Origin of the sequence: Mesorhizobium sp. CA14 (assembly GCF_020165195.1) — a bacterium.
GTDB lineage: Bacteria > Pseudomonadota > Alphaproteobacteria > Rhizobiales > Rhizobiaceae > Mesorhizobium.
The window spans coordinates 1-47,502 of record NZ_JAIUHR010000036.1; the positions used below are offsets into that span (position 1 = coordinate 1).

A 47,502-nucleotide genomic window follows, 5' to 3' on the forward strand; every position below is an offset into this window, starting at 1 on the left:
GGGTTGCGGCCGCGCGCGCGGCCGCGACATATTGGACACTCTGCTGTTGGATGCGGCCCGATCGGCCGGAGCGGACGTCTTCCAGCCCTGCCGCGCCGTCGCCATCGAACGTGATGGCGCCTGCCAAGCGGTGTGGATCCGGGCGGAAGCCGGGAATTCCCGCGGCGAGGCGATAATCCTGCGGGCACCAGTGATTGTCGCCGCGCATGGCTCGTGGGAACCGGGACCGTTGCCGAGTCAGCTCGAGAAGAAAGGCCGTCCCTCGGACCTGCTCGGCTTCAAGGCGCATTTTTCAGGATCGACGCTGCCGCCCGACCTGATGCCGCTGCTGACGTTTCCCGGCGGCTATGGCGGCATGGTGCTCGCAGACCATGGCCGCCTGTCCATCTCCTGCTGCATAAGGCGCGATGTGCTCGCCGGGTTGCGCGCCAGCCATGCCCGCGAGCACGGCGGCCAGGTCTCGGCGGCCGAAACCGTCGAGCATCATCTCAGGACGACATGCCGGGGGGCGCGAGATGCACTCGAGGAGGCCCGCCTCGAGGGCCCGTGGCTTGCCGCCGGCCCGATCCGGCCGGGCATCCGCGCCGGCTACGAAAGCGACATCTTTCGCGTCGGCAACGTCGCCGGCGAGTCGCATCCGATCATCGCCGAGGGCATATCCATGGCGCTTCAATCCGGGTGGCTCCTTGCCCTGGAACTCGGCGCGGCGGCAGGTGGGCAGACGGGGCGCGAAGCGGCCGGCAGACGCTACGAGGCGGCCTGGAGAGGATTGTTCTCGACCCGGATCCTCGCCGCCGAAGCCATTGCGCGAATCGCTCTCGGCCATGGAGGCGCCGCCACAATGAGAGCAGTCGTCCGCAATTTTCCGCAGGCGCTGACCTTGGGAGCGCGGCTTAGCGGCAAGACGAGAGCGGTGCCGGGTTTTGGCTGACGGGCGCGTGGCTCGATGAAGCACGCCGGGGTTATGGAACATTCCGGGCCGACTGGAGTTCGATATGCGATCCGGCTCTTGCCGCCGAGCCTGTGTCGCGACGTGGCATGAGGCGGCGCTCGCCACGCCTGCGGGAGACATCACCATGGTCCAGCATACGATCCCTCACAATCCGCACAGCACTGCAAGCATTGCCGGCCATCCTATTCATGCGATGCTGATACCGTTCCCGATCGCCTTCTTCGTCGCGACCTTCGCTTGCGACCTTGTCTTCTGGCGAACCGGCAATCCGATTTGGGTCTCCGCTTCGCTCTGGCTTCTCGGGGCGGGTCTGATAATGGCGGCGCTGGCCGCTCTTGCCGGACTGACCGATATCTTGGGCGATGCCCAAATCCGCAATCTGGGCGACGTATGGCTTCACGCCGGTGGCAATGTGATCGTCGTCCTGATCGAACTTTACAACTGGTATTCGCGATATGCCCATGCGGAGGCGGCCGTGGTGCCGGTAGGCCTGGTCCTGTCACTCGTCGTCGTTCTCATTCTTCTGTTCACCGGCTGGAAAGGCTGGGGAATGGTCTATCGGCATCATGTCGGCGTCGCCGACAGAACGGACGAAACGGGTTGAGAGCCGCCAGCCTGGTTGCGACGAGCCTGGCCAGGAGCATGTGAAATTCCACCTGCCCCGGCGACCTCGGCAACACATTGTTTCGTTTCCACTCTTCATGTCGCCTCCGCCCTCCGGCGGAGGTGATTTTTTGGGGTGTGGTCAGGCGTTGCGATGTTTTTCGTCGGCTTTGCCGGATGGCGCCGCCTTGATGGAGGCGGCGCTCCGCAATGTCCCGCAAGCGCTGACCTTGGGCGCACAACTCATCGGCAAGACGAGGTTGGTCCCCGGTTTGGCTAAGGCGCGCCTCGCGCATCGTCTTCGGCGCGAATTTGTCTCAAGCCTCGGCTGGACTGGCGATGGCAACCGATCGTCCGGCCGGATGCCGGCCTCCTAGGCAGGTATCAAGACGGCGATGCGATGCACGCCCACCTCGTTGCTTGTATTCGTCGCCTCGTCGGTTTTGCCCTTGGAACAGGTGTACATGTCGCCTTCCTTGAGCTTGAATTCCTTGTCCTTTTTCTTGATCGTGAAAGCGCCCGACGTAATCGTGCATACCATGTCGTTGTCCATCACCATTGCGGGCGCGTGCGCTCCGGGCTGGAAGACCACGTCGACAATTGAAATGCTCTTGTAGGCGGGAATGTCGGAATTGCCGGTGCCGACCTCAACCACTCTGATGCCGGGCGCTATCTCCTTGCCATCCTTCGGACCGTATTTCTTGGTCTTTGCGGATGCCACCAGGGTGAACAAGGGCGTAACCGCGGCGGCCGTCATGCTGAGAGCAATTGCAGACCTGCGATTCATGGTTTTCATCGCATCCTCCCAATATGTTGGCTACGCACGAAAGTGCGTAATCGTTATATATTAGCACAGACGTAAATAAGCTGCCGGGAATTCGGAAGCGCAGGCCGCACGGTATTGGTTAGGAACATTCCGCTAAAAGCCGCGTCCTGACGTGGTTTCGGCCAGTCCGTTGCCTGACTTTTTCCAGGGGCAATCCTGCTGATATGCGCCGGCTCGGTCTCCCGCGGCTCGCTGGCTGGCCCGCAACTTTCCCTATCGGCCTGTTTCAGCACGTGTCGCGTGGTCGCATTTTGACCCTATTCGCTCTCTACGCGGCCAGGATTGCTGCGGTTCCAGTGTTCACGGTTTCTTGACAGAGGCCGGAAAAACGGGCAGCAAAGCGGGTGAGGGAGAGCAATTTTACCGTGGCGGAGATCATGGAAGGCTCTTTTTTCGTATGGACCGTCGCCAAATCGGCGATTGGTGGAGGGATTGGTTAACCATCTTTGTCCATCTTTTGAATCAATCGGCAACAGACGCGTGAAGGTGCAGGGGGCACCAGCGAACTGTGATCGTGACGGGTGCCAGGTCCGCAAACCGGCATGCCGATTGAGAGTGGTCGTATGGCGTTTTTGCGTTTGAAGTACCGGGGTGACACTCCTGATGAGGGGGTAACTTCGAAGAAATCTGGTGGTCATCGTTGGGTCGTGGTGCCTGCTGTCGGCGCCGCCCTTGCCCTTTGGTCCATGGCCACCTTGGCGGGACTCCATTCGGTAAGCACTTCGCTGACCGCCGCTTCCAACGGATTGCCGCAAGGCCTGCTTTCGCCGCGCAACATCGCGCTTGGCGATCAGCGCCGCCAGATCGCCAACGCCTGGGCACCGCATCTTACCGGCAATGGCGGCTACCAGACAGCGTCGCTCACCAGCGGCTGCGATGCCCGCTGCGTCAGCCTCGCGATGAACTTCAGACATGACGGCCAAGCTGCTGAAAAATTGATAAATAAGGGCCTCAACGGCAAAGCGGCGCGCCTTAAACTGCCGTCGCCCGACAGCGCCGCGCAGGAAAAGGGCGTGGCGGTGGCGTCGGCCGCCGGAGCCACCGACCGTTTCGACGGCGTGGTGAAGCGCGCTGCGCTTTCGCCGCAAAAGCTTGCCGATGCCTTTGCCCGCGCCGAGAAGGCGCCGTTCGTGCTGGCCAGCCTGCCTTCGGAGAGCCGCTTCGGCGGCGCGCTGCCGGGCGCCCCGGCGGAAGCCCGGTTCGGTTCGCCGCCGGCCGAAATCGCCGGCGCTTCCGAGCTGGCGCTTGCGCTCGCCAATATATCGCCGGAGGAGACGGCCGACGTTCCGACCGCCGTTGCGCTGCAAAACAGCGACGGGCCTGACGTCGCCGACAAGCCGGACAATGGCCAGGACAATGGCCAGGACGGCGCGTACCAGGTCGCCTCGCTGCCGCCGCAAGACGATTTGCCCGACACGATTGCCGTGCCCGGCCTTCGCCCGCGCACCACGCTCGAGCGCGCCACCGAGGCGCCCGAGCAGAACGCGTCCAAACCGCAGAAACCCGAGACCGCGAAGCCGCAGGCCGCCAGGGCCAAGCCACAGCCAACGACCGCCGACACCGCGCAAGTCGGGCCGACGGCGGCCTCGCCGAGAAGCGGCGACCAGGCCCTGCCTGGCGTTGCGGGCTCGAAGCCGGTCGTGGCCGACTCCAAACCTGGCAGGCGCAAGGCGCAGGCATCCGAGATGCTCGCCTATGCTAAGCCCGACACGCCGGAAAGCGGCGGCCTCGGCAGCGCGTTCCGCAACCTTTTCAATGGGCCCTCCACGGGCAATGGCGTGGCCGTCTACGATATTTCGGCGAGAACCGTCTACATGCCCGACGGCTCGAAGCTGGAGGCGCATTCGGGTCTGGGCTCGATGGTCGACCAGCCGCGCTTCGTAAACCGCAAGAATGTCGGCCCGACGCCGCCCGACACCTACAATCTGTCGCTGCGTGAATCGCGCTTCCATGGTGTTGAGGCCATAAGGCTCACGCCGACCAGCGGCAGCAACAAATATGGCCGCAATGGCTTGCTCGCCCACACTTACATGCTGCGCGGCGGCCGTGCGGAATCCAATGGCTGCGTCGTCTTCAAGGACTATCACCGCTTCCTTGCCGCCTACAAAAGCGGCAAGATCAAGCGCCTTGTCGTCGTCCCACGCCTGACAAGCTCCCCCACCCGGGTCGCCCAGGAGGGCCGCCAGGGTTAAACCCTACCAGAGCCGGCGCACTGGTCGCCGGCTGTTGTCGATCCCCACTTGCTGATCCGAAGGGCCTGGCGCCAACACGCGCCCGGGTATTTGCCGTCGCCGCGTCAACGCATGGCGATCGCAAACCTCACCTGAGGAAGCGATTACGACCCTTCCCAGAAGGTAGATATGGCGCAGCCCGGGCTTGCGGCAAGCCCCCGACCATGGCGTATCAACGCTGCTCCGCAGAACCACGATGGAGCATGGAATGCGAATCTTGTTATCGACTTACGGCTCGCGTGGCGACGTCGAGCCATTGGCGGCGCTGGGCGCGGCTTTGCAGGCGCATGGCGTCGAGGCCAGGGTGAGCGCGCCCGCCGACGCGGAATTTGCCGCTCTTCTGGCCCGCGCCGGCGTGCCGCTGGCGCCGGCCTTTGCGCCGGTGCGCGAATGGGCGAAGGAAATGATCAGCCGCTCGCGATCGGCCTCGCCCGAGGACCGGGCCCGGCTGATTTCCGGCCAGGCGGCAGAGATCGTCGCCAGACAATATGAGGCGCTGAGCGCGGCCGCCGAAGGCTGCGACGCCGTGGTGGCGTTCGGCCTCTTCCCGTCCTGCGCCGCCGCGCGGCTGGTCGCGGAACAACGCGGCATGCGTTACATGCTCGGCACGTTCTGCCCCATCTGGCTGCCCTCGCCGCACAACCGGCCGCATGAATATCCAGGCCATCCGCTGCCGGCTGGCGTGACCGACAACCGGCTCTTGTGGGAGATGGACATTCGGACCAAGAACGCGCTCTTCGGCGAGGCGATCAACGGCCATCGCGCATCGCTCGGGCTGCCCCCGGTGCAAAATGTCCGGGACTATGTCTACGGCAAAAAAGTCCTGCTCGCCTGCGATCCGACGCTGGGACCGTGGCTGCCCTCGGACCTGATCGACGCCGTGCAGACCGGCGCCTTCATCCTGCCGGATGAGCGGCCCCTCCCCGGCGGGCTGGAAACCTTCCTCGGTGGCGGCTCGCCGCCGGTCTATGTCGGCTTCGGCTCCATATCGGTCGCGAGCGAAGCCGGCAGCGCGGCCATCGAGGCGATCCGCGCCAATGGCCTCCGCACGGTGCTCGCGCATGGCTGGGCCGAGCTCGGCCTCGTCGACGATGGTGGCGACTGCTTCGCCGTCGACGAGGTCAACCAGCAGGCGCTGTTCGGCCGTGTCGCCGCCGTCCTCCACCATGGCGGCGCCGGCACCACCGTCGCCGCCGCGCGGGCAGGAGCGCCGCAGGTGATCGTGCCGCAGATCGGCGACCAGCCCTATTGGGCGCGGCGGGTGGCCGAGCTCGGCATCGGCGCCGCGCATGACGGCCCGGTGCCGACGGCGCAGTCGCTATCGGCGGCGCTGGAAGTGGCGCTGGCGCCGAAGGTCCGGCTTCATGCTCACAAGATGGCCGGCGAGATCCACGCCGATGGGGCGGACGCAGCAGCGAAATGGCTGGTGGAGAGGATGAGGTGAAGAGCACTGAGAGTTGGGCGGGTATGGTGTTGTGCCGCTCTCTTCAGCCCTTTCTTCACGCCGCCCTAAAGAAACCAAGCTCTCTAAAACCGCTTTCAATACCGGGCGAAGGCGCTATCTATGGCGCGGGGCGGCTCCCAATCACTCACGAGGCAATCCATGACAATTCGCGCTGTCGTCTGGGGCGAGAACATCCATGAGCGGACCAATGAGGTGGTGGCCTCCATCTATCCGGAAGGCATGCACGCGACCATTGCCAAGGCGCTCTCCGCCGACAAGGCGATCTCCGCCTCGACCGCGACGCTGGAGCAGCCGGAGCACGGCCTGCCGCAATCCCGCCTAGCCGAAACCGACGTGCTGGTCTGGTGGGGCCACAAGGACCATGGGGCGGTGGCCGACGAAGTGGTCGAACGCGTTGCGAAGCGCGTCTTCGAAGGCATGGGGCTGATCATCCTCCATTCCGGCCATTTCTCGAAGATCTTCAAGCGGCTGATGGGCACGCCCTGCACGCTGAAATGGCGCGAGGCCGGCGAGCGCGAGCGGCTCTGGGTGACCAGCCCCAGCCACCCCATCGCCGAAGGCGTCGGCGAATATTTTGAGCTGGAGAACGAGGAGATGTATGGCGAGCAGTTCGCCGTGCCCGAGCCGCTGGAGACCGTCTTCATCTCCTGGTTCCAGGGCGGCGAGGTGTTCCGCTCGGGCCTGACCTACCGGCGCGGCGCCGGCAATGTCTTCTACTTCCGCCCCGGACATGAGACCTATCCGACCTATCACGACGCCACCGTGCAGAAGGTGCTGCGCAACGCGGTGAGATGGGCGCACAACCCGCAAGGGTCGAAGCCCGCAATCCTCGATGCGCCGAACGTGCCGGTCGAGAAGGCGCTGGAGCCGATCGAGGAGCGCGGGCCCAAGCTGCATGCGCATGGCGAGGCTGGTTTCCGCTAAAAAAACGCCTCTCCGCTTTGCTTGGGATTGCGCGGAAACAGCGCCTGGGTCACATTCGCTCACGTTATTGAATCGAACCAAATCGCTCGGAGGAGCAGAAAATGCGGCTTTTGATACTGGGCACCGGCTGGATGGCGCAGGAACATGCCCGCCGCTTTGGCGCGATCGAGGGCGTCGACATCGTCGGTGCGGTCGACGTTGATCCAGCCCGCGTCGGCGAATATGCCGACGCCTACAAGATCCCGAAGCGCTTCACCTCGCTGGAGGCGGCGCTCCACTGGGGCGATTTCGACGCCGTCGCCAATGTCACGCCCGACCGCATCCATCACCCGACCACCATGGCGCTGGTCGCCGCCGGCAAGCCTGTGCTGTGCGAGAAGCCGCTGGCGGAAAATTTCGGCAAAGCCAACGAAATGGCCGATGCCGCGGAAGCCGCCGGCATCGTCAACATGGTCAACCTCACCTATCGCAATGTCGCCGCGCTGCAGAAGGCGCGCCGGATGGTGCAGGCCGGCGAGATCGGCACGGTGCGCCATGTCGAGGCGTCCTACCTGCAGAGCTGGTTGGTGTCGAAATTCTGGGGCGACTGGCGCACCGATCCGAAATGGCTGTGGCGGCTGTCGCGCGGCCATGGCTCCAACGGCGTGCTCGGCGATGTCGGCATCCACATCCTCGATTTCGCCAGCTATGGCGCGGCGCTCGATATCGACCATGTCTTCTGCCGGCTGCGCGCCTTCGACAAGGCGCCGAGCGACCGCATCGGCGACTACCAGCTCGATGCCAATGACAGCTTTGCCATGACGCTCGACTTCGCCAACGGTGCCTTCGGCGTGGTACATGCCAGCCGCTGGGCAACCGGCCATCTCAACGAGCTTCGGCTGCGCATCTATGGCGAGAAGGGCGGCATCGAGGTGGTGCACAATCTCGAAGGCTCGATGTTGAAGGCCTGCGTTGGCGAAAATGTCGAGAACGCCAAGTGGGAAGAGCTCGACGCCGGCACCGTGCCGACCAACTACCAGCGCTTCGTCGAGGCGGTGCGGAGCGGCGCGCAGACCGAGCCGAATTTCCGCCACGCGGCAGGCCTGCAGAAGGTGCTGGACCTCGCCGTGGTGTCGGACGAGAAACGGGCGGAGTTGAGGGCGCACGCGGATACGCAGTGAGCTTTCCTCGCCCCCGCCAAAGGCGGGGGAGAGGTGTCCGCGAAGCGGACGGAGAGGGGGTCTTCGTAAGGCGCTCCCCCTCTCCGTCTCGGCTTCGCCGAGCCACCTCCCCCCACTTCGTGGAGGCGAGGAACAAGATCACCGAGCGCGATAAATCGCCACCGCCGCAGCCACCAGCGCGGCGTTGCCGTCCGCCACGCTTGCGTCCGGCAGCTCCGTGCCGTCCTCGAGCCCGACCCGTGTCGAAAGCTTCCGCGCAGCCGCCCTTTCCACGAACGGCCATACCGTCGCGTTCTCGCCATGCAGCAGAATCGAGCGGCGGATGCCGGCGCGTTCCAGCACCGTCTCGATGCCGTCTGCGACGGCAAAGGCTTCATCCAGCGCCTGCTCGGAAATCTCGATCAGCACGCGCAGCACCCGCCCGCCATGGTCGAGGCCGACCAGGCGCTCGGCGTCGGCAATGGAAGCGAGCCCCGCCTCGATGCCGATGCCGCGCTGGCGCAGGCTTTCCATGACGACGGGCGCCGCCGTTTCGCTGAGATTGACCGAGGCATAGTCGGGCAGTTCGCGCCAGCCGGAGATGGCAACCAGCGTGCGCAAGTCGTCCTTCTCGATCCAGGCGCCGGTGGAGACGCCGATCAGCGTGCCCGGACAGGCGCGGCGGAGTGCTGCGACCGTCCTGTCCATCGCCTCCGGCGCAAGGCTCTCTCTTCCATCGGCGCCGCGCGCGTGCACGTGCAGCTCGGCCGCGCCCGCCGCGATCGAGGCTGCGGCGTCGCGCGCCATCGCCTCGGCATCGAGCGGCAATTTGGGGTGGAAGTCGGCGGCTCGGCCGCCGTTGATGCAGGCCTGGACGATCATCTTTGCGGTAATCCTGTTTCGGCTGGCCGGAGCCTAGCGCAGGATCGGATTGGTCGGAACCGGAGTCTCGAAGTCTCCTGACAAGCCGCGCGATCATATCCCCCTGGCCTGTCGGCCAAAGGGATAGACATTCATCGTGGCTATTGTCGAGCTTCGAAGCCCGGTTACGCCGGCACCCGCTTCAAGGCCTGCGCCATGCAGTGGATGCCGCCGCCGGTCTTGGAAATCTCGCTCATGTCGACGGCCGCGACCTCGAAGCCGCGCGCCTTCAACTGACCGATGAGGCTTTTGCTGGAGGTCGGCGCGATCACCCTGTCCTTGCCGAGCGACATGAAGTTGCAGCCGAGCGCCATCGTGTCCTGGAAGGGCACGTCGATGATCTCATGACCCTTGCCCTTCAGCCAGTCGACGATGCCGGGCTCGGTACAGGCGAGGCAGACGGCGGTGAGCTTTTCGGCGATCGGCACCACCATCAGGTCGATATGGACGTAATATTCGTCGATGAAGGCAAGCCTCGTCTCCCAGCCTTCCTTGTCGAACCAGGCCTGCACCTGGCGGGCGCCCTCCTCCTGCGTGCGGGCGCCGCCGCAGCCGATCAGCACCACGCCCTCCTCGATGACGTTGAAATCGCCGCCTTCGAAGGTGCCGGCGGTCACCATGTCGTAGATCGGGATGCCAAGCTTCTCGTAGGTGCGGATGGCGGCATAATTCTCGCCGCGCCGCCACCAGTTGGCCATGGCGGTGATGAAGGCGCCGTAGGGGGTCATCACGCTGGAATCGCGCGAATAGACCTGCATCGGCAGTTCCGGCGTCGGCTCGTGCCAATGGATGTTGACGCCGAAATGCTCGTAGGCGGCGACAAGGTCCTTGTGCTGCGCCTGCGCGATCTGGATGTTGCAGGGCGCCTCGCGCAGATGCTTGCGCGACAGCGAGCTGGTCGAGAGGTGGCGCAGGAAGTTCGGCGAGCCGAGCAGCACGTCGGTCAGCACGTCGGTTTCATTGGCGAAGCCCCAGGCGGTCAGCGGCTTGGTGCCGCCATTGGGGTTGCGGCGCTGGAGCGAGAACGGCTCGGCGACGATGCGGTCATGGACGGTCATGGTGTTCTCCTCAGGTGGTTTGTTTCGTGTCATGCGGTGGAGGCGGCCGGGATCCACCAGTCGCGCCCGCGCGGCGTGGTGACATATTCAGGCCAGCGGAAGTTGATCGGCGGTTCGTAGTCGCAGAGCGGCGCGATCCAGTTCGAGCCGCCGATGCCGCCGCCGGTTCGCTTGACGAATTCGTCCATCGCGGCGTCGCGCGCAGCCTTGTCCTCAAGCAAGCGCAGGGCAGTCAGCGCAACGGTCTTGGCGGCGCAGGTGACCATCGGGTCGATGGTGGCAGGGATGCCGCCCAGCGCGTTCATCGCCCAGGCCGGATAAGTATGGCCCGGGGCCGCGCGCAGCGCCGGACGGGCGATATAGAAGCGCGATGTCGGCGCATGCCAGCTCATGTCGGTGTAATCGTCGGAGGTGGAGTTCACCTGCGAGGGCGGCAGGTCGCGGCGCAGGATCGCCTCGGCCTCTTGCGGCGAAATCAGCCGCTCCAGCTCGTCGATGAACGGCTTCTCCGTCGCCTCGCCGCCGGCATTGACCTGGACCTCGCGGGCGATCGCCCTCGCCTCTTCGTTCCAGCGCGGCGCACCCACGGTCGAAAGCGCCTGATAGGTGATGCCGGCCATGGCGTGATTGGCCAATCCCGGGCGCGACTTCGACACCCAGTGGCGCTCATGGCGGCAGCCGCTCATCTTGGCAGCCGCCTCCGCGTTGCGGTCGAGCACGGCCGTCACCTGCTCGGCCATGGCAATGGTCGGAACGCGGATCATGTACTGGATCTCGGCTAGCCCCGCCGGCAGGTTGTCGGCGGTCGCCTGCCCCGCAGTCAGGATCGCCTCGCTGATCGACCAGCCGCCCTGATGCGTCAGCATGGAATCGCGCAGCGCCTTGGAGGCCATGTACATCATCATCAGCGCGTCGTTGGCGCCGGGCGCCCGGACCGCCGAATGCGCCTGCGGGATCGGCGCACCATCGCTTGCCGCGCGCCCCCAATTTTCGGGTTCGTCGCAGACAAAGCGGTAGATCATCGAATGGGCCGCGCCGCAATGCGTGTCCCAGCGCGCCGTGTTGCAAAGTGGCAGCATGTAGAAGGGATGGAAGGAGATCATGCCGGCGAGGCCGTCATAATAGCCTTTGGCCGCATGGATCGGCTTCGACCCCCTCACCTTCTCCGCCGGCTCGCCGGTGAAGCGCAGCGTGCCCTTGATGCCGTGCTCCAGCATCGCCGCCTTGGTGGCCAGAAGTCCGCCGAGGCTGCCGATGCCAAGGCCCGAATGCGGATCGGTGTGGCCGCCCGCCTCAACATCGAGACCCGGCCGCGCGCGCTTCACCGTCGCGGCGTCCTGACAGTTGCCGGGCACGGCGTCATATTCGCCATACATGCCGATCACCGGCCCGTCGCCATTGGTCCAATGGGCGCAGAAGGCCGTGGGCATGCCGCCGGAACCTTCCTCCACTGAAAAGCCTTCGCGCTTCAGCCGCTCCACATACCAAGCTGCTGACTGGTACTCGCGCCAGGCGGTTTCGCCAAAGTCGAAGATGGTGCGCGTCCAGGCCGAGAGCAGCGGCTGGATGCTGTCGATGCAGGCTAAAGCGGTTTCTTGCGCCGAGGTCGTCACCGATTTGTCCATACCTCAAAGAAAGCAGTGAAGCGGCTCATCAAAAAGTGATATGTTTTTCCGGCTCGTGCAAATTCGGTTCACCTGAGGCCTCTTGCGAATACCGTCCACGCAGGCGCTGCGCGCCCTCGACAGTTTTGCCCGTCACGGCAGCGTCTGGCGCGCCGCCGACGAACTCCACCTCACCCGCAGCGCCGTCTCGCATCAGTTGAGGCTGCTCGAGCGCGACCTCGGCTTCGATCTCCTGCAGCGCATCGGTAAGGGCGTGGCGCTGACGCCGCGCGGCCAGCGCTACGCGGCTGATGTCAGGAAGGCGCTGACCGTGCTCGGCGATGCGGTGACGCAGGGCGGCGGCGCCGGCGTCGGCGGCTCCTTCGCCATCTCCTGCCCGCCGGGCTTCGCCTCGATGTTCCTGTGTACCCATATAGGCGAGTTCCAGCAGATGTATCCGGACGTTGCGCTCTCCGTGCTGACGCCACGGCGGCTCGACGATGTCAGCAATCCGGATGCCGACGCCTTCATCGCCTTCGGCGTCGGCAACTGGCCGAACCGGGCCGTGGAACTGCTGTGCGAAGTCTCCTTCACGCCGCTTTGCAGCCCGAGACTGCTCAACAAGGTCGGCGGTTTTTCCAAACCCGCCGACGTGCTGCGCGCCAACCTCCTGCATCTTTCCGACACCGAGGACTGGGCGCGCTGGCTGGCTCTGTCCAAGGTGGAAAATCCCGATACCGAAGGCGGCATCTTCTTTTCCGATATGAATCTCGTCTTTTCGGCGGCAATCGCCGGCCAGGGGATTGCGCTCGGCGACGAGCTGACCGGCCGCCAGGCGCTGAGCGAAGGCCGGCTGGTCAAGCCGTTCGAGGCGACCGTCCCGTCGCCGCGCTCCTATTTTCTGGTCTTCGAGCACGCCAAGGCGGGGCACCCGGTGCTCAATGCCTTCGGCGACTGGCTGAGGGCGAAGCTGTCGGAGAGCAGTCTGGCTAAGTATTGAGATGGGCGCTGCCGCGTCGCCGCTCCGCACCACGCGTGAATCAAATTTGCCGATCAGGCGAAAACTATTCGGTTGCGGTGAGCCGCAGCCGTGCCTACGATTTGGCTTGACGGTGAGGATAGAGGCAGGATGCAGCAACCCGGCCGGGCCGCAGAGATCAAGGCGAACGGGATCGGCAAGAGCTTCGGCTCGTTCCGGGCGCTCGATAATCTCACGCTCGATATCGGCCGCGGCGAATTCCTCACGCTGCTCGGACCATCCGGTTCAGGCAAGACCACCTTCCTGATGATCCTCGCCGGCTTCGTGCAGCCGAGCGAAGGCAAGCTTTTCAGCGACGGTGTCGACATCACCAACCGGCCGGCCGAGCAACGCGCCGCCGGCATGGTGTTCCAGGGCTATGCTTTGTTCCCGCATATGAGTGTGGAACAGAACATCGCCTTCCCGCTCAAGGTGCGCAAGAAATCCGCCGCAGAGATCAAAAGCCGTGTCGGCGAGATGATCGAACGCGTCGGTCTCAAGGGCCACGAGAAGAAGCTGCCGGCGCAGCTTTCCGGCGGCCAGCAGCAGCGCGTGGCGCTGGCCCGTGCGCTGGTGTTCGAGCCGGGGGTGCTCTTGCTCGACGAGCCGTTCTCGGCGCTGGACAAGAGCCTGCGCGGCCAGATGCAGGCCGAGATGAAGCGGCTGCACCAGGAGACCGGCACCACCTTCGTCTTCGTCACGCACGACCAGAGCGAGGCGCTGGCGCTGTCGTCGCGCGTCGCCATCTTCAATCACGGCAAGCTCCTGCAGGTGGGCAGGCCGGACGAGGTCTATGACCGGCCCGCCAACCGCTTCGTCGCCGAGTTTCTCGGCGAGATCAACATGCTGCCGGTGAAGGGCGTGCGCCCCGCAGACAATGGCGCCACCGGGCTTTGCGAAGACCGCGCGGTCAACATGCGCTGCAAGGCCGAGGCGATCAAAGGCGACGCGATCCTCGCCATCCGTCCCGAGGACATGTCGATCGCGCCGGAAGCGTCCGCCAACCAAAACGGCATCGCGGCGACCGCTGTCGCCTCGACCTATCTCGGTGCGGCGACCAAGCTCGACCTCACCACCCGCCAAGGCGCCAAGGTCACCGTCTCGGTGCCGAACGAGGTCGCGGCCGTGGCGCTGAGCAAAGGCAATTCCGTCTGGCTGACCTGGCCGGCGGAAAAGGGTTTCCTCCTTCCGGACGGAGGACAGTAAGCACCCGCCGCCGCGGCCCGAAATCACCGCGCCGGCTTCCGGTTAAAATCAACGACAACAAGGGGAACTGACATGAACGATACCAAGAAACAGACGATCGAATCCCTCGCCGAGCGGACCAAGCGCGGCGAGATCTCGCGTCGGCAATTCGCGCAGCTTGCGGGCCTCGTGCTCGCCGGCACGCCGATGCTTTTGCGCTCGACCGGCGCTTTCGCCGAGACCAAGGGGCTGGTACTGGTGAATTGGGGCGGCGACGCTATCACGGCTTACGACGCCGCTTACGGCCAAGCTTTCACCAAGGAAACAGGCATCCCGGTCAAGATGGACGGCTCGGGCCCGACCGAAGGCGCGATCGCCGCGCAGTTCAAGAGCGGCGCGCCGACCTGGGACCTGGTCGACGTCGATCCGTTCTCGGCCATCACGCTCGGCGGCCAGGGCATGCTCGAGCCGATCGACTACAAGGTCGTCGACAAGAGCAAGATGCGGCCGGGCTTCGGCTGGGAATATGCCGCCTCGACCTACTTCTTCTCCTATGTGATCGCCTACGACTCGCAGAAATTCGGCTCCAACGCGCCGACCGGCATGGCCGACTTCTTCGACGTCAAGAAGTTTCCCGGCAAGCGCTCGCTCTACAAATGGGGCGTGTCGAGCTGGGAAGCGGCGCTTCTGGCCGACGGAGTCGCGCCCGCCTCGCTCTATCCGCTGGACCTGAAGCGCGCGCATGACAAGATCGCAGCCTTCAAGGAGAACGTCGTCTCCTATTGGGGAGGCGGCGCCGAAAGCCAGAGTGTATTGCTCAACGGCGAGGCTTCGATGGCAATCGTGTGGTCGACCCGCGCCTCGCTGATCGAGAAGGACTCCGGCGGCCAGATCAAATTCATCTGGGACCAGGGCCTGATCTCGCCCGGCGCGCTGGCGGTGCTGAAGAACAATCCCGGCGGCAAGGACGCGGCGATGAAGTTCATCGCCAGCACCCAGGATCCGCAAAAGGAGCTGGTGATGTTCGACAAGCTCGGACAGGGCCCGGCCAACCCGGCGGCCGACGCGCTGATCCCGGCCGACAAGAAGCGCATCAACCCTGTCGATCCGGCGAACATGGCGAAGCAGATCCCGCTCGACATGGAGTGGTACGCCAAGAATTACGGCGCAGCACTCGACGAATACACCAAGATCATCTCGGCCTGATCGGGCCGAGCGCTACTTGGCGATGAGGGGCACCCTCTCCGACAGGACGGGCGCGGCGCTGTTGATGGCGCCGCTGCTCCTGTTCCTCGTGCTTGCCTATGCCTGGCCCTTCCTCGGCGTGGTGAAGTGGAGTTTTACGCTCCCCACCCCCGGGCTCGGCCAGTACCACGCTTTGCTCACCGACGATCTGGTGCAGTCGGTGTTCATCCGAACGCTGCGCATCGCGGCAATCGTCACCGTGGTCTCGGTCACCGCCGCCTATGCCATCACGGTGGTGTGGGTGCGTGGCAGCCCGGTGCAGCGCGTGCTTGCCGAATTCTGCATCCTGGTGCCATTCTGGATCTCGGTGCTGACGCGCGCCTTCGGCTGGGTGGCGCTGCTCTCCAATCGCGGCCTGATCAACACCTGGCTGCAATCGATCGGCTTCATCTCCGAGCCGCTGACTTTGGTGCGCAACGAGTTCGGCGTCATCGTCGGCATGTCGCATTTTTTGATCCCCTTCGCGGTGTTCCCGCTGGCTTCCGCCATGCGCAGCCTGGACGAGCGCGTGCTGCTTGCGGCGCGCGGGCTTGGCTCCAGCCGCATGCGCACCTTCTGGACGGTGTTCGTGCCGATGACGCGCTCCGGCATCATCGGCTCGGCGCTGATCACCTTCGTCTTCTCGCTCGGCTTCTTCGTCACACCGGCAATCCTCGGCGGCGGCCGCAGCGTGATGATCGCGGAGCTGATTTATCTGCGCATCTTCCAGAGTCCGGACTGGGGGCTGGGCGCGGCGATCAGCGTCGTGCTGGTGGTGTTCGTCGGCGCGCTGATGGCGCTTGTGTTCCGCTACGTCAAACCGAAGCAATTGGTGTAGCCAAGATGCCGACCTATCGCCCCGGCCCCGTCTCGCTCATCCTCGCCGTGCTGGTGGCGTTGTTCCTGCTGATGCCGCTGCTTGCCGTCATCCCGGTGTCGCTGACGCCGAGCCGCATGCTGACAATGCCGACGGGTGAATTGTCGCTGCGCCATTACCGCTCCCTGATCGAGGATCCACGCTGGCTGGACTCCATCCTGCTGTCGCTCAGGATCGGCATCGTCAGCAGCATCCTCTCGACGGCGCTGGCGCTGACCTTCAGCCTCGGCGTGTGGATGTTCCAGCCGCGCTTCACCGCTGCGCTCGTCGGCTTCGTGCTGCTGCCGATGGTGGTGCCGCCGGTGGTCTCGGCGGTGACGCTTTATTTCCTGCTCACCTCGGTCTCCGGCCTCACCTCCTTCTTCGGCTACGACACCTGGCTGGGTGTGGCCATGGCGCATTCGGTGATGACGGTGCCTTTCGCCACGGTGCTCATCCTGGTGTCGCTCAGCCAGCTCGACCGGCGCATCGACCTTGCCGCGCGCGGCCTCGGCGCAAGCGTGTGGGAGCGCGCGACGCGCGTCATCATGCCCAACATCAAGTTCGGCATCGTCACTGCGGCGCTGCTCTCCTTCGTGCTTTCGTGGGAAGAGATCGGCGTGACGCTGTTCATCACTTCAGTCAACGCCATCACCCTGCCGCGCCTGATGTGGATGGGCCTGCGCGACAACATCGATCCGGCGATCGCGGCACTCTCGGTGATCCTGATCATCATCACCGTGCTGGTGCTCGCCGTGCGCAGCGTCATCACAAGGCAGCGCCCCGCGAAGCCCTGATTAGGCAAACCTGACCGAGACGCGACCGAACTGCCCGGATTGCCGGTGACTTCATCGCCGGGCTCGACTTCTATCGGCTTGACGCAGGTGCTGGTTGTCACCACCTGCCCCCTCGTTCTCGATGACACCAAGCCGGTGGTCGCCCGCGGTGAACGCAGCAAGGCACGCAATCCAAAACGAAAGAGGCCCGCCGGAGCGGCGAGCCTCTTACGGAGCCGAGGTGGAAGCTCGGCGCCGTCATGATCCGGGGGTGTGGATCAACTCGGAATCTAGCCAACAGCGCCCGGCGAGGCGACTTACAAATCTGTAAGCTTCGGCTGGCAGGGTCGAGCGGGGCCGGCAAAAAGAGACATATTACCAATGCCTTGCGAACACCCGCGACCATGCCGGCGCAGCATCCTTCAATCAAAAGTGATGGGACAGCGGCAAGACCAAGCCCAGTCCGCCGCCGAGCGGAACCCGCTGGTTAGCGATTTCCCGGCAGCATTTTGGTCAGGATCGCGTCCCGGCGTATCAAGTGGTGATAGAGCGCAGCCAAGGCGTGCAGGCCGGCCACGATCAGTATGGCGTTCGCGCATAGCGAATGAAGCTCGCGAACGGTTCGCGCGGTCGTCTTTTCCGGAGCGAAGGGCGCGGGAATCGTGAACAGCCCGAAGAAGCTCAACGCGTCGCCTCGGAACCAGGTCAACAAAATGCCAAGGACGGGAATGGCGATCAACAGGGCATAAAGGATGAAATGGCCGATCTTCGCCGCGGCTCGCTCGGGAGTGGACATTTCCGACGGAAGACTAGGCGCGCCCCGAAGGCCGCGCAGCACCACCCGCCAGAACACGAGAGCGGCCAACAGAAGGCCAAACGAAATGTGCAATCGCCAGAAGAATGCTACCGCCGGGTCTCCGCGGGAATAGAAGGCGTCGCCGTAGGTCAGGGCATAGAGCAGGACGACGAGGACGAATAGTGCCCAGTGAAGGAACTTTTGGGCGGACGTATAGGTCGTGGGGGCGGCCATGCTGCGCGGCTCCGTTTGGCAGGTCTCCCCGTCTCGAACGCGTTCCTGGCAGACTTGTGGCCGCTAAATTAAGAATTCGTAAGACTTCGACGAATGGACAAGCGCAAACCAGCGCTTTGCGTGCCGCTTGCATCGCGTCCCGCATCAAAGGCGCGCCGCGCCGGACGAAGGCCCCCCGGCCTCGTCCGTGCGTGGCAAGCAGTTCAGGCAGCCTGCGGCCGCCGCATCCTCTCGACCAAGGCCTGCCTTGCCGGTCCGGCAAGCGGCTTGTCCGTCGTCAGCAGCCCATCGAGCAGTGTCAGAAGCTCGCGCGCTGCTGAAGACTTGCAGGAATAATAAACCATCTGACGATCGCGGCGGGTTTCGACCAGGCCAAACCTGCGCAGTTTGGCCAGGTGTTGCGACAGCGCTGACTGGCTGAGTTCGACCTTGTCGGCGAGCACGCCGACAGAGAGTTCGCCCTCGGCGAGGTAGTTCATGATGAGCAAACGCTTCTCGTTGCCCATCACCGCAAGAAAGGCTGCCGCGCTTTCTGCGTTGGCGGTAAGTTTCTTGGTCACCATCGATTTCCCCGTGGTTCATGCTCTTCCGAAGGCCATGGGGGCAATGGCTTCAGAGTTCCAGAGCGTTGATGAGCCTGTCCCGGTTTGGATGCGGGACCTGCCCTGCTTCTTTTTCGACCAGAACCCTTTCGTAACCCGGTTGCCACCACGTCGGGGTTGCTGGTCTCGGACAGAACGCGCGGCGCTTTCTGGGCTCAAGTCAATGCAGACTCAGAAAAATTCCGCGCTGCTAATGCGTATCAGCGCAGCGCTCGTTCGGCAAGAATATAACGAGGCCGGCAAAACAGCGGCCAGCCGCAAGCAAGGAAGCACAGCAACCGGCGTGCCCGGCCAAGAGACCTCGGCCACGATATTGCCGCGACTCACTCCCAATCTCGAAGCGTGCTATTATTAGCTGGGCAAGAGGGGCCGGGCTGGAGGAGGAAGCCATGTCCGTTGTACGCAACACGTTCAACCCCGACGAGACGGCCATGCTTGGCCGTGTCTACCAAAACGGCAATTTCGAAGGCGAGACTGCCGAGCAGAAGGAAGCGCGCGCCTCGCGCATCATAGCCAACTACATGGCGGGTATCACCGACGAGGCGGAGCTGATCGAGCTTTCGCGGAGGCCGCTTGGAAGATGAGCAACCTACGCCGGCTTCGTGAAACGCTTCACGCTAAGTTGACGTTTCGCGACGCAACTCTACGATAATATATCGTGCTCCGATATACTTCGGGAGGTTTTAGCGATGATGCAGGGATGGTTTTCCAGGCCGGTCGAAGTCGCCGTTGGGGTGTCCGGCTCGATCCGCCACATATCCAACGCCGAGCAGGCCGTCGAACTGCTGACCGGACAATGGCGCGATGCCGGTAGCGCGCTGCATGGCGCGGCGCTGCGCGCTTGCCGCCGGGCGATCCGTGGCGACGTTGCGGCGGACAATGCCAGGGAGGCCTTCGTCATGGCCGCGCGCGAGGCGCATGTGCTGGTGGAATAGAGCATGGCGGGGCCAGGCGCTCCACAGGCCTGCCTATCGATAGTAAAGCCATAAAAGCACCAGCACCGCTGACGCCGCCGGAGAAAGCAGGTTTCCGGCCCGAAGATGCATATGGCCAGCTGAAGCAGAGTGATCATGCCTGGCGGTGTCGGGCCTACCGAGCGCGCCAATTGACGGGAAACCGATGCTCCATTCGAAACGCGCGCGCACGATCCGTCTCAGCGAGCGCGGTTCGGTCGCGCTTCCTCGTAGAGCCCGAAAGCGATCGCCATCAAGATAGCAACGGTCATGGTGGAAGCGAGCACGGCGATAAGCATGAGAGGTCCTCCCGCGTTTCATCAGCCTGTGGATTCATTAGATCAGGATGACGTTTCGTTGAATCGCCACCCTGATCTAATTCTTTGTTGGAGCATAATCTTCTCCGGAAACCGGTTCCGCTGACCTTCGGTTCGGGATCACGCTCTAGAGCCGCCCGCGAGAGTGCGGCAGTGACTTTGGTCACGCGATTTTCGGTCATCCGCGATCGCGGATTGCCGGCCCGTGAGCCCGTCAGGACGCGACCGCCCATGCCTTTCCTGGAATTGCCTTAGCCTTAAAATTCTTCGGAACCTAACGCGCGGTGATTGGTTAACGCGCGGGTCCGCAATCTTGGAACCATCGGGCGTCATCCGACGCCGATTGCTTGCTCAAAAGACGATCATAAGAACGGAGGAAGTGATGAACGATGTCTGGTTTTCCGAGCCAGTCGTGATCGATTTCCAGCCAAACGGCCAGCGCAAGGTTTCGAGTTGTTTCGAAGCGATGGAATGCCTGGACCAGCGCTGGCCCAGACAGGCGCGCGACGGTGCCTGGCGCTCGGCGAGCCGCGTCTGCCGCGACGCGCTCGATGGCCTGCGCAGCCCGGTGGAGGCCCGCAAGACGCTGCGCAAGGCTGCCAAGGTCGCCGGTCTGCTGGCGTAGCCTCGATTTTCCCACGGCGCCCTATGAGGGCGTCACCAAGCCCGTCGCGGTTTCCCATTGCTGCGGAGGGCTTGTGTTTTCATGCAGGCGAATGACGGCCGACGTATACTTGGAACGCGTTCAAGCACGCGTCCCGCTGGATACATGAAAACGCCGGCCGCTCGGCTTCGGGGTTGCCTGACGGGTTCAGGCCACTCCATTTCGGCGAGTCGGCCGGCAGGCCGCAACGCGAGCAGCGGGACGTGGTAAACGGGCGGTTATTATCCACAGGGCCGTGGCAGCGGATGGTTCAGCCAAAGCCGCCAAGCACTTCCGGGAACTGGACCGCCAGTGCGCCCTCTTCCGCCTGCCGGGCATAGATTTGATGCATCTTCGCGCCGTCATATCTGGCGCGGCGGCGCTGGACATCGTTTCCGAAAAGACCGGCAACGGCGTCGAAACGGCGCAGGAAGCGCTTCATCACGCCACGCTCGAAGGGTATGCGCTGCTCGAACGGCTTGCGCCAGGGCGTGTCCTTTGCCAGATCGCGCCAGATGCTCAGCGCTTCCAGCTCGACCCCGACCTGGTTGCCCCACGGCTTGCCGCCGGCGAAATGCCTGGCCCAGGCCTGGGAGCAGCGAAATTCCCTTGTCCCCAGCGATTGCAGGTTCCAGTTCGGGTGCATCGTCTGCCATTTGCCCTCGAAGGCGATGTTGAGGGCATTCTGGTCGTTCATCTGACCTTGAATGGCGGTGTTGCGCGTGCGCTCCAGCAGTCCCTCCGTCCGAACAGCGCCCATGTCGAAAACCACGACACCGGAGTTGAAGTAGGGCGCGCCCGGCTTCAGCCCGAGCTTTTGTCTGTAGGACGGCCGAAAATACATGTAGTCGTCATGCGCCGCGAGCATGGGCGCATGCAGCAGCTGCCCGGCAAGGTCGTTGATATCCCTGTTGAAGAGAACATCGCAGTCCGTGTAGGCGATACGATCATATGGCCCAAAAACCGGAAGCTGGTCGGCGAAAAGACGAGTGTAGGCGGCGATGCTGTATGTTCCGAAGCGGAAGCCGCGGCTGGTCATGAAATCCGCGACGTCGACCAGCTCGACCTTGCCCTTCAGCAGATGGCGGCCGGCTTCGAGATCCGGTTCGCTGGCGCCGGTATAGAGCAGGTAGCCGTCGATCGGCGCGGAGACGTCGACGATCCGACGCGCCGCCAGGCTGGCATACGGAAAATATTCAGCATCCGCCGCCAGGAAGAAACACTTCGTCATTCGCACCGCGACCCTTATCCTGCTGCGGTGCCTGCCACAAAATGCTTTTCGACGAAAGCCTCGATCGGGCCTGTGAGCGAGGCCGCCTCGCGCTTGACCTTATCATCGTCCCAGCGCCACCACTGGATCGCCAGCAGCTTCGCTATCATCTCCTCGGGAAATCGATATCTGATCAGCCGGGCTGGAGACCCGCCGACGATCGCATAGGGCGGCACGTGTTTGGTGACGACGGCACCCGCGCCGACGACCGCGCCATCGCCAACCTCCACGCCCGGCAGGATCATTGCGCCATTGCCGATCCAGACGTCATTGCCAACAGTGATGCCGGCCGGCTTGCCGCCATTTGCGATCGGTTCGGGCAGTTTCAGCAACCGGCTGTAGATTGGAAACGAGGTTGCGCTCTCGGTCGGGTGCTGGCCGGAGCAGATGAAAACCACCCGACCGGCAACCGAGCAGAAGGCGCCGACTTGCAACGGAGCATCCTTCAAGGGGGCCAAGACTTTTCGCCATGTCACGCCATAGGTGTGGCGGCCAACGGTCACATGTTCCGGCAGTCCGGAGCGCATGTCCCTCAGCCATTTGGAAAGCGCCGACATCCAGATACCTCCCCAATACTTCTGCGACATAGCCTCGGACCGGCCGAACCATCAACCGGATCCACCGAAAAACCTGTTATCCGCACACCGACGTTGGGAGTTTCGAGTGGATTGCGGATGCCTGTGTTGGTAGTGGGAGCGTCTCAGACACATCTCCCATAGATCGAATGAACGACGTTTTTGGCTATATCGCCTATGGCGATAACGAGGTTTATCACTTTGGCGCGCTGCTCAGCGCGCTTAAGCTTTTGCACAATTGCCCAAGCGCCAAAATAATCGTCGCAACCGACAGACCCGAACTCTTTCGCCCATACCCCCTAGAGACGATCGCAATAGCCGCCGACCAGAAAGAGTTGATGTCTTTCGGCTGGCGCTATCATTTCGGCATCAAGGCTGCATTCCTGATCGAGATCCTGAAGCGAGCGGACCGCCTGATCTTCATGGACTCGGACCACTATCCTTATGTCGATCCATCCAGAGGGTTCCGACAGATTTCACCGACGCATTCCTTCATGCGTAAATGTGAGGGCGAGCATCGGCTTTACCCGGTTCTCACCGGCAAAGGCGTCAAAATCGGAGACTACACCCTGACCGGCCGCGAACCGATGTGGCAAAGCGGAATCCTTGGCATTCATCGAGCCAATGTTCGTGCATTAACCGAGGCCTATTCCGCGATGCTGGCCGTACGCGAATTGACCAGCACAGATGCTCCGGAGCAGTTTTGCATCGGGGTCGCGCTCTCTCGAAATGGCTTGGCTCTCAGCCGACACCACCTTCCGGTCAACGACTACAACACACGTGGCAAAAAGGCTTTCGCCAGCCCGCGCGTGCTGCAGTTCTTCAATATCTACGGCGACGCTCCAATTGCCGAGCAGATAAGGAGAGCCGGCTGGTATCGCTTGTGGCGAACTCCCATGGACCTGTGGCGCCAGCGGGACAGATGGTCGCTTTAAGCTGGCTGTGAGACCTCACGGCAGAAGAAGAATGTCTCGTTGATCGAGCACGTCGCGAATATCCATTTCCTTTTCGGTTTGCCACCGAAGACGCCTTCGATGTCTATTCCATACCAGAGCAATTGAAAGGCGGACTTCCGTTTCTCCTGGCCTCACGTTATGCAGGCCAAATGGGTCTGAAGATTGTCGATATCATAACCAGAGCGCCGGCAATCATCGCGGCGAAGGAAGCCAGAAATAGGCTAGTATACAAGGCTTTCGAGCATCGGGGCCGAACTGCTGGACGCACTTTTGCAGACCGCCTGAAAGCCACTGGTGCATCGCGTGTCTGCTTCACGGTGGCGTTCAACACGCCTTGGGTCATTGATGCGCTAGCCAAGGCCTGGCAAATGCACCCGCCGGGAATGATCCTGGCAGTTGTCGACAATTCGACCGGTCAGGCATCGAGAGAAGAAATAGAAAGCATATGCAAGGTAAGAGGCGTGCCTTATTTAGCGCTTCCGATGCGGGTGGAAAAACATCTGTCCAGATCGCACGGAACCGCGATAAACTGGACCTATCATAATATCATACGGCACCTGGAGCCTGAGTTGTTCGGCTTCATTGATCATGACTGTTTCCCGGTGGTGCCGTTTGACATCCCGGCCAAGATGGAAGGCAAGGCTGTCTACGGCAAGCTGTTCCCTCCAGGTCGAAATCACATCCACGAGCCGAAGCCGACCGATCGACACTGGAATTTATGGGCAGGCTTCTGCTTCTACCGTTTCTCCGCCACGACTGGACGAAAGCTGAACTTTGAACCCCGCTTGAACATGGGGCTTGATACTGGCGGCGCAAACTGGAAAGTCCTTTACTCGCATTTGGACAGGGCACGGGACGTTGCCGTTGCCGCCGCTCGGGAAAACCCGATGACGATGGCCGGGGCGGTCGGACACCATGAGATCATCGAGGAAGCATTCTTCCATGTTGCCGGCGTATCCTACCCTGACCGCCCCAGTTATCACCGCCGAACAACCGACCATCGAAAATTGATCCGCGACTATGTCTGGAATACATATCTTGGCGGCGTGAGCGGCAGGGTAGCCCAAGACTTTTAGGTGCTGACCAAGTCTTCGGGCTTATCCGCCCGAAAACGCAAACTAATAGACACGCCCATGAGCCGATCCCGCAGAAACACCCCGATCGTCGGCATGACAACGGCAGACAGCGACAAGGCATTTAAGCAAGCCGAACATCGGCGCGAGCGCCGGGCTGTGAAGGTGCGGCTCGAGTTTGACGAGGAACCGTTGCCCACCAAGGCCTTCGGTAATCCGTGGGCCAGTGAGAAAGACGGCAAGCAATGGCTGACCAAGCCCTCCCCTAAACTGATGCGGAAGTGACGTCCGCGCAACGGCTAAGAAATGGCGATCCCGGCAGGATTCGAACCTGCGACCATCGGCTTAGAAGGCCGGTGCTCTATCCAGCTGAGCTACGGGACCGTCGGCCGGGCGGGCCGGCTGGCCTGTCACGCCGCCTGACGCAAGACTCGAAAATCAGTGCGTCCAGGGCGTCCTGCGGTCATAGCGGAAATTGTCCGAATAGGAAATCTGCCGGCGCTTGGCTTCCTTCGGCTCTTCGACCCGGTAGGCGATCTTTTCCTTCTCGGCATAAGCGATCGCCTCTTCCTTCGTATCGAAGGTGAGCTTCACCTGGCTCAGCATGTCGCCCGAGGAGGTGTAGCCCATCAGCGGGTCGATCTTCTTGCGCTGGGCGGGCTCGAATTCGAGCACCCAATGTCCGGTCTTGGCCTTGCCGGACTGCATCGCGGTTTTGGCTGGACTGAAAATGCGCGCGGACATGACCACCTCGTTGCCGCCCGGAGACCGGGCACCGTTGTTCAACGCTATTTCCAGGATCCCATCGGGAGCCTGAAACCTCGCGCCAATCCGTCATTACTGTGCAATGGCCGCTGCGGCAAGGCCGCAAGCGGCCCCGGCGCACGCCATGGCGCAGGGAACCTCGCTGCGCCGCCGACATTATCGAAACGTCGGGCAGGCCGAGCGTGCGGCCTGCCCTGTGAACCACCAGAAAAACGGACGTTTCGCCATGACCGATGCACCCGAACACGCCGTCCTCCAGCTCGCCGTGCTTGTCGGCAGCCTGCGCGCCCAGTCTTTCAGCCGCAAGATCGCCAAGGCGCTGGCCGCCCGCGCGCCGGATTCGGTGCGCTGCCGCTTCGTCGAGATCGGCGAGCTGCCGCTCTACAACGAGGATCTGGACGGCGACAGCCCGCCGGCGGCGTGGGCGACCTTCCGCGCGGCGATACGCGAATGCGACGCGGTGCTGTTCGTCACCCCGGAATACAACCGCTCGATCCCGGGCTGCCTGAAGAATGCACTCGATGTCGGCTCGCGTCCGTCGGGCAAGAGCGTGTTCAAGGGCCTGCCCGCCGGGGTCGTCAGCGTCAGCCCGGGCAAGATCGGCGCCTTCGGCTCCAACCAGGCGCTCCGGCAGACCTTCGTCTTCCTCGACATGCCGGTGATGCAGCAGCCGGAGGCTTATATCGGCAATGTCGCGGAGCTGCTCGACGATAAGGGCGCCGTTACCAATGCCGATACCGCAGCCTTCCTCGAGAATTTCATGGCCGGCCTGGAAAGCTGGATCAGGAGGGTGCATCCCGGCGGCTCGTCCTTCGATGCCTTCATGAAGCAGCGCGAGAAGATCGCCGAGGACTATGTCAACGGCGATCCCACCTCGCTGAAGGCGATCGTCACCCATGCCGGGCCGGCGACGTTTTTTTCGCCGCGCGGCGACCATCTCGAAGGCGCCGAGGCGGTAGCGGGCCGGTACGAACGCGACGCGGCAGGCTTCCACAAGGGCGGCAGCACCGACCTCGAGGTGCTGCAGGCTTCGGCAAGCGGCGATCTGGCCTTCTGGACCGGCTTGCAGCATGCCAAGACGCGCATGGGCAGGAACGGGGAGCCGACCGAGATGACTTTGCGGGTGACGGAAGTGTTCCGACTGGAGGACGGCGGGTTCAAGCTGGTGCATCGCCACGCCGACCCGGTTCATTAGCCGGCGCTTGTACCAATCCGCGACACAATGCCGGAGGTTTTTGCAACAGCCACCTATTCCTTTTGGCGGGTGGGCGGCATATGTCAGATACAGGATCATGCCACTTGAAGGCATGATGACGGCGATAAAGACACGAATGGGCGCGGAAGCGAAAGCCTTGCCGTCGGGGGTCGGCGAGCCAGCGATACTGGACGGAGCGATTGTCATCGGCGCGGGCGCCGCGGGGCTTGCCGCCGCGCATGCGCTGGCCAGGGCCGGCGTGACGGTGCAAATCCTGGAACGCGAGCCGCGGCTGGCCGAGCCCTGGCATCGCCGCCACGACAATCTGCATCTCAACACGCATCGCGACCTCTCCTCATTGCCCGGCGTTTCCTATCCGGCAGGAACGCCGGCTTTTCCGCATCGCAGCGCCGTCATCCGTCATCTCAATGATTTCGCCGAAACGCACCGCCTGCCGATCGCCTTCGGTGTCAAGGTCGAGGAAATCGAATTCCGTGGCGACCACTGGCTGCTGCGGACAAGCGCGGGCCTGAAGGCGGCACGGTATGTGGTGATCGCCACCGGACGCGACCGGCAACCCTTCATTCCGGCCTGGAAGGGCATGGAGGATTTTTCCGGATCGATCATCCACTCGGCCGAGTTCGGCAAGGCGAGCGACTATGCCGGCAAGAAGGTGCTGGTGGTCGGCGCCGGCAATTCAGGCTTCGACGCGCTCAACCATCTTTCCCACGTCGAGACGGGCCAGATGTGGCTTGCGGCGCGCAACGGACCTTCGCTGCTGCCCAAACGCATCGGCAAGATCGCCGTGCACCGCATATCGCCGCTCATGGCCAGCCTGCCGACAAGGCTCGCGGACGCGGTGATGGCGGCAACGCAGCGCCTGGTGTTCGGCGACTTGACCAAATACGGCCTGCCCCCTGCCCCGGCGGGCGGCGCCAGCCGGCTCGGCTCCGACTATGCGGCGATCGCCGCCGACGACGGCGCGGTCGACGCTATCAAGGCCGGGCGCATCATCGTGGTGCCGCAACTGCGCGAATTCAGGCGCGACGGCGTCATGCTGGAGGACGGCCAGACGATCGCGCCCGACATCGTCATTGCCGCCACGGGCTACCGTACCGGGCTGGAGACGATGCTGGGCCGACTCGGCGTGCTCGACGCCAAGGGCGTGCCGCTGTTCAATGGCGCCGCGAACGATCCGAAGCTGCCCGGACTCTGGTTCACCGGCATGCGCCCGAGCATTCGCGGCTGCTTTGCCAATGCAAGAATCCAGGCCACGGCGATCGCCAGGAAAATCGCCGGCCTGAAGCGCCAGAGCTGATCGGTTATTTTGCATAAAGGCCGCGAAGGCATCGGCGGAGGCGGCAAGGCCTTCAAGCGCCGCTTGCAGCCACGCCTTGCGGGTCACCGTGGCGATCCGGGCACCGTCGTCGAAACCGAGGGCTGGCGCTCTTCACACTGCGGCATCGATCCGGGTCGGGCCTGCCGTTTTTGTGTTGCCTTCCGGGCGCCCGCCCCCTATACGCCGCGGGACGTCGGAGTGTAGCGCAGCCTGGTAGCGCACCTGATTTGGGATCAGGGGGTCGCGTGTTCGAATCACGCCACTCCGACCATCGCCTCTTCCCCAAAAAAACCCAGGCCGGCGGCGCGGCCCCGTGAGCCCTGCCGGAGGGGCACGTATCGTGACAGCCGTGGTCGTGGCGATCCTCGACAGGGACAATTGGGACGCCAACACCGACGTCATCGTCGTCGTGGATGTCGCCAGGCGGCGGCTGACATGGGTGCCGCGAGACTTGTGGTCTCCCCTCATAAGCGACCCCATCAATGCGGCTTTCGCCATCGGTGGCGGAAGCTTGCTGCTCGATGCGCTAGCGGGACTGGGATTTACGGCGCAGAGCGCAATCTGCCTCTGGCGCGGCGCGAGCGAAGCCGCGCTTGCCGAAGCCAGCGTCAGTGTGCCGATCCCCGCGCCGCTTGATTTCTGGTAGCGGATCACGGGCGAGGATCCGTTGCCGCTGCTTGTTCGCATCTCGGCCAGTTGGTGCATGCAGGTGCACGACTGGGTGGATGACGCCGTCATCGACGGCAAGAAGGTCCTGGTCCCGCGCAAGCCGAAGCCGTGGTGGCGGCGGCAATTACGCCGGCTGCGGGACAGGCTCAGGGAGAACCGGCCCTAGCCATTTCCGGATCGCTCAAATCGCGCCCTCGACATCGGTTTTGGAGAAATCCTCGCCGACATAGAGAAGCCGGCAGGCCCGGTCCTTTGCCACCTCATAAGCAAAGCAGTCGCCGAAGTTGAGCGCCGCGGCGTGCATGCCTTTGCCCCATCGCGCGTAAGCCTCGGCAACGCGCCGAGCCGCGCCTTCCGTGACCGGCGTAATCTCGAAGCCGAGCCCGTCGAGCAGGGATTGCACCTCCTCAGCCACGCCGCGTCGTGCGGCGACAATAAGGAGCTCGGCTACGGTTCCGGCCGATATCAGAAGTTCGTCTTCCGTTTCGAGCGCAGCGATACAGGCGTCCGCCGCCGGCTCGTCGAGGGCGATGGCCATCAAGGCCGAGGCATCGACCGCGATCATTCCGGCAGGCCGTCATCGTCATAGAGGAAATCCTGGCTGCGTGCCGCAGGCGGGCCGGCACTGGCTTTCGCCGCGCCGGAGGCCCGGACGGCCTGCAGCAGGCTCCGGCGGTGCTTCCGGTCCGGCACGGACCGTACCGGGACGAGACGCACGGCCGCGTGACCGTGGCGGGTCAGGATAATCTCATCTCCAGCCTCGGCCCGCCTCACCAGTTCGGTCAATTGCCCCTTGGCGTCTGTCACGGATATCTGCATGACAACCTCTAATGGACCACGATTTGGCCCATTAAATTAGACCATTTGATGGTCTAGCTCAACGCCGCACTTTCGACACGCCGCACCTCGGAGGAACGGTAAACCCGCCGGGCGAGAACCCCAACACCTCGAGCCCGGCGAGCCTACAACCCGATCTGGAACGCGACCGGGACCGGGATCAACCGGCGACGGCTGCGTCGCAAGAGACATGCCTGAAAGGATTGTTCCGAAACGGGACGGCTAAGGAGCATGGTCCACGATTGAACACGTAAACGCCTGCCGTGGGCTCCAATAGTCCCTCGCTTCCAACTTCGTCGCCGGTCTAAACTTTGGGGAATTTCCATACCTGTTGTCGAGGCGGTGCTGTCGCTGATCGGCCCAGCCTATTTAGTCTATTACGGCTTCGCGGTTCCGGTCATGGTGGTCTGGGCAGTTCTGTGTGCTGCCCTGTGGGTTTGGAACAATCGGCCGAGCAAGAGACAGGGCGGCGTCGCGCGGTCGCGGCCCGCCGGGCTGATGTTCTTCTGCCTTGTCGCCACCGGCTATGTCTCGGCGCACACCGGAGTCTGTCTTTTGGCCCGCCATCTTGCCGAGCTTTGGGCGTAACCGCCTACCCCCTCTCGATGGCTAGATATCGAACTCGCCCTGCCCTTCGTCCATGGCGCTGACCGTCTCGGCAGCCAAAGCGCGGGTGATCGGCGTCTTGCGTTCGAGCGCGGCGCGGTCGAGGCGTTCGACGACGTGCATGGCGGTGCCGAGCGAGCGCTCGATGCGGCGCACCAGATATTGCACCACATGCGGCTCGACCTCTACCTGACGGTCGGCGAAGAGCTTTGTGAGCACGCCGGCGAGCAGCAGGTCGTCGGGCTCGTGGATCTCGATCGTCGCCGCCGCCTTCAATCGCGAAACGAGGTCCGGCAGCGCGACGCGCCAGGCCGAGGGAAAACGCCGCGCGGTGAGCAGCAGCGTCGAGCCCGCGCCGCGCACGGCGTTGATTAGGTGGAACAGGCCCGGCTCGTCGATCGCCGCCTTGTCGATGTCGTCGACGAGCACCGGCCTGCTGCCGACACCGGCAATGTGCTCGCCAATCCGGCCGGGATCAACGCTGACGGCGTTCGCCCTATCCTGCCAGATGCGAGCGAGATGCGTCTTGCCGGAGCCGGGCGGTCCGGCCAGCACGACCACCGGCGACGGCCAGTCCGGCCAGCGGTCGATCAGCGATGCCGCTTGCGCATTGGTACCCGAGACGACGAGCTCGTCGCGCGAATAGCCGGTGCCGTGGCCGAGATCGAGCGGCAGCTGGCGCGGTGAATCTGCTGGCTGGGCAGCCATTTCAGCCCCGAGTCGAGCGGTGGCCGCCGCCGCGATCGGCCGGCAATGGCGGCGCAGGCTGAGTGCCGTTGCCCTTGTAAAGCGGCGATTCGAGATAGCGGCCGATGGCGAAGCGCACCAGCACGGCGATCGCCGCCGAGGCCGGCACGGCAATCAAAAGGCCAACGAAGCCGAACAGCGCGCCGAAGGCAAACAGCGCGAACATCAGCCATACCGGGTGCAGGCCGACGCTCTTTCCGACCAGCCGGGGCTGCAGGATGTTGCCCTCGATGAACTGGCCGACGAAGAACACGCAGGCGACAAGCAAGATCATCGTCCAGTCCGGCCAGAACTGGACGAAGGCGACGCCGACGGCGAGCACCAGCCCGGTCAGCGAGCCGACATAGGGAATGAAGGAGATCAGCCCGGCGAAGAAGCCGATGAGAATGGCGAAGTTCAAGCCGGTCAGCGTCAGTCCCGTGGCGTACATGGCGCCGAGCACCAGGCAGAGCGTGCCCTGCCCGCGCACGAAGCCGGCAGTGGCGGTGTTGATCTCGCGGGCGAGTGCTCTGACCGTCTCGACATAGTCGCGCGGCACCCAGCTGTCGACGACGGCCACCATGCGGTCCCAGTCGAGCAGCATGTAGAAGGCGACGACCGGGGTGACGACGAACAGGCTGACCACCGAAACCAGCGCCACGCCCGAGCTCCAGATCGAGGTGAAGACGGTGGTAAGCAGTCCGAAGCCGCTGGTGAGCAGCGAATTCAGCCCGTCGCGCAATCCTGCGGCGTTAACGCCAAAGCGCTGCTCCAGCCATTTCGGGTCGAAGCTGGTGATGAGCGATTGCAGGCGGGTGAGATATTCCGGCAGCTTGCGCGCGAAATCCGCCATCTGCGTGGCCAGCACCGGCACCAGGATGACGAAGGCCAGCACCACGACGACGATGAAGGCGATCAGGATCACCACCGTCGCCATAAGACGCGACAGGCCGAGCCGCTGCAGCCAGTCGGCAACCGGGTCGAGGAAATAGGCGAGCACCATGCCGGCCACGAACGGCAGGAGGATGCCTGAGAAGACATAGAGGAACAGAGCCAGCAGGACCGCCGTCGCCAGCCAGAAGAAGACCTGACGGCGAAGCCCGCCCGAGCCGTCGTCAGCGGCGATCACCGCGCCGTCATTCTCAGGCGTCCGTGCTGGAGCCGCCCGACTTGCCGATGCCCGACTTGATGTCGCCGGTCTGGGAGTTGCTCGTTCGGGAGCCTTCGCCATAGCCGCTCATATGCCTTAGCCAAGCCACGAGATAGGCTGCGGCCGAAGCCACGGTCAAGACCCCGGTCAGCAATATGAGCGCGGTTCGCAGCGGGCCCAGCTGCACCGAAAAGGCGAGTTCGCCCAGCACAACCGCCGCCAGCACGATCTGCGCCGCGGTGTTGGCCTTCGATACGAGGAGCGGCTTCACCTCGACCGGATGGCTCATCACGCTGGACAAGAGCACGGCGCAGACGATCAGCCCGTCGCGCGAGACCATGGTTACCACCAGCCAGAGCGGCAGTTCGCCGGCAAAGCCCATGACGACGAAGACCGAGACCAGCAGGAGCTTGTCGGCGACCGGATCGAGATAGGCGCCGAGGCGGGAGGACTGGTTCCAGCGACGCGCGATGAAGCCGTCGACACCATCGGAAATGCCGGCGACGAGGAATCCGGCGAAGGCCCAGCCCCAAAGCGACTGCAGCATGGCCAGCACCACGGCAGGCACGAGCAGCAGCCGCATGATCGTGATCATGTTGGGAAGGGTCACGTGATGTCCCGTCGTGATTTTTGTTGGAGAATAGATGATGGAGATACGTAAATTGGGCAAGGGAGAAGCGGCGCTGAAGCTGCCGATCTCCCCCCTTGCGGGGGAGATGCCTGGCAAGGCAGAGGGGGGTGCTGTCCCTCGGCATCTCGGAGTTTTTCTTTCGCCGTGTCGGCAGAACCATTATCGACGCAGGTATTCCTTCACACCCCCCTCTGCCCTGCCGGGCATCTCCCCCTCGAGGGCCCACAAGGGGGGAGATTAGCGCTCGCGCCTTGCTCCCCGAAACCATTCATGCGAAGAGCCCGCAATGACAAACAGGGACGAGCCGACGATGAGCAAGGGCGATAAGGCCAAGCGCAAGAACGGGCTCACCTATGCCGAGGCGGGTGTCGATATCGATGCCGGCAATCTGATGGTCGAGAAGATCAAGCCGCTGGTGCGCGCCACGCGCCGGCCGGGCGCCGATGGCGAGATCGGCGGCTTCGGCGGGCTGTTCGACCTGAAGGCCGCCGGCTTCACCGATCCGGTGCTGGTCGCCGCCAATGACGGCGTCGGCACCAAGCTCAAGATCGCCGTCGATTCCGGCAAGCACGACACGATCGGCATCGACCTCGTCGCGATGTGCGTCAACGACATCGTCGTGCAGGGCGCGGAGCCTTTGTTCTTCCTCGACTATTTCGCCACAGGCAAACTCGACCCCGAGCAGGGCGCGTCGATCGTCGGCGGCATCGCGCAGGGCTGCCGGCAGGCCGGCTGCGCGCTGATTGGCGGCGAGACCGCCGAGATGCCCGGCATGTATCACGACAAGGACTATGACCTTGCGGGCTTCGCGGTGGGTGCGGCCGAGCGCGGGCAACTGCTGCCGACCGACGATATTGTAGAGGGCGACGTGCTGCTCGGCCTTGCTTCGTCCGGCCTGCACTCCAACGGCTTTTCGCTGGTGCGCCGGATCGTCGCCGCGAGCGGCCTCGGCTGGAGCGATCCGGCGCCGTTCAACGAAGAACTCAGCCTCGCCGAGGCGCTGCTCGAGCCGACGCGCATCTATGTGAAGTCGATCCTTAAGGCGATCCGCAACACGCATGGCATCAAGGCGCTGGCCCACATCACCGGCGGCGGTTTCCCGGAAAACATCCCGCGCGTTTTGCCCAAGGATTTTTCCGCCGAGCTCGACCTCGAGGCAATCGACGTGCCGCCGGTGTTCTCGTGGCTGGCCAAGACCGGCGGGGTCGCGCCGGAAGAGATGATGCGCACCTTCAATTGCGGCATCGGCATGATCCTCGCGGTCGCCTCCGGCCAGGCGGCGCAGGTCGCGGCGGTGCTGCAGGAAGCCGGCGAGACGGTGACGCCGATCGGCCGCATCGTGCCGCGCCGCGACGCCGGCGTCATCTACAGGGGCTCGATCGGCCTATGAGCAGGAAACGCACGGTCGTCCTGATCTCGGGGCGCGGCTCCAACATGACAGCGCTGATCGCGGCCGCCGCCGATCCAACCTATCCGGCGGAAATCGTCGGCGTCATTTCCGACCGCGCCAACGCAGCCGGGCTCGGTATTGCCCAGTCGCGCGGCATCGCCACCAAGGTCATCCAGCGCGCCGATCATCCGAGCAAGGACGCCTATGACGCCGCGCTCGACGCCGCGCTCACGGGCTTCGGCGCGGACATCGTCGCCTTGGCCGGCTATATGCGCATTCTCGGCCGCGGCCTGGTCGAAAAATGGCAGGGGCGCATGGTCAACATCCACCCTGCCCTGCTGCCGGCCTTCAAGGGGCTGGACACGCATGCGCGGGCATTGCGCGCGGGCGTTCGCATCCACGGCTGCTCGGTGCATTTCGTCACGCCCGAAATGGATGACGGCCCGGTGATCGCGCAGGCTGCAGTGCCGGTGATGGTTGGGGACAATGAAGACACGCTGGCGGCTCGGGTGCTGAAGGTTGAGCACCGGCTCTATCCGCTGGCGCTGGGTTTGGTCGCCGAAGGCAAGGCGCGCATGGAAAAGGGCCACACCGTGTTTGCTCATTTCGCCGACGATGCCGAAAACGCCACCTCGGTGGTGATGGCGCCGGACCCGCTGCGCGAGGAGACCGATCTCGAACAGCTGGCGCGGATCACGCCGTAGAGGCCTTAGCCGGAAGTAGCAGCATGGCGGTTAACCCGAAATTGCTGGACCAGCCCCTGAGCCAAACCGAAACGGATCGGCTGCGTAAAGCTTGGATGAACGGGCTGGCGAGCAGCCCATTCGTTGATTTTGATATCGGAGCAGCCAAGGAGAAGGCTCGCGCTCTCCTCGCTAGTTCCCCTGGTCCTGAACAATGCCGATGAGACAACTGCTTCTGCTTCGCCACGCCAAGTCGAGCCGGGACGATCCCAAGCTTGAGGATTTCGACCGGCCGCTGGCCCCGCGCGGCTTGAAGACGGCGCCGTTGATGGGGCGAGAGCTTGCGCGACGCGGCTGGTTGCCGGATCTGGCGCTGGTCTCGCCGGCCCTGCGCACACGCGACACCTGGAGGCTGGTCGCCCAGGAACTGCCTAAGCATGTGCAGGCGGAGTTCGCGGAGGAGCTCTATGAGGCGACGCCGGCGGCCATCCTGGCGCGCGTGCGGCAAGTCAAAGCTACGAGTGTGCTGGTGATAGGCCACAATCCCGGCCTGCAGCACTTTGCGCTTCGGCTGGCGGGCGCCGGATCGGATCACGGCGTGTTCAAGAAAATCGAAGCGAAGTTTCCGACGGCGGCACTTGCCCGGCTCACGCTGGACGAGGATTGGGCAAATCTCGACTTCCACGATGCGCGGCTGACGCATTGCGTGAGGCCGAAGGATTTGACGTAGAGCCAAGCCTGCCAATCTATAAGCAAGGCGGCGGGCAAGCCCGCCGCCTTCAATATTTTCAGAGACGGGGTCAATTGCCCCAATTGTCCGATGGCGGACCAGGCCAGTCCGCAGCGCCGGTCGCACCGGTCTTCATCTCGGTATCGACCTTCGGGGCCGCCTTGACTGTCTTGTGCTTCGGGATCGAAGCCGTGACGCTGGTGTCGGAGCCAACGACGGCGGCTTGGTTCACGCCATCAGCGCCGTAGTGATCGCTACCGGCCGATGCGGTGGCCATGGCGGCGGCAAGTATGGCGGCCGCGACGAATGCAATCCTGGTCATGTTCGATTTCCTTGTTTGGTGTCGTTTCATCGGCGGTGGCCCTGGGAGGATGGCCCCGCTGCCGAAAAGACCAGCGGCGGCCTGGGTTTATTCCCGGCGCGTTCGCTTTTCAGCGGCCATGGCAGTGGCGGATCGGACTTCGCTCAGAAAAAGACAAACGATTACAATTACTTGTGATGACAAATACTTGTGATGCGATTTCAAACCGGCCGTAGCCGGCTGCAGAAAACAGAGCGGCGGGACAAGCCCGCCGCCTGCTTTTTTCCGGGCCGGATCAGTGGTTGCCGAACAGATTGTGATCGGTGCCCTGCACCACCGGCCTTTGGACATCCGCGTCCGACTTCGCGATCGAGGTCGTCACAGTCCGGTCGATGGTGACAGCCGGCTGGTTGGCATTGGCCGCTCTGTAATTATCCGAGCCGGCGAAGGCGGCACCGGTGGCAGCGAAAAGGGTGACGGCGATAAGTGCGCTCTTGGTCATTTCAAATACTCCTGGTTCTGGGTTGCGCTGTTTGATCGGGCGCGATTGACGATCCGATGACCGGGTGGATCGGCACAGTCCCGCGCACCGCCCGGGTGCCGCCCGCTCGTTCCACTCACTTGAATTTCCTGGCATCGGCCCCGTTTATCGGCCCTTGCTCCCACTTCGAAGACGCCCAAGGCGTCGTTACAGGCATCACCGCTTCGTGATGAATGCTTGATCAACCACCATGAAAGCCGGCCCACCGGCTGGCCGGCGGCACAAAAGCAAAGCGGCGGGACAAGCCCGCCGCTTTGAGGTCTGTCGAGGACAGAACCGTTTAGTGGTTGCCGAACAGGTCGTGATTGGCACCCTGGACGACCGGCTTCTGGGCATCCGCATCCGACTTCTTGACCGAAGCGGTGAGCGAGGTGTCGACCGAAGCGGCCGGCTGGTTGGCATTGGCCGAACCGTAGTTGTCCGAGCCGGCGAAAGCGGCGCCAGTGGCGACAAGCAGGGCGGCAGCGGTAAGAGCGATCTTGGTCATTTGAGTTACTCCAAAATTCAAGTTTGTTGGTTCGAAGGTTCGCCACGCGAACCGATTAGCGGTTGCCGAACAAGTTGTGGTCAGCGCCCGTGACGACAGGCTTCTGTACGTCCGCGTCCGAGTTGTTCGTGGAAGCGGTGATCGAGTTGTCGACCGAAGCGGCCGGCTGGTTGGCATTGGCCGAGCCGTAGTTGTCCGAGCCGGCAAAAGCGGCACCGGTGGCAACGAGAAGAGCAGCGGCGGTAAGAGCGATCTTGGTCATTTGAGGTACTCCAGATTCAAAGTTGTTGGTTGACATTGGTCAGGGAGGGACCGCTTAGCGGCCCCAGATGCCCTGGCCGGATTCCGGCTGGTTCTGAGCCGGCTTGATGTGAAGGTCGCGTTGCTCGAACTTGCGGATCGAACCCGTGACGGTGTCGTCGACCTTGCCCGCCGGAGCGGTCACGGCCGGCTGGTTGACGTTGTCGGAACCGTAATGGTCACTGCCGGCGAAAGCGCTGCCCGTGGCAATGAGGAAAGCAGCGGCGGCAAAAGCAATCTTGTTCATTTTAGATACTCCAGATTTCAAAGTCGTGTCCGTCTAGTGGCGTGCCGTAATGGAAATTCGCGTCGCTCGGACTACCCCGAAATGGGTCGGCCTTGTTGCCATTTCCAATCACGAAAAGTTGTGAACCGAACCGTTCGGTTCGATCTTGAAACTGAGTGAACGACGCATCGGCCACATTCTTATCCTTTGATATCAATCGGTTACGGCGATCGTGGCGCGACGCGGCATCCGAGCAAGGGTGCCCGGTGTTCACCCCAACTATACGAACCGTCAACATTGATTGAACCGAACGGTTCGGTTTTATCGCTTGCAAGACCGAACAGATGGCTCGGCAGGCACCACGACCGGGATGTCGACCGCCGAGAAACCACGTTTGCCTTGCGCGCGGATCGATACTATCGGTTGCCTCGGGAACCAATTCGGACGCCGCCTGCCCTTTGGCAGCGGTCGATGCCATTGGGAGAAAATAGCGACCAACGATGCGGCTGCTGCTTGTCGAGGACAATCGCGAACTGGCCGATTGGCTGAGCAAGACGCTGCGCCAGGCGAGCTATGTGGTCGACGTCGTGCATGATGGCGAGGATGTCGAACATGCTTTGGCCGCCGGCGACCATGCCTTGATCATCCTCGACCTTGCCCTGCCCCGCATGGGCGGCATGGAGGTGTTGAAAAGGCTGCGGGCGCGCGGCAACCCGGTGCCGGTGATCGTGCTCACCGCCAATGCCAGCCTCGACGGCCGGGTCAAGGGCCTCAACGAAGGCGCCGACGACTATCTGGCGAAACCCTTCCAGATCGAGGAGCTGGAGGCACGCATCCGCGTGCAGCTGCGCCGCGCCAACGATCGCACCGCGCCGGTCATTGCCTGCGGCGACCTTGTCTTCGACACCAACACCCGCCTGTTCTCGCTTGCCGGCGCTACGCTGACGCTGACGCCGCGCGAGCACGCTGTGCTGGAACAACTCGTCGTCAAAGCCGGCCGCACGGTGAGCAAGACGGCGCTGTCGGCCGCGATCTACGACTTCGAGACCGACGCCGATCCCAGCGCCATCGAGATCTATGTGCACCGCCTGCGCAAGAAGCTCGAGGGCTCGCGCGTCCAGATCGCCACCTTGCGCGGCCTCGGCTACCTCCTGCGCCACGACGATCCGGCGCCATGAGGATTGGCAGGCTCCGGATCAGCAGCCTTCGCCTGCAATTGCTGGCATGGGTGGTGCTGCCGCTGGCGGGGCTCACCGCCATCAATTTGTGGACCAGCCACGGCAATGCGCTCGCGACTGCCGATCTGGTTGCCGACCGGATGTTGATGGCGTCGGCGCGCGCCATCGCCGAGCAGGTCGCGGTGAAGGACGGCGTGCTCGACGCCACCATCCCGCCGGCGGCAATCGAAATGTTCGATACCGGCGACCGTGACCGGGTCTACTACCATGTCGAGACCGCGGGCGGACGGCTGCTTACCGGCTATCCCGACCTGCCGAAGGCGACAAACCGCGGCAGCATCGAGACCGGCTTTCGCGATCACCGTCTGCGGCTCGCAACGCTAAGCCATACTGTAATCGGCGCCGGCGCGGATTCGCCGATCACGGTCACAGTCGGCGTGACGCTCGGGGGGCATGACGCGATGGTGAGGCGTCTGTGGTTGAGCGCCTTCGGCCAGCAGCTGGCGCTGGTGGCGATTGCCGGCGTGTTTGTGCTGCTTGGCCTGCGCCGAGGGCTGGCGCCGCTGATTCGGCTGCGCGACGCTGTGCGCTCGCGACGGCGCAACGATCTCGAGCCGGTCGAGGTCGCGGGCGCACAAAGCGAGATCCGGCCGCTGATCGAGGCGCTCAACGCCTATATGGAGCGCGTGAGGGCGCAGATGGCGGCGCAGCGCCGCTTCATCGCCAATGCCGCGCACCAGCTGCGCACGCCGCTGGCGCTGTTGTCGACACAGGCAAGCTATGCCCTGCGAGAAACCGCGACCGACCGGCGACAGGAGGCGCTGATAGCGTTGCAGGCAAGCTCCGGCAAGCTGGCACGCCTCGCCGAGCAACTTCTTACGCTCTCGCGTGCCGAGCCCGGCAGTCGCCGGCCGCGCGCCGACCGTATCGACCTGACCGACGCCGCCCGCCAGGTGCTGGAAAGCCAAGCGCCGAAAGCGATCGAACGCAACATCGACCTCGGCCTCGAGGAGAGCGGGCCGGTGCCTGTGATCGGCGACGGCACGATGCTGCGAGAGATGATCGTCAACCTGGTCGACAACGCGCTGCGCCACTCCAAAGCCGGCGGGAGCGTGACGGTCAAGCTCGCCGCCGTCGATGGCGAGGCGGCGCTCAGCGTCACCGATGACGGTCCCGGCATTCCAGCGGAAGAGCGCGAGCATGTCTTCGAGCGGTTCTATCGCATTGCTGGATCTACGGAGGAAGGCAGCGGGCTCGGCCTGGCCATCGTGCGCGAGGTGGTCGAGAATGCCGGCGGCGGCGTCACGCTGGGCGACGCCGCCATGGGTGGGCTGAAGGTCGAGGTTCGGCTGCCGCTGGCCGGCTCCTGAAGGGCGGCCGCCGGCGAAGCATTATCTTGCCTACTGCGTCTCGTGCAAAGGCTGCGGCCGCCACTTCGCCAACCGGCTCTCGACCAGCGTCATCAGATACTCGGCGCCGAGCGCCACGACCATTACGATGACGATCGCTGCATACATGCCGGCGGCGTCGAACGAGCCCTTGGCGATGTTGATCAACAGGCCAATGCCGAAGCGCGAACCGACGAACTCGCCGACAATGGCGCCGATGATGGCGAAGCCGAAGCTGACATGCAGGCTGGCGAAGATCCAACTCATTGCCGACGGCACGATGACAGAGCGCGTCAGCTGCCAATCGGAGGCGCCGAGGATGCGGGCATTGGCGATCATCGCCCGGTCGGCCTCACGCACGCCCTGGAAGGCGTTGTGGAAGACGACGAAGAACACCATGACGAAGGCCAGCGCCACCTTGGAGGCAAGCCCGAGGCCGAGGATCATGATGAAGATCGGCGCCAGCACCACGCGCGGGATCGAGTTGATCACCTTGATATAGACCGAGAAGATGTCGGCGGCCATGCGGTTGCGGCCGAGCGCGACGCCGATGACGATGCCGGCAATCGAGCCGGTGACGAACCCCAGCACCGACTCCTCCATGGTGACATAGAGATGGTACCAGAGCGGACCTTCCGAGGTGCCTTCCGTGATCCACTCATACAGCCGGCCGGCGATCGTGCTCGGCATGGCGTAGAAGAAGGGGTCGATCCAGGCCATGCGGCCGGCGATTTCCCACAAGCTGAGGAAGGCTATCAGGATACCCAGCCGCCAGAACGTGACGGTGCGGCGGCGACGGGCGGCGGCCTTCGCGGCGGCCGCCTCGATCTCGGCGTCCGAGGTGCCGGGCCGGAAGCTGGCGGTGGTGATGTTGACGGTGGCGTCTGTCATCTCGCCCTCCTCAGGCCGCCGCGCGGGCGTAGCTGGTCTCGACCTCTTCCTTGAGGTCGGCCCAGATGGTGCGCGAATAATCGATGAAGCTCTGCTCGTAACGTATGTCGGCGACGACACGCGGGCGCGGCAGGTCGATCGTGTAGACGGATTTCACCGTCGCCGGCCCGGCGGTGAGCACATAGACCTTGTCGGCCAGCGCGATCGCCTCCTCGAGGTCGTGGGTGACGAACACCACCGACGCCTTCGCCTCCGACCATAGACGCAGCAGTTCCTCATGCATCAGCACGCGGGTCTGCACGTCGAGGGCCGAGAACGGTTCGTCCATCAGCAGTATCTCGGGGCCGTTGATGAAGGTCTGGGCGAGCGCCACGCGCTTGCGCATGCCGCCGGAAAGCTGGTGCGGATAATGCTGCGCGAAGCGGGCAAGGCCGACGCGCGCCAGCCAGTCGCGCGCCGATGCCTCGGCCTGCGCCTTCGACTTGCCGCGAAATAGCGGTCCGGCCATGACGTTCTCGATCACCGTGCGCCATGGGAAAAGCGCGTCGGTCTGGAACACGAAGCCGATGCGCGGATCGATGCCCTTGACCGGCGCGCCCATGACACGAACCTCGCCGGCGCTCGGGCTGGCGAGCCCGGTCACGAGATTGAGCGTCGTCGACTTGCCGCAGCCGGTCGGCCCGACGACGGCGACGAACTCGCCGCGTTCGACCGTCATGGTGAAATCGCGGAGCGCCGTCAGCGACTTGCCGGTGGGGGAGAGGAAGCGACGGCTGACATTGATCAGCTCGATCGCCGGAGCGGGTCTTTCGACTGCCATGGTGAAATACTCCAAGGCCGTACGATCGCCACGCAGGCGCATCGCCGGACACACTAATAGGGCTGATACAGGCGCGATGTCCGATTGGACATCGCGCCGACGGTATCGGCTACTTCACGTTCTTGACGAATTCCGTGGTGTAGGTCTTCGAAAGGTCGATCTGCTTGCCCTGCAGTTCCTTCTTGAAGGCCGACAGCACGGTGAGCACCGTCTCGGGACCGCCCTCGGGCATCACGCCATCGGGAGTGAACATCGCCTTGCCGGCATCAAGGGCCTTCACATAGCCCTCCTTGTCGCCGACATAGTAATCCTTCGGCATCTTTTCGGCGATCTCGGCGCCGCTGTGGGTGCTGATGAATTTCAGTGTCTTGACGAAAGCATTGGCAAGCTTCTGCGTCTCGTCCTTATGCGCTTCGACCCATTCGGTCTGCATATAGAGCGAGGCGGCCGGATAGGTGCCGCCGAGAGCCGCCTTGGTGCCTTCGATCGTGCGCATGTCGATCAACACCTTGGCCTCGCCGGTCTTGAGCAAGCGCGTGATCGTCGGCTCGGTCGTCATGCCGGCCTGGATCTTGTCCTGTTGCATGGCGGCGATGAAAGTATTGCCCGCGCCGACCGGCACCGAGGTGAACTCGCCGAGCTTCAAGCCGTTCTTGACCGCAAGATACTCGGTCAGGAAGTTGGTTGAGGAGCCGAGACCCGTGACGCCGAGGCTCATGCCCTTGAAGTCGGCCGGCGACTTGATCTCGGGGTGCTTGGAGGACACCAGCTCGACCTCGCCCGGCGCCTGGCTGAACTGGACGATGGATTCCACGAACTTGCCCTTGGCCTGCAGGTCGATGCAATGATCGTAGAAGCCGACCACGCCCTGCACGGCACCCGCCAGCATCTCGTTCTCGGCGTCCACGCCGGCAGGTTCGTTGAGCAGCTCGACGTCGAGGCCTTCATCCTTGAAATAGCCGAGCGCCTCGGCGAGCTTCGCTGGCAGGTAGATCTGTTTTTCATAGCCGCCCACCATGATCGAGATCTTGTCGGCGGCCGAAGCCGTCGTTGCACCAGCGGCAACCGTGGCAACCGCCAGCAGCGCGGAACGAAGGGCGCATTTTGAGATGAAACCGGTCACGTAACTTCCTCCACCTGGCGGCGCGGCGCGCCGCATTTCCTCCTTACCGGCCACTCCCAGCCGGTTGCGTGGCGAACGCCACGAAACTGTCATGGCACGGCCAAGCTTTCAGCTGGCTTTCAGCGGTTTTGAAACGAATCCGGTGAAATTCCAATCACGTAGTGGCAAAACCAAGCACATCGCGCATGCCATATTCCCCAGGCGGGCGGCCGGCGACCCAGAGCGCCGCCGCGACGGCGCCGCGGGCGAACATCGAGCGGTCGCCGGCGACATGCGAAAGCGTGAGCCTCTCGCCGTCGCTCAGGAAGCTGACGCTATGCTCGCCGACGATGCTGCCGCCGCGCAGCACAGCAAAGCCGATCTCGCCGGCGGAGCGCGGGCCGGTGACGCCGTCGCGGGCACGCTTCGCCACATCGTCCGGCCTGACGCCACGTCCTCGCGCAACCGCTTCGCCCAACATCAGCGCCGTGCCCGACGGCGCGTCGACCTTGAAGCGGTGATGTGCTTCGAAGATTTCGATGTCGCAGTCATCAGGCCCAAGCGCCCTCGCCGCTTGCTCGACCAGGCCGGTCAGCAGGTTCAGCCCGAGCGAATAGCTGCCGGAGCGCACGATGGCGATCTTCTTTGCGGCTTCCGCTATGGCTTCCAGCTCAGCGACGTCAAAACCTGTCGAGCCGATCACCAGTGCCGGACCGCCGCGTGCGGCGCAGGCCGTTGCCAGTTCGGCAGAAGCCGCAGGCGTGGTGAAGTCGACGACCACATCGGCAAGCGCCAGCGCTTCGTCGCGCTCGACCAGCCCCTCTCCCGTGCTGCCCGGCCGATGGAAGCGGGCGACGAGTTCCAGCCGAGGATCGGCAGCGACTGACTCGGCCATCTGCCGGCCCATGCGGCCGAGCGCGCCGGCGATGGCGATCTTGAGCGGCTGCGGCATGGCGATCCCTGTCGAAAGCTCCAGTCGGAACAATCCTCTAGCTAGCACGCCGCCTTGGCAAATTGATTCAAACGACAATGGCGCCACGACATTGGGCGAAACAAGGGAAACCGTACGCAAATGTGAAGGCGGCCGCGATCAAGATGCTGGAATCACCGGCAGCGAAGTAGCAAGCCTGTGAGCTACGGGACGCGATGGAGCTATCGCGCCTCGGCAACGCGTTGCAGGATCGCGCGATAACGACTGCATACGGCGGCATCCTGATAGAAATCCACTTCGGTGTCGATGATCTGGTCGAGGCTTAGTCCACGATAATGGGCTTCTACCTTTGCCAGCACGTCTTGCGCTTGCCTGATTTCGCCGAGTTCGGAATGGCAGATGACGAGACGAATGAGCGACCACGGTGTTACAGTCGCCATTTTCGCGTAGCAGGCAGCCGCGTCGCGATATCGTCCGGCCGTCGTCAGCAGGACGCCACGGAAGTCGTCATACCATCCCACCGCGTATGGGTCGCGGCGCTGGGCTTCGGCTATCTCATCAAGCCCCTCCTCCGGTCTGCCGGTGTGATTGAGGAAAATAGCGCGGATACTAAGAATGAACGGATCGTTCGGATTGAGCGCGACGGCCCGGTCAAGGCTGAACTCAGCCTGCTTGAATTGGCGCAGGTACAAATGAGCGAAGCCGCTGGCGAGATGCCCATAGGCCTCGTCGGGATCAAGGTCCAACGCCGTTCTTGCGATCGCCAGTCCGGAGTGCAAATGGCCGGGATTGTTGTAGTCCCAATAGTACTTGATCGACTCCACAAAGCTGAGCATGGCATGGGCAGCAGCAAACTGCGCATCGAGCTTTACCGCCTGGCGCAGAAATGGTTCCGCTTCGAGCACGGTGTCATAGACGGCGGCCAGTTGCAGCGCCCGCAGATAAAACTCATAGGCCGACATGTTGCTGGTCGGCCGCCTTCTGGCGCGCGATGAAATCGCGGTTCTGGCCTGCCGAGCGAGACGCGCTGCAATCATCCGGGTGATTTCGTCCTGGATGGCGAAAATGTCGTCCAGTTCCCGGTCGTAGTGTTCGCCCCAGATATGAGCCATCGACGACGCATCGGTTAGCTGTACGGCGATGCGTACCCTGTTGCCGATCTTCCGCACGCTGCCTTCGACGACATATTGGACCCCAAGCTTGCTTGCCACCTCCGCCGGCTCACGCGCCTTGCCGCGGAACTGGAAGGAGGAGTTCCGCGCGATGACCAGAAACTCCTTATACTTGCCGAGCTCAGCGATGATGTCCTCGGTGATTCCGTCGCTGAAATAATCCTGCTCCGGATCGCCGCTCATATTGTTGAAGGGAAGTATGGCGATGGACGGTCTGGACGACCCCATAGCATCTGCCTTAACCGCGAAGGGCCTGGGGCCTGCATATTTATAGCCGCGACCATGCACGGTTGCGATAATCTCGGCAGACAGCAGTTTTCGCAGCGCCGAAATGTGGACCTGCAGCGTGTTCTCTTCCACCACCACACCGGGCCAGACCGCATCAAAGAGTTCGGTCTTGCCGATCACCTCATCAGGCCTGTCGAGCAACATGGCGAGGATATCGAAGGAACGCGCCGAAAGCTCCACCGGCCCTTTCGGGCCCAGCAACTGCCGTTCGGCTCGTCTCAAACGATAGTTCCCAAACTCCAAATCCATTGGCCATAAACCATCCTCGCGGGGAGGATAATCCAAGATGACCCTGAAGGCGAACTTCAGGACAGTTCAGGATTCTTCGCTTCAGGCAATTTCAGAGCCGTACAGGACTCTTCAGGTTCAAGCCAAGGACCTGCGTAGGAGGCAGCGCCATTGTCGCCGTTACAGGAGGACATCATGGCTGACATCCTCACCACAGGCCCGATCATAGTCCGACGCCTTAAACTGTTGCGGCGAAGCTTTCCGAGGCTTGCAATCGGCGCATCGCTCAATGCCATGTCCGGTTTGGTAGGCGATACACTCAAGATGGCTTACGTGGAACCCTACGCCAGTCTTGGTCGCCAATCGCAGGTCGTCCCGGACGATCATCTCGAAGGCCGAGATCCCACTTGGTGAGCCACCAAGCGATGGCAGACCGCGAAGTGGGTCAAAGCGCCCTGAGCCACACCTTGTTGTCATGGACGGCGGCGCCACCATAGGGTGCCGGCGCGTCGGCGCCGGTCAGCACGTTGATGCCTTCGCCGCGCTCATGCGCGCTGTTCGGCCAGATGCCTTCCGCGATCACCACGCCGCGCTTCACGCCATCGAAGAATTTTGCGTGCAGCACCACGTCGCCGCGCCGGTTGCCGATCTCGACGCGGCCGCCATCCTCGATGCCGAGCGCTGCCGCATCCTGCGGATGGACCAGCAGCTCCGGCCTGCCCTCCTTAGCCTTGGACACCGGCGTCTCGGCGAAACTCGAATTGAGGAAGTTGCGCGCCGGCGAGGTCGCCAGCCGGAACGGGTGCTCCTCGTCCGCGACCTCGATCAGCTCGACATGGTCGGGGAATTCCGGCAGCCGCTCGACCGGGCCGAACAGGCCCATGCTTCTCGGCGGCCGGTTGGGCGCCGACTGCCCGGTCCAGTTGGGCCGGAAGTGGAATTTCTTGTCGGCATGGCCGAAGCCGTTGATAAAATGCGCGTCGTCGAAGCCGGGCTGCAGGTCCACCCACTTCTCAGCCTTCAGGCTGTCGAAGCTGCCTAGCCCGCGCTTGCCGAGGATGATGTCGATATGCTCGCGCTCGGTCAGGCCGAAGCCGGGCCGGTCGCCGACCCCGAGGCGCTTGCCGAGTTCCTCATTGACATAGTGGTTGGTGCGCGGCCCTTCCGGCGGCTCGATCAGCTTGGGGCCGAGCGTGATGTGCTGGTTGCCGCCGCCTTTGTAGATGTCGTCATGCTCCAGGAACATCGTCGCCGGCAGCACGACATCGGCGAGCTTGGCCGTATCGGTCATGAACTGCTCATGCACGCAGGTGAACAGGTCTTCGCGCAGAAAACCCTTTCTCACCAGCCGCTGCTCCGGCGCGACATTGGCCGGATTGGTGTTCTGGATCAGTATCGCCGTCACCGGCGGGCCGCCATAAAGCGCGTCGGCCGCACCCGTCAGCACCGGGCCGATGCGCGAATGGTCGAGATAGCGCACCTTCGGGTCGCGCATCGCGGTGCCTTCCAGCACGTCCTGGTTCAGCTTGAAGATGCCGGAGTTGGAGTGGAAGGCGCCGCCGCCCTCATACTGCCAGGCGCCTGTGACGGCGGCGATGCAGGAGACGGCATGCATGTTGACCGAGCCGTTGCGCTGGCGGGCGAAGCCGTAGCCAAGGCGGAAATAGGTTTTCTTGGTCTTGCCTACGAGATGGGCGAATGCCTCGATCTCGGCGACGCTCAAGCCCGTGATGGCGGCCGCCCATTCGGGCGTGCGCGTCTTCAAATGCTCTTCCAGCCCGCGCGGATCGTCGGTGTATTTCTCGAGATAGGCGCGGTCGGCGAGCCCGTCGCGGAACAGCACATGCATGACCGCGCAGGCGAGCGCGCCGTCGGTACCGGGCTTCAGCACCAGGCCAAGATCGGCCTGTTTCATCGTGGCGTTGTCGTAGATGTCGATGACGACGATCTTCGCCCCACGCTCCTTTCGTGCCCGCATCGCGTGAGTCATGACATTGACCTGGGTGACCACGGCATTGGTGCCCCAGATCACCACGCAATCGGACTTCGCCATCTCGCGCGGATCAGGGCCGCGCAAGGCGCCCACACCCATCATCCAGCCGGTCCAGGCCAGATTGGTGCAGATCGAGCCGAAGAAACCGGAGTATTTCTTGGCGTGGCGCAGCCTTTCGATGCCGTCGCGCTGCACCAGCCCCATCGTGCCGGCATAGAAATAGGGCCAGACGGTTTCCGAGCCGTATTTCTCTTCGGCCGCGATGAATTTTTCCGCGACGAGATCGAGCGCCGCTTCCCAGCTCGCTTCCTTCCAGGCGCCCTCGCCCTTGGCGCCGGCTCGCACCAGCGGCTTCAGCAGTCTATCGGGATGGTGGACGCGGTCGGCATAGCGGGCGACCTTGGCGCAGACGATGCCCGCCGTGTAACTGTTCGCCTTGGCACCATGCACGCGGCCGATGCGGTTGTCATCTAGCAGCTCGACTTCGAGCGCGCAGGTGGAAGGACAGTCATGCGGGCAGGCCGAATGGCCGATCCGGAGCTTGGCGTGCTGGTTCATGCGGGGTGTGTAGCGGGTTTTGGTGACGAGGTGTAGGGCCAGATGGGCTCCCCCTTCTCCCCTTGTGGGAGAAGGTGGATCGGAGCGTAGCGCCGAGACGGATGAGCAACTGTGTTTTTCAGGTGTGTTGAGGGTTCCATTCCTGATTGTTGCGCAGCATGGCGCAGAGGATGGTG

54 protein-coding genes, 2 tRNA genes and 1 pseudogene are annotated in these 47,502 nt (G+C 63.6%); 31 read left to right on the top strand and 26 right to left on the bottom strand.

Annotated elements, in window-relative coordinates:
- The coding region (locus tag LB565_RS26820; protein ID WP_224589114.1) for an NAD(P)/FAD-dependent oxidoreductase at positions 1–931 on the top strand (931 nt) is incomplete at its 5' end.
- Positions 932–1,076: 145 nt separating this feature from the next.
- A complete protein-coding gene (locus LB565_RS26825) occupies positions 1,077–1,556 on the top strand; it encodes a DUF2231 domain-containing protein (protein ID WP_224589115.1) in 480 nt (159 codons plus the stop codon).
- A gap of 372 nt (positions 1,557–1,928) precedes the next feature.
- On the opposite strand, the gene LB565_RS26830 is transcribed toward LB565_RS26825, so the two are convergent.
- Positions 1,929–2,351 carry a hypothetical protein gene (locus tag LB565_RS26830; RefSeq protein WP_224589116.1) on the bottom strand — a complete coding sequence of 141 codons (423 nt, stop codon included), beginning with the start codon at positions 2,349–2,351 and terminating at the stop codon, positions 1,929–1,931.
- Positions 2,352–3,067: 716 nt separating this feature from the next.
- On the opposite strand from LB565_RS26830, the gene LB565_RS26835 reads away from it, so the two are divergent.
- From LB565_RS26835 to LB565_RS26850, 4 genes are all read left to right on the top strand, one after another.
- Complete coding sequence (locus LB565_RS26835) at positions 3,068–4,573, top strand: tlde1 domain-containing protein (RefSeq protein WP_224589117.1); 1,506 nt, start codon at positions 3,068–3,070, stop codon at positions 4,571–4,573.
- Between the two features lie 247 nt (positions 4,574–4,820).
- Positions 4,821–6,056 (top strand): glycosyltransferase, encoded by a 1,236-nt coding sequence (locus LB565_RS26840; RefSeq protein ID WP_224589118.1) that lies wholly within the window; start codon positions 4,821–4,823, stop codon positions 6,054–6,056.
- 159 nt (positions 6,057–6,215) lie between these two features.
- Positions 6,216–7,001: a ThuA domain-containing protein gene (locus tag LB565_RS26845; protein WP_224589119.1), complete on the top strand. Its 786-nt coding sequence runs from the start codon at positions 6,216–6,218 to the stop codon at positions 6,999–7,001.
- 101 nt (positions 7,002–7,102) lie between these two features.
- On the top strand, positions 7,103–8,161 hold the full coding sequence (locus LB565_RS26850; RefSeq protein WP_224589120.1) for a Gfo/Idh/MocA family protein: 1,059 nt from the start codon (positions 7,103–7,105) through the stop codon (positions 8,159–8,161).
- A 138-nt stretch (positions 8,162–8,299) separates the two neighbouring features.
- Here LB565_RS26850 and LB565_RS26855 read toward each other — a convergent pair whose 3' ends face one another.
- The 3 genes from LB565_RS26855 to LB565_RS26865 form a co-directional block, all read right to left on the bottom strand.
- The gene (locus LB565_RS26855) at positions 8,300–9,022 is read right to left on the bottom strand and encodes a 3-keto-5-aminohexanoate cleavage protein (protein ID WP_224589121.1); all 723 of its coding nucleotides are present in this window, start codon (positions 9,020–9,022) and stop codon (positions 8,300–8,302) included.
- Positions 9,023–9,186: 164 nt separating this feature from the next.
- Positions 9,187–10,119, bottom strand: a complete 933-nt coding sequence (locus LB565_RS26860; RefSeq protein WP_224589122.1) for a dimethylarginine dimethylaminohydrolase family protein — start codon at positions 10,117–10,119, stop codon at positions 9,187–9,189.
- 29 nt (positions 10,120–10,148) lie between these two features.
- Positions 10,149–11,744, bottom strand: a complete 1,596-nt coding sequence (locus LB565_RS26865) for an amidohydrolase (RefSeq protein WP_224589123.1) — start codon at positions 11,742–11,744, stop codon at positions 10,149–10,151.
- Between the two features lie 82 nt (positions 11,745–11,826).
- Here LB565_RS26865 and LB565_RS26870 point away from each other — a divergent pair, with 82 nt between their 5' ends.
- The 5 genes from LB565_RS26870 to LB565_RS26890 all read left to right on the top strand — a co-directional run bounded on the left by LB565_RS26870 (position 11,827) and on the right by LB565_RS26890 (position 16,803).
- Positions 11,827–12,723 carry a LysR substrate-binding domain-containing protein gene (locus LB565_RS26870; protein ID WP_224589124.1) on the top strand — a complete coding sequence of 299 codons (897 nt, stop codon included), beginning with the start codon at positions 11,827–11,829 and terminating at the stop codon, positions 12,721–12,723.
- 129 nt (positions 12,724–12,852) lie between these two features.
- Positions 12,853–13,947: an ABC transporter ATP-binding protein gene (locus LB565_RS26875; protein WP_224589125.1), complete on the top strand. Its 1,095-nt coding sequence runs from the start codon at positions 12,853–12,855 to the stop codon at positions 13,945–13,947.
- A gap of 72 nt (positions 13,948–14,019) precedes the next feature.
- Positions 14,020–15,132: an ABC transporter substrate-binding protein gene (locus LB565_RS26880; protein ID WP_224589126.1), complete on the top strand. Its 1,113-nt coding sequence runs from the start codon at positions 14,020–14,022 to the stop codon at positions 15,130–15,132.
- Positions 15,133–15,154: 22 nt separating this feature from the next.
- Entirely contained in the window at positions 15,155–15,988 is an 834-nt protein-coding gene (locus LB565_RS26885; protein ID WP_224589127.1) for an ABC transporter permease, read from the top strand.
- 5 nt (positions 15,989–15,993) lie between these two features.
- On the top strand, positions 15,994–16,803 hold the full coding sequence (locus tag LB565_RS26890) for an ABC transporter permease (RefSeq protein WP_224589128.1): 810 nt from the start codon (positions 15,994–15,996) through the stop codon (positions 16,801–16,803).
- Positions 16,804–17,269: 466 nt separating this feature from the next.
- On the opposite strand, the gene LB565_RS26895 is transcribed toward LB565_RS26890, so the two are convergent.
- Positions 17,270–17,812, bottom strand: a complete 543-nt coding sequence (locus LB565_RS26895; RefSeq protein ID WP_224589129.1) for a cytochrome b — start codon at positions 17,810–17,812, stop codon at positions 17,270–17,272.
- Positions 17,813–18,015: 203 nt separating this feature from the next.
- Entirely contained in the window at positions 18,016–18,375 is a 360-nt protein-coding gene (locus LB565_RS26900) for an ArsR/SmtB family transcription factor (protein WP_095767198.1), read from the bottom strand.
- On the opposite strand from LB565_RS26900, the gene LB565_RS26905 reads away from it, so the two are divergent.
- The 4 genes from LB565_RS26905 to LB565_RS26920 all read left to right on the top strand — a co-directional run bounded on the left by LB565_RS26905 (position 18,290) and on the right by LB565_RS26920 (position 20,309).
- The gene (locus LB565_RS26905; RefSeq protein WP_224589161.1) at positions 18,290–18,769 is read left to right on the top strand and encodes a hypothetical protein; all 480 of its coding nucleotides are present in this window, start codon (positions 18,290–18,292) and stop codon (positions 18,767–18,769) included. The two genes, LB565_RS26900 and LB565_RS26905, sit on opposite strands and share 86 nt — an antisense overlap.
- 34 nt (positions 18,770–18,803) lie before the next feature.
- Positions 18,804–18,998, top strand: a complete 195-nt coding sequence (locus LB565_RS26910; protein ID WP_224589130.1) for a hypothetical protein — start codon at positions 18,804–18,806, stop codon at positions 18,996–18,998.
- 105 nt (positions 18,999–19,103) lie between these two features.
- On the top strand, positions 19,104–19,349 hold the full coding sequence (locus LB565_RS26915; protein WP_224589131.1) for a DUF982 domain-containing protein: 246 nt from the start codon (positions 19,104–19,106) through the stop codon (positions 19,347–19,349).
- A 717-nt stretch (positions 19,350–20,066) separates the two neighbouring features.
- Entirely contained in the window at positions 20,067–20,309 is a 243-nt protein-coding gene (locus LB565_RS26920) for a DUF982 domain-containing protein (protein ID WP_140753634.1), read from the top strand.
- Positions 20,310–20,598: 289 nt separating this feature from the next.
- Here LB565_RS26920 and LB565_RS26925 read toward each other — a convergent pair whose 3' ends face one another.
- Together LB565_RS26925 and LB565_RS29970 are read right to left on the bottom strand one after the other, a co-directional pair.
- Entirely contained in the window at positions 20,599–21,558 is a 960-nt protein-coding gene (locus LB565_RS26925) for a glycosyltransferase family 8 protein (protein WP_224589132.1), read from the bottom strand.
- A 14-nt stretch (positions 21,559–21,572) separates the two neighbouring features.
- Complete coding sequence (locus LB565_RS29970; RefSeq protein WP_318012194.1) at positions 21,573–22,154, bottom strand: CatB-related O-acetyltransferase; 582 nt, start codon at positions 22,152–22,154, stop codon at positions 21,573–21,575.
- Positions 22,155–22,321: 167 nt separating this feature from the next.
- Between LB565_RS29970 and LB565_RS26935 the strand changes: the two genes are divergently transcribed.
- From LB565_RS26935 to LB565_RS26945, 3 genes are all read left to right on the top strand, one after another.
- Positions 22,322–23,107: a hypothetical protein gene (locus tag LB565_RS26935; RefSeq protein WP_224589133.1), complete on the top strand. Its 786-nt coding sequence runs from the start codon at positions 22,322–22,324 to the stop codon at positions 23,105–23,107.
- A gap of 170 nt (positions 23,108–23,277) precedes the next feature.
- Positions 23,278–24,204 (top strand): hypothetical protein, encoded by a 927-nt coding sequence (locus LB565_RS26940; RefSeq protein WP_224589134.1) that lies wholly within the window; start codon positions 23,278–23,280, stop codon positions 24,202–24,204.
- Between the two features lie 57 nt (positions 24,205–24,261).
- Positions 24,262–24,486 carry a hypothetical protein gene (locus LB565_RS26945; RefSeq protein ID WP_224589135.1) on the top strand — a complete coding sequence of 75 codons (225 nt, stop codon included), beginning with the start codon at positions 24,262–24,264 and terminating at the stop codon, positions 24,484–24,486.
- A gap of 22 nt (positions 24,487–24,508) precedes the next feature.
- Here the strand turns inward: LB565_RS26945 and LB565_RS26950 are convergent.
- Both LB565_RS26950 and LB565_RS26955 read right to left on the bottom strand, forming a co-directional pair.
- Positions 24,509–24,585 (bottom strand) — tRNA-Arg (locus LB565_RS26950).
- 54 nt (positions 24,586–24,639) lie between these two features.
- Positions 24,640–24,945, bottom strand: coding sequence for an ETC complex I subunit (locus tag LB565_RS26955; RefSeq protein ID WP_224513119.1), 306 nt, complete (start codon positions 24,943–24,945; stop codon positions 24,640–24,642).
- A gap of 247 nt (positions 24,946–25,192) precedes the next feature.
- Here LB565_RS26955 and LB565_RS30065 point away from each other — a divergent pair.
- The 6 genes and pseudogenes from LB565_RS30065 to LB565_RS26985 all read left to right on the top strand — a co-directional run.
- A pseudogene (locus tag LB565_RS30065) lies at positions 25,193–25,753 on the top strand (NADPH-dependent FMN reductase); the annotation flags it as partial.
- Positions 25,754–25,789: 36 nt separating this feature from the next.
- Positions 25,790–26,161, top strand: a complete 372-nt coding sequence (locus LB565_RS30070) for a nuclear transport factor 2 family protein (protein ID WP_224589157.1) — start codon at positions 25,790–25,792, stop codon at positions 26,159–26,161.
- A gap of 136 nt (positions 26,162–26,297) precedes the next feature.
- Positions 26,298–27,479: a flavin-containing monooxygenase gene (locus tag LB565_RS26970; RefSeq protein WP_224589158.1), complete on the top strand. Its 1,182-nt coding sequence runs from the start codon at positions 26,298–26,300 to the stop codon at positions 27,477–27,479.
- A gap of 215 nt (positions 27,480–27,694) precedes the next feature.
- Positions 27,695–27,771, top strand: a tRNA-Pro gene (locus tag LB565_RS26975).
- Positions 27,772–27,840: 69 nt separating this feature from the next.
- Positions 27,841–28,146 (top strand): LCP family protein, encoded by a 306-nt coding sequence (locus LB565_RS26980; RefSeq protein ID WP_224589136.1) that lies wholly within the window; start codon positions 27,841–27,843, stop codon positions 28,144–28,146.
- 21 nt (positions 28,147–28,167) lie between these two features.
- A complete protein-coding gene (locus LB565_RS26985) occupies positions 28,168–28,335 on the top strand; it encodes a hypothetical protein (RefSeq protein ID WP_224589137.1) in 168 nt (55 codons plus the stop codon).
- 15 nt (positions 28,336–28,350) lie between these two features.
- On the opposite strand, the gene LB565_RS26990 is transcribed toward LB565_RS26985, so the two are convergent.
- Both LB565_RS26990 and LB565_RS26995 read right to left on the bottom strand, forming a co-directional pair.
- Positions 28,351–28,734, bottom strand: coding sequence for a type II toxin-antitoxin system VapC family toxin (locus LB565_RS26990; protein WP_224589138.1), 384 nt, complete (start codon positions 28,732–28,734; stop codon positions 28,351–28,353).
- Positions 28,731–28,988 (bottom strand): type II toxin-antitoxin system Phd/YefM family antitoxin, encoded by a 258-nt coding sequence (locus LB565_RS26995; protein ID WP_224589139.1) that lies wholly within the window; start codon positions 28,986–28,988, stop codon positions 28,731–28,733. Before LB565_RS26995 ends, LB565_RS26990 begins: the two co-directional genes overlap by 4 nt.
- 360 nt (positions 28,989–29,348) lie before the next feature.
- Here LB565_RS26995 and LB565_RS27000 point away from each other — a divergent pair, with 360 nt between their 5' ends.
- Positions 29,349–29,594, top strand: a complete 246-nt coding sequence (locus LB565_RS27000) for a hypothetical protein (protein WP_224589140.1) — start codon at positions 29,349–29,351, stop codon at positions 29,592–29,594.
- 21 nt (positions 29,595–29,615) lie between these two features.
- Here LB565_RS27000 and hdaA read toward each other — a convergent pair whose 3' ends face one another.
- The 3 genes from hdaA to LB565_RS27015 are packed head-to-tail and all read right to left on the bottom strand — an operon-like array spanning position 29,616 to position 32,098.
- Entirely contained in the window at positions 29,616–30,320 is a 705-nt protein-coding gene (gene hdaA, locus LB565_RS27005; RefSeq protein ID WP_224589141.1) for a DnaA regulatory inactivator HdaA, read from the bottom strand.
- 1 nt (position 30,321) lies between these two features.
- Positions 30,322–31,569, bottom strand: a complete 1,248-nt coding sequence (locus LB565_RS27010) for an AI-2E family transporter (protein ID WP_411970696.1) — start codon at positions 31,567–31,569, stop codon at positions 30,322–30,324.
- The gene (locus tag LB565_RS27015) at positions 31,481–32,098 is read right to left on the bottom strand and encodes a CDP-alcohol phosphatidyltransferase family protein (RefSeq protein WP_224589143.1); all 618 of its coding nucleotides are present in this window, start codon (positions 32,096–32,098) and stop codon (positions 31,481–31,483) included. Before LB565_RS27015 ends, LB565_RS27010 begins: the two co-directional genes overlap by 89 nt.
- A 331-nt stretch (positions 32,099–32,429) precedes the next feature.
- Between LB565_RS27015 and purM the strand changes: the two genes are divergently transcribed.
- From purM to LB565_RS27030, 3 genes are all read left to right on the top strand, one after another.
- Complete coding sequence (purM, locus tag LB565_RS27020; RefSeq protein ID WP_224589159.1) at positions 32,430–33,509, top strand: phosphoribosylformylglycinamidine cyclo-ligase; 1,080 nt, start codon at positions 32,430–32,432, stop codon at positions 33,507–33,509.
- The gene (purN, locus tag LB565_RS27025; protein WP_224589144.1) at positions 33,506–34,213 is read left to right on the top strand and encodes a phosphoribosylglycinamide formyltransferase; all 708 of its coding nucleotides are present in this window, start codon (positions 33,506–33,508) and stop codon (positions 34,211–34,213) included. Before purM ends, purN begins: the two co-directional genes overlap by 4 nt.
- 199 nt (positions 34,214–34,412) lie before the next feature.
- On the top strand, positions 34,413–34,922 hold the full coding sequence (locus LB565_RS27030) for a SixA phosphatase family protein (RefSeq protein WP_224589145.1): 510 nt from the start codon (positions 34,413–34,415) through the stop codon (positions 34,920–34,922).
- 70 nt (positions 34,923–34,992) lie between these two features.
- Here LB565_RS27030 and LB565_RS27035 read toward each other — a convergent pair whose 3' ends face one another.
- From LB565_RS27035 to LB565_RS27055, 5 genes are all read right to left on the bottom strand, one after another.
- On the bottom strand, positions 34,993–35,244 hold the full coding sequence (locus LB565_RS27035; protein WP_224589146.1) for a DUF680 domain-containing protein: 252 nt from the start codon (positions 35,242–35,244) through the stop codon (positions 34,993–34,995).
- Positions 35,245–35,518: 274 nt separating this feature from the next.
- A complete protein-coding gene (locus tag LB565_RS27040) occupies positions 35,519–35,725 on the bottom strand; it encodes a DUF680 domain-containing protein (RefSeq protein WP_224589147.1) in 207 nt (68 codons plus the stop codon).
- Positions 35,726–36,044: 319 nt separating this feature from the next.
- Positions 36,045–36,251 (bottom strand): DUF680 domain-containing protein, encoded by a 207-nt coding sequence (locus LB565_RS27045; RefSeq protein WP_224513101.1) that lies wholly within the window; start codon positions 36,249–36,251, stop codon positions 36,045–36,047.
- A gap of 55 nt (positions 36,252–36,306) precedes the next feature.
- Positions 36,307–36,513, bottom strand: coding sequence for a DUF680 domain-containing protein (locus LB565_RS27050; RefSeq protein WP_224589148.1), 207 nt, complete (start codon positions 36,511–36,513; stop codon positions 36,307–36,309).
- A gap of 54 nt (positions 36,514–36,567) precedes the next feature.
- Positions 36,568–36,798, bottom strand: a complete 231-nt coding sequence (locus LB565_RS27055; RefSeq protein ID WP_224589149.1) for a DUF680 domain-containing protein — start codon at positions 36,796–36,798, stop codon at positions 36,568–36,570.
- Positions 36,799–37,277: 479 nt separating this feature from the next.
- On the opposite strand from LB565_RS27055, the gene LB565_RS27060 reads away from it, so the two are divergent.
- Positions 37,278–37,955 (top strand): response regulator, encoded by a 678-nt coding sequence (locus LB565_RS27060; RefSeq protein WP_224513097.1) that lies wholly within the window; start codon positions 37,278–37,280, stop codon positions 37,953–37,955.
- Entirely contained in the window at positions 37,952–39,325 is a 1,374-nt protein-coding gene (locus tag LB565_RS27065; RefSeq protein ID WP_224589150.1) for a sensor histidine kinase, read from the top strand. The genes LB565_RS27060 and LB565_RS27065 overlap by 4 nt, the downstream gene beginning before the upstream one ends.
- A gap of 30 nt (positions 39,326–39,355) precedes the next feature.
- Here the strand turns inward: LB565_RS27065 and LB565_RS27070 are convergent, their stop codons facing one another.
- From LB565_RS27070 to LB565_RS27090, 5 genes are all read right to left on the bottom strand, one after another.
- The gene (locus tag LB565_RS27070; protein ID WP_224589151.1) at positions 39,356–40,234 is read right to left on the bottom strand and encodes an ABC transporter permease; all 879 of its coding nucleotides are present in this window, start codon (positions 40,232–40,234) and stop codon (positions 39,356–39,358) included.
- 10 nt (positions 40,235–40,244) lie between these two features.
- Positions 40,245–41,054, bottom strand: a complete 810-nt coding sequence (locus LB565_RS27075) for an ABC transporter ATP-binding protein (RefSeq protein ID WP_224589152.1) — start codon at positions 41,052–41,054, stop codon at positions 40,245–40,247.
- Between the two features lie 109 nt (positions 41,055–41,163).
- Complete coding sequence (locus LB565_RS27080; RefSeq protein WP_411970697.1) at positions 41,164–42,165, bottom strand: ABC transporter substrate-binding protein; 1,002 nt, start codon at positions 42,163–42,165, stop codon at positions 41,164–41,166.
- Between the two features lie 166 nt (positions 42,166–42,331).
- Positions 42,332–43,108, bottom strand: coding sequence for a 4-hydroxy-tetrahydrodipicolinate reductase (dapB, locus tag LB565_RS27085; protein ID WP_224589153.1), 777 nt, complete (start codon positions 43,106–43,108; stop codon positions 42,332–42,334).
- A 200-nt stretch (positions 43,109–43,308) separates the two neighbouring features.
- A complete protein-coding gene (locus LB565_RS27090; protein WP_224589154.1) occupies positions 43,309–44,796 on the bottom strand; it encodes a winged helix-turn-helix domain-containing tetratricopeptide repeat protein in 1,488 nt (495 codons plus the stop codon).
- A gap of 174 nt (positions 44,797–44,970) precedes the next feature.
- Between LB565_RS27090 and LB565_RS27095 the strand changes: the two genes are divergently transcribed.
- Positions 44,971–45,189, top strand: coding sequence for a hypothetical protein (locus tag LB565_RS27095; RefSeq protein ID WP_224589155.1), 219 nt, complete (start codon positions 44,971–44,973; stop codon positions 45,187–45,189).
- A gap of 31 nt (positions 45,190–45,220) precedes the next feature.
- On the opposite strand, the gene LB565_RS27100 is transcribed toward LB565_RS27095, so the two are convergent.
- Positions 45,221–47,326 carry a molybdopterin-dependent oxidoreductase gene (locus LB565_RS27100; protein ID WP_224589156.1) on the bottom strand — a complete coding sequence of 702 codons (2,106 nt, stop codon included), beginning with the start codon at positions 47,324–47,326 and terminating at the stop codon, positions 45,221–45,223.
- Between the last annotated feature and the right edge of the window lie 176 nt (positions 47,327–47,502).

Coding starts and splice junctions, on each gene's coding strand:
- LB565_RS26835 (WP_224589117.1), top strand. CDS start 3,068: ATGGCCACCTTGGCGGGACTCCATTCGGTAAGCACTTCGCTGACCGCC.
- LB565_RS27075 (WP_224589152.1), bottom strand. CDS start 41,054: ATGGCAGTCGAAAGACCCGCTCCGGCGATCGAGCTGATCAATGTCAGC.
- LB565_RS26935 (WP_224589133.1), top strand. CDS start 22,322: ATGAACGACGTTTTTGGCTATATCGCCTATGGCGATAACGAGGTTTAT.
- LB565_RS26845 (WP_224589119.1), top strand. CDS start 6,216: ATGACAATTCGCGCTGTCGTCTGGGGCGAGAACATCCATGAGCGGACC.
- LB565_RS27055 (WP_224589149.1), bottom strand. CDS start 36,798: ATGAACAAGATTGCTTTTGCCGCCGCTGCTTTCCTCATTGCCACGGGC.
- LB565_RS26945 (WP_224589135.1), top strand. CDS start 24,262: ATGAGCCGATCCCGCAGAAACACCCCGATCGTCGGCATGACAACGGCA.
- LB565_RS26825 (WP_224589115.1), top strand. CDS start 1,077: ATGGTCCAGCATACGATCCCTCACAATCCGCACAGCACTGCAAGCATT.
- LB565_RS26865 (WP_224589123.1), bottom strand. CDS start 11,744: ATGGACAAATCGGTGACGACCTCGGCGCAAGAAACCGCTTTAGCCTGC.
- LB565_RS26910 (WP_224589130.1), top strand. CDS start 18,804: ATGTCCGTTGTACGCAACACGTTCAACCCCGACGAGACGGCCATGCTT.
- LB565_RS26860 (WP_224589122.1), bottom strand. CDS start 10,119: ATGACCGTCCATGACCGCATCGTCGCCGAGCCGTTCTCGCTCCAGCGC.
- LB565_RS26905 (WP_224589161.1), top strand. CDS start 18,290: ATGATGAGCAAACGCTTCTCGTTGCCCATCACCGCAAGAAAGGCTGCC.
- LB565_RS26855 (WP_224589121.1), bottom strand. CDS start 9,022: ATGATCGTCCAGGCCTGCATCAACGGCGGCCGAGCCGCCGACTTCCAC.
- LB565_RS29970 (WP_318012194.1), bottom strand. CDS start 22,154: ATGTCGGCGCTTTCCAAATGGCTGAGGGACATGCGCTCCGGACTGCCG.
- LB565_RS30070 (WP_224589157.1), top strand. CDS start 25,790: ATGAAGCAGCGCGAGAAGATCGCCGAGGACTATGTCAACGGCGATCCC.
- LB565_RS26970 (WP_224589158.1), top strand. CDS start 26,298: ATGGGCGCGGAAGCGAAAGCCTTGCCGTCGGGGGTCGGCGAGCCAGCG.
- LB565_RS26995 (WP_224589139.1), bottom strand. CDS start 28,988: ATGCAGATATCCGTGACAGACGCCAAGGGGCAATTGACCGAACTGGTG.
- LB565_RS26830 (WP_224589116.1), bottom strand. CDS start 2,351: ATGAAAACCATGAATCGCAGGTCTGCAATTGCTCTCAGCATGACGGCC.
- LB565_RS27095 (WP_224589155.1), top strand. CDS start 44,971: ATGGCTGACATCCTCACCACAGGCCCGATCATAGTCCGACGCCTTAAA.
- LB565_RS27090 (WP_224589154.1), bottom strand. CDS start 44,796: ATGGATTTGGAGTTTGGGAACTATCGTTTGAGACGAGCCGAACGGCAG.
- LB565_RS26885 (WP_224589127.1), top strand. CDS start 15,155: ATGAGGGGCACCCTCTCCGACAGGACGGGCGCGGCGCTGTTGATGGCG.
- LB565_RS26955 (WP_224513119.1), bottom strand. CDS start 24,945: ATGTCCGCGCGCATTTTCAGTCCAGCCAAAACCGCGATGCAGTCCGGC.
- LB565_RS26875 (WP_224589125.1), top strand. CDS start 12,853: ATGCAGCAACCCGGCCGGGCCGCAGAGATCAAGGCGAACGGGATCGGC.
- LB565_RS26940 (WP_224589134.1), top strand. CDS start 23,278: ATGGGTCTGAAGATTGTCGATATCATAACCAGAGCGCCGGCAATCATC.
- LB565_RS27035 (WP_224589146.1), bottom strand. CDS start 35,244: ATGACCAGGATTGCATTCGTCGCGGCCGCCATACTTGCCGCCGCCATG.
- LB565_RS26850 (WP_224589120.1), top strand. CDS start 7,103: ATGCGGCTTTTGATACTGGGCACCGGCTGGATGGCGCAGGAACATGCC.
- LB565_RS27050 (WP_224589148.1), bottom strand. CDS start 36,513: ATGACCAAGATCGCTCTTACCGCCGCTGCTCTTCTCGTTGCCACCGGT.
- LB565_RS27040 (WP_224589147.1), bottom strand. CDS start 35,725: ATGACCAAGAGCGCACTTATCGCCGTCACCCTTTTCGCTGCCACCGGT.
- LB565_RS26840 (WP_224589118.1), top strand. CDS start 4,821: ATGCGAATCTTGTTATCGACTTACGGCTCGCGTGGCGACGTCGAGCCA.
- LB565_RS26900 (WP_095767198.1), bottom strand. CDS start 18,375: ATGGTGACCAAGAAACTTACCGCCAACGCAGAAAGCGCGGCAGCCTTT.
- purN (WP_224589144.1), top strand. CDS start 33,506: ATGAGCAGGAAACGCACGGTCGTCCTGATCTCGGGGCGCGGCTCCAAC.
- LB565_RS27100 (WP_224589156.1), bottom strand. CDS start 47,326: ATGAACCAGCACGCCAAGCTCCGGATCGGCCATTCGGCCTGCCCGCAT.
- LB565_RS26890 (WP_224589128.1), top strand. CDS start 15,994: ATGCCGACCTATCGCCCCGGCCCCGTCTCGCTCATCCTCGCCGTGCTG.
- LB565_RS27010 (WP_411970696.1), bottom strand. CDS start 31,569: ATGGCGAAGGCTCCCGAACGAGCAACTCCCAGACCGGCGACATCAAGT.
- LB565_RS26915 (WP_224589131.1), top strand. CDS start 19,104: ATGATGCAGGGATGGTTTTCCAGGCCGGTCGAAGTCGCCGTTGGGGTG.
- LB565_RS26880 (WP_224589126.1), top strand. CDS start 14,020: ATGAACGATACCAAGAAACAGACGATCGAATCCCTCGCCGAGCGGACC.
- purM (WP_224589159.1), top strand. CDS start 32,430: ATGAGCAAGGGCGATAAGGCCAAGCGCAAGAACGGGCTCACCTATGCC.
- LB565_RS27060 (WP_224513097.1), top strand. CDS start 37,278: ATGCGGCTGCTGCTTGTCGAGGACAATCGCGAACTGGCCGATTGGCTG.
- LB565_RS27065 (WP_224589150.1), top strand. CDS start 37,952: ATGAGGATTGGCAGGCTCCGGATCAGCAGCCTTCGCCTGCAATTGCTG.
- LB565_RS27045 (WP_224513101.1), bottom strand. CDS start 36,251: ATGACCAAGATCGCTCTTACCGCTGCCGCCCTGCTTGTCGCCACTGGC.
- dapB (WP_224589153.1), bottom strand. CDS start 43,108: ATGCCGCAGCCGCTCAAGATCGCCATCGCCGGCGCGCTCGGCCGCATG.
- hdaA (WP_224589141.1), bottom strand. CDS start 30,320: ATGGCTGCCCAGCCAGCAGATTCACCGCGCCAGCTGCCGCTCGATCTC.
- LB565_RS26990 (WP_224589138.1), bottom strand. CDS start 28,734: ATGATCGCGGTCGATGCCTCGGCCTTGATGGCCATCGCCCTCGACGAG.
- LB565_RS26895 (WP_224589129.1), bottom strand. CDS start 17,812: ATGGCCGCCCCCACGACCTATACGTCCGCCCAAAAGTTCCTTCACTGG.
- LB565_RS27030 (WP_224589145.1), top strand. CDS start 34,413: ATGAGACAACTGCTTCTGCTTCGCCACGCCAAGTCGAGCCGGGACGAT.
- LB565_RS26925 (WP_224589132.1), bottom strand. CDS start 21,558: ATGACGAAGTGTTTCTTCCTGGCGGCGGATGCTGAATATTTTCCGTAT.
- LB565_RS26920 (WP_140753634.1), top strand. CDS start 20,067: ATGAACGATGTCTGGTTTTCCGAGCCAGTCGTGATCGATTTCCAGCCA.
- LB565_RS27070 (WP_224589151.1), bottom strand. CDS start 40,234: ATGACAGACGCCACCGTCAACATCACCACCGCCAGCTTCCGGCCCGGC.